The following is a 56,138-nucleotide window of genomic DNA, read 5'->3' on the forward strand; positions in this document are numbered from 1 at the left end:
CCTCGAATTGCTGATCACGCGCACGCTGGTGCTCGCGCCCATCTACGTGCTGGGCTTCAGCAAGGACGTGATCGACGCCTACATCGTCGTGGTCGGCTTCCAGGCGGTGTTCAACCACTGCAACGTGAGCGTGCGCCTGGGGCCGCTGCGCTACCTCATCGTGACGCCCAACTTCCACCACTGGCACCACAGCCAGGACCAGGAAGCGCTCGACAAGAACTACGCGGCGCACTACGCCTTCCTCGACTACCTTTTCGGCACGGCCGTGAAGACCACCAAGCTCTGGCCCGAGAAGTACGGCGTGCTGGGCGACTATGTGCCCAACGGCTTCTTCAAGCAGCTGAAGTTCCCGTTCGTCTGGAAGGGATGACCATGGCTTCCCTTCTTCGCGCGGTTGCGCTCGCAGCCGCGCTGCCACTGCTGCTCTCGGCCTGCGCCACGCGCATCGAGATGCCTTCCGAAACCTCGGGCCTGCGCCTGCGCGTGCAGAGCTCGGTGATCGCTCCCGGCAACGGCGGCGAACTCATCGGCGCCGAGGTGCTGGCGCCCGGCGACATCCTGCTGACCTCGATCGCCACGGTGAATTCGTTCGGCATCCGCCTGGGCACCTTCTCGCCGGTGAGCCATGCCGTGCTGTACCTGGGCGACGGGCTCATCGCCGAGGCGGTGGGCACCGGCGTGCGCGCGCGCCGGCTGGCCGACGTGGTCGACGAAGAGCAGATGGTCGTGGCCTTTCGCGTGCCCGGCCTCGAGTCGGCCCACGTCGAGAAGATGCGCGACTGGGCGAATTCCAAGGTCGGCACCCGTTACAACACGGCCGGCGTGCTGCTGAACGCGCCCTTCGTGCTGAACCGCCGGCTGTGCGAGCTGCCGCTGATTCCTTCGGCCGTCAGCGCGTACTGCATCACCGGCATGGCGATGGTGCAGCTCGGCGCCAGCCGCAACGACCAGTTCTTCTGCTCGCAGTTCGTGCTGGAGGCCTACCGCCAGGCCGGCGCGCCGATCACCGACGCCGACCCGCGCTGGGTGAGCCCGGCCGACCTGCTCCACATGCGCGAGGGCGACGTGCCTTCGATTGCCGCCACGCAGCCGCTGCGCTACGTGGGCCACCTCAAATACAACCCGCCGCCCGTGCTGGCGGCGGACGGACCCGCTTGAGCTCTTCTTCCTCTCCTCCTTCTTCTTCCTTTGACGTCGTTGTCGTCGGCGCCGGCGCCGCCGGCCTCTTGTGCGCCGCGCTGGCAGGCCAGCGCGGGCTGCGCGTGCTGCTGGTCGACCACAGCGAGAAGGTCGGCGAAAAGATCCGCATCTCGGGCGGCGGCCGTGCCAACTTCACCAACCGCGACCTCGACGTGCGCGCCCCGCAGCGCCATTTCGTCGGCGACAACCCGAATTTCTGCCGCTCGGCGCTCTCGCGCTATGCGCCGCAGCAGTTCATCGACATGGTGCAGCGCCACGGCATCGCGTTCCACGAGAAGCACAAGGGCCAGCTGTTCTGCGACGGCTCCTCGCAGCAGATCGTCGACATGCTGCTGGCCGAATGCGCCACCGGCAACGTCGAGCGCTGGCAGCCATGCAAGCTCGGCGACATTGCCTTTGCCGATGGCCGCTACCAAATCAGTAGCACGCGCGGCCCGATCGACGCGCCCAAGCTCGTGGTCGCAACGGGCGGCCTGTCGATTCCCCAAATTGGTGCAAGCGATTTCGGCTACCGGCTCGCCGAGCAGTTCGGCCTGCGCCTGGTCACGCCCCGACCGGCGCTCGTGCCGCTGACCTTCGGCGGAGACGCCTGGGCACCGTACGCCAGCCTGGCTGGGCTGGCGCTGCCGGTGCGCATCGAAACCGGCGGCAAGAAGGACAAGATGACCTTCCTGGAAGACCTGCTGTTCACCCACCGCGGCCTGTCGGGCCCGGCGGTGCTGCAGATTTCGAGCTACTGGAAGCCCGGCGTCCCGCTGACGCTGGACTTCGCGCCCGGCGTGGACGTGGCCGAATCGCTGGCCGATGCCAAGCTGCGCTCCAAAAAGCGCATCGCCAACGAACTGGCCGCGCTGGTGCCCTCGCGGTTGGCCGACGCCTGGGTCGGCGAAGACCCGGCCCTGCAACGCCCGGTGAACGAGGCGACCGACAAGGCGCTGGCGGTGCTGTCGGAGCGCATCGCCCGCTGGCAGATCACGCCCAGCGGCACCGAGGGCTACAAGAAGGCCGAGGTGACGGCGGGCGGCGTCGACACCCGCGATCTGTCGTCCCAGACCATGGAATCGAAGCAACCGGGCCTGTATTTCATCGGCGAAGTGGTCGATGTGACGGGATGGTTGGGCGGATACAACTTCCAGTGGGCCTGGGCCAGTGCCCATGCCTGCGCAACCGCGCTATAATTTCGGGCTAACTTCCGGCCTTCCCTCAACGGCCACCAAAGATTTCAGTTGAGGAACCCCGGCTTTGGGCCTCGATCTCCCCGAGCCAACTTCAGTTCAACGATTCATCAATGACCACCATTCGCGTTAAAGAAAACGAGCCCTTCGACGTCGCCCTGCGCCGCTTCAAGCGCACCATCGAAAAGCTCGGCCTGCTGACCGACCTGCGCGCCCGCGAGTTCTACGAGAAGCCGACGGCCGAGCGCAAGCGCAAGAAGGCCGCTGCGGTCAAGCGCCACTACAAGCGCGTGCGCAGCATGCAGCTCCCCAAGAAGCTGTACTAAGCAACGCCCAGGGCAGCTGGCCCCGACGAAAGTCCTCGCCAGCGCCCCGTTGCACCAGCCGCGCCAGGGAAACCTGCCGCGGCTTTTGTTTTTTCCGAAAGGTTGCGAAGAATGACTCTCAAAGAACAAATCACCGAAGACATGAAGACGGCGATGCGCGCCAAGGATTCGGAACGCCTGGGCACCATCCGCCTCCTGCTCGCGGCCCTGAAGCAGAAGGAAGTCGACGAGCGCGTGGAACTCGATGACGCCATGGTCATCGCCATCGTCGACAAGATGGTCAAGCAGCGCAAGGACTCGATCGCCGCGTTCACCACCGGTGGCCGCACCGACCTGGCCGACAAGGAAGCCGCCGAGATCAAGGTGCTCGAGGTGTACCAGCCCCAGCGCATGAGCGCCGACGAAGTCGCCACCGCCGTGAAAGCCATCGTGGCCGAGCTCGGCGCGGCCGGCCCGGGCGACATGGGCAAGGTGATGGGCGTGGTCAAGACGCGCCTGGCCGGCAAGGCCGACATGGGACAGGTCAGCGCCGCGGTCAAGGCCGCCCTCACGGGCGCCTGAGGCGGCCACCGCCATGAAGAACGGCAGCAGCAGCGCGCTCGGCGCCGCGCCCGTCGCAATGATCCCGAAGGCCTGCGCCTGCCTGGTCGATGCGCGGGGCCGGCTGCTGGTGTTCCGTCACCCCGAAGACGGCAACATGCAGCTGCCCAAGGGCACCATCGAGCCCGGCGAGTCGCCCGAGGCGGCCGTGCGGCGCGAGCTGCTCGAGGAATCGGGCCTGGTGTTCGCCGGCCGGCTGGAGTCGCTGGGCACGCTGGAGCGCGAATGCGAAGCCGGCGTCGAAGGCAACACGCACCGCCATCCGCAGCGCTGGCACATCTTCCTGATGCGCGACCCGCGCGACCTGCCCGAGACCTTCGAGCACATGGCCACGGGCAGCCCCGAAGAAGAAGGCCTGGTGTTCTCGTTCTACTGGCTCGAGGCCGACGCAGCCATCGAAGACTTCGCCCTGCCCTACCGCCAGACCATCGAGCGCGTGCGCGAAGCCCTGCTCGCCGCCGGCTGACCGATCACATGGCGGCGCGCAGCGCCATGTACGACCCCAGCAGCGCCAGCCCGATCAGAAAGCAGCGCCGGAACACGGCCACCGGCAGCCGCTGCCGCAGCCAGGTGCCCAGCACCATGCCGCCCACGGCCGGCACCAGCATCGCGACCGACCCGCCCAGCACTGCCGCCGGGTAGCTCCCGTTGGCCGCCAGCCCCAGCGCCAGCACCACGGTCGACGTGGTGAACGAGATGCCCATCGCCTGGATCAACGCATCGCGCTGGAAGCCCAGCGCCTGCAGGTATGGCACGGCCGGCACCGCGAACACGCCCGTCACGGCCGTCACCAGCCCCGTCGCAGCGCCCACCACGGGCCCGAGCCAACGCGCCTGTGCGTCGCTCACGTGCAGTTGCCGCCCCGTCAGCCCCCACAGCGCATAGATCACCAGCGCCACGCCGAGCGCCAACGAGGCCCAGGCGCCGGCCGGTACGCCCAGCCACCACGCCCCGGCGAGCGTGCCCCCCACGACGCCGGCCTGCATGCGACCGATGCGGCGGAACACGGCGCCGAAGCTGGCGCGCGGCCCGGTCTGCCAGAGGTTGGTGACCAGCGACGGCACGATCAGCAGCGCCGCCGCCTGTGCGGGCGACATCCACAGCGCGAGCAGCGCCATCGCCACGGTCGGCAGCCCGAGGCCGATCACGCCCTTGATCAGGCCGGCCAGCAGGAACACCGCGGCAGCCGCCGCCCACAGGCCCATCGCGTCATTGGAGATCGTCATCGCCGCGGAGTCTGCCGACCTGCACCTCGGCTGGAAATGCGGCTTTCGCGCACCCAGCCTCAGGCACAGGCTGAGGCTGGCGTGCTACCTTGCGGCTCACCATGCGATTCGATCTGACCGACCTGCGGCTCTTTCTCCACGTCGTCGAAGCCGGCAGCCTCACGGCCGGCGCCGGCCGCTCGCACATGACGCTGGCCTCGGCCAGCCAGCGCGTGCGCGGCATGGAAGACGCGCTCGGCACGCCGCTGCTCACCCGCCACGCGCAGGGCGTGCGCCCCACCGAGGCCGGCCGCACGCTGCTGCACCATGCGCGCGTCGTGCTGCAGCAGATGGAGCGGCTGCGCGGTGAACTCGGCGAATACGGCCAGGGCCTCAAGGGCCACGTGCGCTTCATGTGCGGCACCTCGGCGCTCACCGAGCACCTGCCCGAGGTGCTGAGCCGCTTTCTGGCCGAGCATCCGCGCATCTCGGTCGACCTCGAGGAGCGCGCCAGCCCCGACACCGTGGAAGCCCTGCGCAGCGGCCTGTGCGACATCGGCATCGTCTCCGACGCCATCGAGAGCGACAGCCTCGAATGCCACCCCTTCCGCCGCGACGACCTCGTGCTGGTGATGCCGCGCGGCCACGCGCTGGCCGGCCGGCGCCGCGTGCACCTGGCCGAGGTGGTCGACAGCGAGTTCGTCGGCCTGCCCGCCGACAGCGCGCTGCAGCAGCTGATCACGGGGCATGCGCGCGCGCTCGCCAGGCATCTGGCCTACCGCGTGCGCGTGCGCAACTTCGAGGCCGTGTGCCGCATGGTCGAGTACGGCATCGGCGTGGGCATCGTGCCGCAGACCGCGGCCGAGCGCTGCGCCCGCTCGATGAAGATCGCGCGCGCCTCGCTCGCCGACCCGTGGGCCGAGCGCACGCTGATGGCCTGCGTGCGCTCGTCGGAAGACCTGCCGCTGAATGCGCGGCGCATGCTCGACTACCTCATCGCACCACCGCCGTCGGCGGCAGACGCTACGCGGAAGTGACCGGCCGCCCCTGCTGCGCACGCGCCGCAATGAAGGCCTCGAAGGCCTCGCCACTGGTCTTGCGCGGCACGTAGCCGAACTGGCTTTTCAACGCGGTGTTCAGCAGCACCGGCCGGTAGCGCAGAAAGTCGAGCTGCTCGGGCCCGTAGCGGCTCACGCCCAATGCCGAGCCCGCGGCCAGCGCCGCCTGCAGCACACCAGCCGGCCAGGCGATGGCACGCTTGCCAAGCCGCGCGGCAATCTCGTGGATGGTGAGTGCGCCGTCCCCCGCAAGGTTGTAGCAACCGGCCGGCGCGCCGCCGAGCGCATGGGCGATGGCACCGGTCACGTCCTCGTCCCACACGAACACGAAGGGGCTGTCGCTGCCGCGGATGGCGATCAGCCGCTTCTTCTCGAACAGCGCGGTGATCTGGTTGTCGACGCGCTCGCCGAGGATGGTGCCGATGCGCAGCACCGTCTGCGCCAGCGCGGGATGTTGCGTGCGGCAGTCGGCCAGCATCTCTTCCACCTGCCGCTTGTGGTCGGCGTAGGCGAACACCGGGTTGCCGCGCAGCGGCTGCGACTCGGTGATCCAGGCCGGGTTGTCCGCGTGGTAGCCGTAGGCCGCGCCGCTCGACGACACCACGATGTGCCCCACGCCGCGCGCCACGCAGGCATCGAGCACGTTGCGCGTGCCGCCTACGTCGACCGAATGTTCGAAGGCGCGGTTCGAGTCCTTGCCGGGTGTGACGATCGACGCGAGGTGCACCACCGTGTCGATCGCATGCGCAGCGAGCACGTCGGCGATGCCGTCGTCGCGCACGTCCTGCTGCAGATAGGCCACGCCGGGCAGCCGCCGCGCGGCGGGCACCTCGCGCACGTCGAGCGCCACCAGGGTTTCGAAGGTGCCTTGCGCAGCCAATGCAGCGAGCACGCTGCGCCCGAGAAAACCATCGCCGCCGGTGATCAACACGCGCCGCGCGGACGCCTTCCAGACCTCGCTCATTGGTATACCTTCGTGCTTCGCACTGCGGTGCGAGCTTGCTTGGGGCGGCCCGGCGCGGCGCTCATGGCGTCGCAGGCTTGCGCCCCCACCAGCTCGCCAGCGCCAGGCCCGCGATGATGTCCCAGAAGCCCCACACGCCCGCCACCACGGCCATGCCGCCGAGCCCGCCGAAGAAGCTGAAGATCAGCACCAGCCCGAGCCCCGCGTTGCGGATGCCCACTTCGATGGACACCGCGCGCCGGTCGTAGTCGCCCAGCCCCGAGAGCCGCGCGCACAGGTAGCCAGTGCCGAAGGCCAGCGCGTCGTGAATGACGACCGCCAGCAGCACCAGCCCCACGTAGTCGAGAAAGTAGCGCCAGTTGCCCGCGATGGCGCCGACGATGAAAACGATCAGCGCCAGGAAGCTCAGGATGCGCGCCGGCTTCTTGATGCGCGCCGTGAACCGCGGCAGCTGGTGCGCGCAGGCCACGCCCAGCACGAAGGGAATGCCGATGATCATCACGATGTGGCCCAGCATGTCGAGCGGGTCGAGCGCGATGGTCTTCAGCAGCTGCGAGGCCGTGGGGTGCAGGCCGCCCCAGAACGCGAAGTTCAGCGGCATCACCACGATGGACAGCGCATTCGAGATCGCCGTCATCGACACCGACAGCGCCACGTTGCCGCCCGCGCGGTGCGTGAGGATCTGCGAGATGTTGCCCGGCGGGCAGCAGGCCACGAGGATCATGCCCAGCGCGATGCTCGGGCCCGGCTGCAGGATCAGCGTGAGCACGAAGGTCACGGCCGGCAGCACCACGAACTGCGCGCCGATGCCCACCGCCATCGCGCCGGGCATGCGCGCGACGCGCTTGAAGTCGTCGATGCGCGTGTCCAGCGCAATGCCGAACATCAGAAAGCCCAGCACCACGTTGAGCAGCACCAGCGAGGCCGGGTTGAAGTGCAGGCGGATCTCGTCGACAGGCAGCATGCGGAGAACCTCGTGAAGAAAGACGATCGGTCAGTCAGCCAACGCAGCAGCGGCTTGGCGCACGGCCGCGCGGTAGGTGTCCTTGTGGACGTAGTACGCCATCCGTTCCAGCTGCAGGTACTTGAAGCCGCCCGACAGATCGGGCGGCGGCCCCTGCACTGCTGCACGCAGTGCGGTCGCCTTGGGCGAGCCCGCCGCGTGCGCGCGGAAGTAGCGCGCCAGCAGCTCGGCCTGCTCGTACCGCCCCTGCCAGCCGATGCCGCTCGCCTCGATCATGCCGAGCACACCCAGCGTCTCGAAACGCGGCGAGAAGATGTTGAGGTACAGGCGCGGCGCCATGCCCTGCCAGTTGAGCAGCTCGCGGTCGATGAACGGGTAGTGCAGCGCATAGCCCGTGGCCGTGAGGATCAGGTCGTAGTCGCGCGCGCTGCCGTCCTTGAAATGCACGGTGCGCCCCGCGAGCCGCGCGATGTCGGCGCGCACGCCAATGTCGCCATGGCCCACGTGGTGCAGCACCAGCGAGTTCACCACCGGGTGCGACTCGTACATCTTGTAGTCGGGCTTCGGAAAACCGAAGCGCACCGGGTCGCCGGTGAACCACTGCAGCACGGTGGCATCGACCTTCTGCTTGAGCCACGGCGGCAGTGGGCGCTTGCCGCCCAGCGTGTCGGCCGGTTTGCCGAACACGTACTTGGGCACGAAGTAGTAGCCGCGCCGCACCGAAATGTCGACGCTCTGCGCGTAGTGCACGGCATCGACCGCGATGTCGCAGCCCGAGTTGCCCGCGCCGACGATCAGCACGCGCTTGTCCTTGAACAGTTCCGCGTGCTTGTAGCTGCTGGTGTGCAGCAGCTCGCCGTCGAAGTGGCCTTCGAACTGCGGGTGCTTGGGCTCCGAGAGCGTGCCATTGGCGATCACCACGCCCTTGTATTCGTCGGTCTCGACCGTGCCGTCGGGCGCCTCGACGCTCACGCGCCAGCGCGTGTCGGGTGCGTCGCTCACCGGCTCCACGCGCAGCACGCGCGTGCCGAAGCGAAAGTGCGCGCGCAGGCCGAAGCGGTCGGCAAAGTCGCTGAAGTAGCGACGCAGCTCGCGGTGGCTCGGGTAGTCGGCCACGGTGTCGGCCATCGGAAACTCGGCGAACTCGGTGGTGCGCTTGCTCGAGATCAGGTGGGCCGAGTGGTAGACCGTGGAGCGCGGGTTGTCGATGTCCCAGAGGCCGCCCACATCGCTGTGCGCCTCGAAGCCCTGGAACGGAACGCCGAGCTTCTGGAGATTGCGGGCGCCCGCCAGGCCCGAGGGGCCGGCGCCGATGAGGGCGATCTGTTCGTGGGTCGGAACGGCAGTGGCAGAAGGCGTCATCGGCGGGGAGGTTCTTTCTCATTCTGGGAATTCAGACCGGGGATGGCCGTGGCACCGGCCTCGCCCACGCGCGGCTTGCGCGGCTGCCCGCGCAGCAGGCGGTCGTGCAGTGGCGCAGGCAAGAGGTCGAGCGCTTTCGACAGCCAGCCGATGCGCCGCGGCAGCACGATCTTTTCGCGCCGTGCTGCAAGGCCCGCCAGCAGCTGGCGCGCCGCCGCGTCGGCCTCGAGCAACCCCGGCATCGCGAAGCGGTTGCCGGCCGTGAGCGCGGTACGGATGTAGCCCGGGCTCACCGTGTGCACCGTGAGTCCCGTGCCGCGCAGCTCGGCGCGCAGGCTTTCGAGATAGCGGATCAGGCCGCCCTTGCTCGCGCAGTAGGCGCCGTTGCCCGGCATGCCGTGCCAGCCCGCGATGCTGGCCACGCCGACGAGCGCGCCGCGGCCCGCTGCGCGCATCGGCTGCACGAAAGGCTGGAAGGTGGTGGCCGCGCCGAGCAGGTTGATCTCGAGCATGCGGCGGAACACGGCCAGGTCGTCGGCCTCGGCGGTGTCGTAGCCGCCGGCCACGCCCGCGTTGGCGATCACGAGATCGGGTGGGCCGAAGCGCTGCATCCAGTCGGTGGCCATCGCCTGCATGGCGGGGCCGTCGGACACGTCGGGCGTGTAGGCCTTGCAGCGCGCCTCGGCCGGCGCGGCGAGTGCCGCGAGGCGTTCGGTGTCGAGCCCCACCAGCGCCACGCGCGCACCGTGGCCGATCAGCTCGCGCGCCAGCGCCTGCCCGAGGCCGCCGCAGGCACCGGTGAGAACGACATTGCGAAACGGCAAGAGCATGGGCAGGGAAGCGCGCAAGGCTGCGAGTGGCAAAACGCAGCCACTGTAGCCGCGCCCTGCCACCGCATTCCCCAGCGTTTCCCCTTGCCCCGCGCCCTTGCGGGACGTTCAGGCCGCTTCGGCGGCGGGAAATTCGATCTGGATCTTCACATCCGTGACGCGCCCGGCCGCAGCCTCCTCGAAAGCGGCGATGCCGTCCTCGAACGCGAAGGTGCGCGAGATGAAGGGCTTCACATCGACCTGCCCCGACGCGATGAGCGCGAGCGCGCGCGGGAAGATGTTGGCGTAGCGGAACACCGACTCGATGCGCGCCTCCTTCGCCTGGATCGCGACGATGTCGAAAGCCACCTTGGCGGCGGGTATACCCACCAGCACGAGGCAGCCGCCGGGGCACAGCAGGTCGAACACGTTGTCGAAGGCACGTGTGCTGCCGCTGGCCTCGAAGACCACGTTCGCGCCCCAGCCGTCCGTGAGTGCCTGCACGGTGTCGGCGAGGCTCGTGCTGCGCACGTCGACCGTCGTCACCGCCGGGTTGTCGGCGAACAGCGCCAGCTTCTCGGGCACGAGGTCGGCCAGGATCACGCGCGCCGCACCGCCCGCGAGCGCGGCCAGCGCCGTCATCGCGCCGATGGTGCCGGCGCCGATGACCACCGCCACGTCGCCCGGCTTCAGCGCCGCCTTCTTCGCGGCCTGCAGGCCGATGGCCAACGGCTCGACGATGGCGCCTTCGCCGAAGCTCACGTTGTCGGGCAGGCGGAAGGTGAAGGCCGCCGGGTGCACCACGAAGGGCGTGAGGCAGCCGTGGATCGGCGGCGTGGCCCAGAAGCGCACCGCAGGGTCGAGGTTGTAGAAGCCTTCGCGCACGGCGCGCGAGTCCATGTCGGGAATGCCGGGCTCCATGCAGACGCGGTCGCCCGGCTTGAGGTGCCTGACTTCCGCGCCCACCTCGGCCACCACGCCCGAGGCCTCATGGCCGAGGATCATGGGCGCATCGACGACGTACGGGCCGATGCCGCCGTGCTGGTAGTAGTGAACGTCGCTGCCGCACACGCCCACGGTGTGCATGCGGATCTTCACATCGCGCGGGCCGACGTGCAGCGGCAGATCGACATCGCGCAGCGTGATCTCGTGCGCCTTTTCCAGAACCAGTGCTTTCATTGAATCTTTCCGAGAGGGGTAGTGAAACGGGGCTGCACCTCAGTGCAGTGCGGTGTCCGAACGCAGCAGCGAGGTGCCCGTCGCGACGTCGAACAGGTGCACCTGCTGCGCATCGGCGACAACGTGCAGCTGTTCGCCGAGCCGAGGGCCGCCTGCGGATGGCACGAGCACGGCGATCTCTTCCTCGCCCTGCCCGACGCTCACCAGCACTTCGTTGCCGAGGTATTCGATGAGCTGGACCTCGCCCGCAAAGCCTTCGTCGTACGCGCCGGTGGTGTCGATGTGCAGGTGTGCGGGGCGCACGCCCAGCGTCACGCGCTCGCGGCCTTCGAGTGCGAAGCGGCGAGCATCGACGCGCACCGAACCGCCGCGCCCACGCAACTCGCACTGCCCGTCGTCCAGGCTATGCACCGCCATCTCCATGAGGTTCATCGGCGGCGTGCCGATGAAGCCGGCCACGAAGGCCGAGCGCGGGCGCTCGAAGATTTCCTGCGGCGAGCCGACCTGCTCGATGCGCCCGTCACGCAGCAGCACGATGCGGTCGGCCAGCGTCATGGCCTCGTGCTGGTCGTGCGTGACGTACACGGTGGTGGTCTTCAGCGTCTGGTGCAGCTTCGCGATCTCGATGCGCATGTGGTTGCGCAGCTTGGCGTCCAGGTTCGACAAGGGCTCGTCGAACAGGAAGACCTTCGGCGTCTTGATCATCGCGCGCGCAATCGCCACGCGCTGCTGCTGGCCGCCCGACAGCTCGGTGGGCTTGCGCTCGAGGTAGCGCTCCAGGCCCAGCGTGTCTGACACCTCGCGCACGCGCAGGTCGATCTCGTGCTTGGGCACCTTCTGGCGCTTGAGCCCGAACGCGATGTTGTCGCGCACCGTCATGTGCGGATACAGCGCGTAGTTCTGGAACACCATCGCGATGCCGCGCTCCTGCGGCGGCAGGTCGTTCACGCGCCGGCCGCCGATGTGCAGGTCGCCGTCGCTGATGTCTTCCAGGCCCGCGAGCATGCGCAGGATGGTCGACTTGCCACAGCCCGAGGGGCCGAGGAACACGACGAACTCGTTCTGCGCGACTTCCAGGTCGAATTCGTGGACGACCTGTGTTTCCCCGTAGCGCTTGATGATGTGGTGACAGCGTATTGCAGACATTTTTTGTTCTGGAGAAGGAGAAGTGACGTGGCTCATTCGGCCTCCCGCTTGCGCTTGAACGCGGCATTGAGAAAGCCGCTGAGCACGCCCACCATGAGCAGCGGCGGCAGCGACAGCAGGATGACCGAGGCGTTCAAGATGCCCCACGGCACATCGCGCCCGAGCTGGCTGAGCTCCGACGCCACGATGGGCAGCGTCTTGGCCTCCGAGGTGGTGAGCATCAGCGCGATGAGGAACTCGTTCCACACCAGCACGAAGCCGAAGGCGATGGCGCCCACCAGCGAACGCGCGGCGATCGGCAGCGAGATGCGAAAGAAGATCGCGTAGGGCCCGTAGCCGTCGACACGGCCGGCTTCTTCCACCTCTTTCGGTACCGCCTTGAAGGCCGGAATGGCGAGCCAGATCACGGTCGAGAGCGTGAGCAGCGTGTAGGTGGCGATGAGCGCCACGCGCGTGTCGTACAGCTCCAGCTGCAGCCAGATCACCATGAGCGGAATGGCCACCGCCACCGGCGGCAGGAAGCGCATCGACAGCACGAAGAACTGGATGTCGTTGCCCCAGCGCAGCGGGTAGCGCGCCAGCGCATAGGCAGCGGGCAGGCCCAGCAGCGCGCCGATGATCACCGCCGCGCCGACCACCACGATCGAGTTGACCAGCCCCGCGCCCACGGCCTCGCGGTTCAGCACGTAGAGGTAGTTGTCCAGCGTGGGCGTGAAGAAGAACTTGGGCACGGCCGAGACGATGTCGACCCGGTTCTTGAACGAGTTGAGAAAGGTCCACAGCACGGGCACGAATGCCGAGAGCCCGGCCGCAATGAGTACCAGCCGCGCCAGCAAGGTTCCGATGGCAAGCTTCTTCATGACGGTTTCGTCCATTTCCAGATGTAGGTGAACGCGACCGTCGAGGCGACCATCATCAGCACCGCCATGCTCGACGCGTAGGAGATGCGGCCCGACTCGATGAAGCCCTGCGAGAAGGCGTACATGTCGAGCGTCTCGGTCGAGATGCCGGGGCCGCCGCGCGTCATCACGTAGATGAGATCGAAGGCGCGCAGCGACTCGACCATCTTCACGAAGGTCAGGCTGATGAGCGGCGCCTTCAGCATCGGCAGCGCCACGTAGGCATACACCTCCCACGTCTTCGCGTGGTCCAGGCGTGCGGCCTCGAAGGGCTGCGGCGGCAGGGTCTCGAGCAGCTTCAGCACGATGACCGCGAAGAACAGCCCCCACTGCCACACATCGACGAACGCCACCGTGAGCAGCGCCAGCAGCGGGTCGGCGAACAGGTCGAGCGGCTCGCCGGTGATCGCCTTGTACGGCCAGGTCACGAGGCCGAACAGCGGATGGAAGGCGAACTTCCAGACGAAGGCGGCCGACACGCGCGGCAGCAGTACCGGCACGATGAACAGCATCGACAGCACCTGGCGCCAGCGCGGCGTGGTGCAGCGGTGCATCAGCGTGCCCATGAGCACGGCCAGGGCCATGGTGGCGCTGACGGTCAGCACCTCCCACACCAGCGACACGCGCACCGAGTTCAGAAAGCGCCGGTCGGAGAACAGCTGCACGTAGTTGCTGAACCAGACCCAGCCGGTGTCGGCCTGGCCCAGCTCGCGGTCCTGCAGCGAGATGGCGATGGCGAACACCGTCGGCACCAGCGCCAGGACTGCCAGTACGAGCAGCCCCGGCCCGATGAACACGGCCGGCAGCCGTGTGGCATGGGAACGCTTGCTCACTTCTTGCGACGCGCGATCAGTTGCTTGGCGTAGGCGTCGAGTTCGTCAAGCCCGCCCTGGATGTCGGTGCGCGAACCGGTGATCAGCTCTTCCAGAATGATGCCCCAGCGGTCGCCCAGGTCGGGCCAGGCCGGGTCTTGCCAGAAGTTCACCGCCGTGACCTTGCCGGTGTCGGCCAGCGCCTTGCCCAGGTCGGCGCCGTAGCGCTTGGCGAACTCGGGGCTGCCGAGCACGCTGGTGCGGTTGAGTTCGCCGAACTGGCCTTCCGCCAGGCGGCGCTGCTCGTTCTCCTTGGACGTGGCCCACGCGATGAAGAGGCCCGCGCACTTCTTGGCTTCTTCGGTCTTGTTGGCCTTGGCGCCGATGGCCAGACCGTGGCCGTAGCCACCGCCGGTGAGCGGCGCGGGCGGCACCGCATAGGCGATCTTGCCGACCACGGTCGACATCTTCGGGTCGAGCGCGTTGCCCGCCAGCGGCGTCGATTCGACCAGAATCGCGACCTTGCCGGCCAGGAAAGCGCCGGTGGATTCGTCCCATCCACCGGTCTTGGTGCCGGGGGCGGAGTACTTGAAGAGGTCGAGGTAGGTCTGGGTCGCTTTCACAGCCGCGGGCGAGTTGAAGACCGGCTTGTCGCCGTCGAACCACTGGCCGCCGTAGCCGCGGAAGTACGGCATCCAGCGCCACACGTTGGCACCCGAGCCGCGCTGGCCGCGCAGTGCCACGCCGTACACGCCGTTGGCCGGGTCGTTGAGCTTCTTCACGGCCGCCACGAACTCGTCGAGCGTGGCTGGCGGCTTGATGCCCGCCTTTTCGAGCAGGTCCTTGCGGTAGACCATGAGGTCGCCGCCGCCGGTGAGCGGCGCAAACCAGGTCTGGCCCGCGAAGCTCGCGACCTTCTGGCGGCCGGCGTCGAAATCGGCGTAGTCGTAGCTGGCCGGGTAGTACGGCGTGAGCGGCACGATCCACTTCGACTGGACGAACTGCGCCACGTTGGCCTCGTCGACGTAGTACACGTGGTACTTGCCGACCGTGGACGCATCGGCGCGCGACTTGGCGCGGCGGTCGTTCTCGTTGAGGTTGTCCACGCTGAACGAGGCACCGCTGAGGCGCTTGAATTCGTCCTTCGATTTCTCGAGCAGCGTCAGGCCTTCGCGGGGCTGCGACAGGACGCGCACGTCCTCCTTGCAGACCTGGGCCAGCGCGGCGGGCGCCAGCGTGGCGAGCGCCAGCGCAAGGCCGGCCAGACGGTACGTGTGCGGAAGCGGCATGGGGTGTCTCCTTCGTTGTAGGTGCGAATTGCCGGCGAAATGTCGGCAACAGCAGCGAAACGAAGGTTAGAGGGCCGATCCAGAGACCCGCGTACATGCCCACCGGGCACCTGATACTTTGGCGCCAAGCCGTCTCGGGGTTTAACCGAGGTGGCGAACCCGTATCAGGGCGCGATCAGGCGACGAGCGGCGTGTTTTGCGCGCTGCGCAGGCCGAAGCGGTCCTGTGCCTGCTGCCGGTAGGCCGAAGGCGTCATGCCCTTGAGCTGCAGGAAGCGGCGGTTGAAGTTGGCGAGGTTCGCAAAGCCGACCTCGTAGCAGATGTCGCTCACCAGCCGATCGGACACCTGCAGCATCTCGCAGGCCTTGGTGATGCGCAGCCGCGTGACAAAGTCGGTGAAGGTGCTGCCCATGTGCTTGTGGAAGTAACGCGAGAAGCTGCTTTCGGCCATGTTGGCAATGGCCGACACGGCGGGCAGCGAGAGCTCTTCGGCCAGGTGGGCGTGCAGGTGGTCGAGCACGCGGCGCATGCGGGTGTTGGCCGTGGGGTCTTCGTCGGTGGGCTCGGCGTTGCTGGAGATCTGGCGGCAGTCGGTCCAGTTCGCAAGCTCGTGCAGCAAGCCGATGAACTCCGACAGCCGCGCCATGCCCTCCTGCTTCTGCACGCGCGTGAAGCGCTCGCGCACGAGGTCACCGATGCCGAAGAACTCGATGCCCAGCTTGGCGCGGTCGAGCATCGGGAGCACCGTTTCGAGTTCGGGGAACAGGTCGACGCCCTTGCGCAGCGGTTCGTCGCGGAAATGGATCACCATGCTGCGGTCGGCCACGCCCTCGGGCGGCACGTCGTGCGAGATCCAGGTGTGGGGCAACCGCGCCCCCACCAAGGCGACGTAGCCGGGCTCGAAGCGGCCGATGTGGTTGCCGACGAAGGCGTCGCCGCTGGTGCGGTTGATGCACTGCAGCTCGAACTCGTCGTGGTAGTGCCAGCAGTCGAAAGGCCAGGGCACGCCGTGCTGCAGGCAGCGCACCGAGCTGCTGCCCGCCGGCTCGAAGCCCAGGCGTGGGTCACGCAAGAGTTCGTGTTCGAGAGCCGGCTTGCGCACGGCGCTGGTTTTGCTCATTTCCTGTCCCCCTGTATTTGAAATCGGAGGTCTTCGAGCCAGCGCCGCCGCTGCCGGCGGCGCCTGTCAGGCGCCCGCCACCTTCATGCGGTTGACCAGGATCGACCCCGTGGTTTTTGCGCCGAAAGTGTAAGCATCTGCGCCGATCGCTTCAATCCCCATCAGCATCTGCTTCAAATTGCCCGCAATCGTGATCTCTTCGACCGGGAAGGCAATGCGGCCTTTTTCCACCCAGAAACCGCTCGCGCCGCGCGAGTAGTCGCCGGTCACGTAGTTCACGCCCTGCCCCATCAGCTCGATGACGAACAGGCCCGTGCCGAGCTTGGCGAGCATGGCGTCCAGGTCGTCGCCGTGTTTCGTGAGGCGCGAGCTCAGCGTCAGGTTGTGCGAGCCGCCGGCATTGCCGGTGGTCTTCATGCCGAGCTTGCGCGCCGAGTAGGTCGAGAGAAAGTAGCCTTCGAGGCGGCCGGCATCGACCACCTTGCGCGCGCGGGTGACCACGCCTTCGTCGTCGAAGGGCGAGCTGCCCTTGCCGCGCAGCACGTGCGGGTCTTCGGCAATGTCGACGTGCTTGGGCAGCACCGGCTTGCCGAGCGAATCGAGCAGGAAGGTGCTCTTGCGGTACAGCGCCCCGCCGCTCACGGCCTGCACCAGCCCGCCCAGCAGGCCCACGGCCAGTGGCGACTCGAACAGCACCGGGCATTCGGTGGTCTTGATCTTGCGCGACTTCAGGCGGCTCAGCGCCCGTTCGGCAGCGTAGCGGCCCACGGCCTGCGGGCTGGCGAGTTCGTCGGCCGAGCGCATCGAGCTGTACCAGGCGTCGCGCTGCATGCCGTCGCCCTTGCCGGCGATGGGCGCCACCGAAATCGAGTGCCGCGAGCTGGCGTAGCCGCCGCGAAAACCGTGCGTGTGGGCACTGAAGAAATGGCTCTGCTGGGCCGAGACGCCCGCGCCTTCGCTGTTGGTGATGCGCTTGTCGGTCGACAGCGCCGCCGCCTCGCACTCGAGCGCCATGGCTGCGGCCTGCTCGCTGGTCACGGCCCAGGGGTGGAACAGGTCGAGCTCGGGGTGGACCTTGGCGATGTCGGCTTCGTCGGGCAGGCCGCTCACCGGGTCTTCGGCCGTGAAGCGGGCGATGTCGAAGGCGGCTGCCGCGGTCTGTTGGATGGCCGCCTCGGAAAAGTCGGAGGTGCTGGCGTTGCCGCGGCGGTGGCCCACGTAGACCGTGATGCCCAGCGACTTGTCGCGGTTGCGCTCGACGTTCTCGAGTTCGCCCTTGCGCACCGAGACGCTCAGGCCGCAGCCCTCGGAGGCCTCGGCACCGGCGTCGGTGGCCCCGAGCTTTTTGGCGTGGGCCAGGGCCGAATCGACCAGGTTTTCGAAGAAGGAACGGCTGTAGGCAAAGCCAGAATCGGCGCGCGAGGAGGATGTCGTCATGTGGTGGCTATGATACTTGCGCCCCCTGTTTCACGTTTTTCCTTCCGCGCCCCCTGTGCGCGTTGCAGCGCCGCACGGCGCAGCCCAGAATCCACCCCATGTCCCGCAAACCCAAAAAAGGCTATTTCGTCCGTGGCCACTTCGTTGCCGAAGGCAGCGAACTCGACCTGGAGCTCAAACGCGAGCTCAAGGGCGGCACCGACGAAGCCAGCCGCACCGAACTCAAGCGCGAGAGCGACGAACTGCAAAAGCTCGGCGAGGAGCTGCTCGGCCTGCGCGCGGCCCTGTTCGATGCGCTGCCACTGGGCGAAAAGCTCGTCGATGCCATCACCGAGGCCAAGCGCATCACCAATTTCGAGGGCAAACGCCGCCAGATGCAGTTCATCGGCAAGCTGATGCGCAAGCTCGACGAGCCCACGCTCGAGGCCGTCAAGCTCGCGCTGGTCGAGCAGAACACCGTGCCGGCCGCCGAAGCCGCCGCGCTGCACGAGGCCGAACGCTGGCGCGAACGCCTGATCGCCGACGACGACGCCCTCGGCGGCTGGATCGAAACCCACCCCGCCACCGACTCGCAGCAGCTGCGCGCCCTCGTGCGCCAGGCCCGCAAGGATCTGAAGGCCGGCCCCGCCGGCGAAGCGCCGCGCCAAGGCAAGGCCTACCGCGAGATCTTCCAGCTCGTGCGCGCGCAGCTGGCGGTGCATGGCGGCGCCGACCACGCCGAAGCGGCTGCGGCGCAGGACCGCGAAGAAGACGCATGAGCGTCCGGCCTTTTTGACTTTCTCCCTCTCCCGCTTGCGGGAGAGGGTCGGGGTGAGGGCCGAGGGCCAGCCCGCCCGCACGCCCTTTCCATCGCCCGCAACCCTCACCCCAGCCCTCCCCCGCAAGCGGGAGAGGGAGCAAGAGGAGCAAGAACACCATGAGCGCACCTGACTCCGTCCGCATCGGCATCGTCTCCATCAGCGACCGCGCCTCCAGCGGCACCTACGAAGACGAGGGCCTGCCCGCGCTCAAGGAGTGGCTGGGCCGGGCGCTGAAGAACCCGCTCGAATTCGAAGCCCGCCTGATCCCCGACGAGACCGCGCGCATCAGCGCCACGCTCATCGAGCTGGTCGACGCCGGCTGCTCGCTCGTGCTCACCACCGGCGGCACCGGCCCCGCGCTGCGCGACGTGACGCCCGAGGCCACGCTGGCCGTGGCCCACAAGGAAATGCCCGGCTTCGGCGAGCAGATGCGCCAGATCAGCCTGCGCTTCGTGCCGACCGCCATCCTCTCGCGGCAAGTGGCGGTCATCCGCGACCAGAGCCTCATCATCAACCTGCCGGGCCAGCCCAAGTCGATCGCCGAGACGCTCGAAGGGCTGAAGGACGCCGACGGCACGCAGCTTGTGCCCGGCATCTTTGCCGCCGTGCCCTACTGCATCGACCTCATCGGTGGTCCGTACCTCGAGACCGACGACACGGTCTGCAAGGCCTTCCGGCCCAAGTCGGCGATCCGCGCGCCGCGCTGAGTCGCCTCGATGTTCGCCGCCGGTTCTCGCGCGGCGGAAACCACAGAAGCCCCCTGAGTCGCTGACGCGCGACGGCGCGTTCGCGCGCGCGCCCGAGCGCGCCGAAAGCAGGCCCTGGTCTTCTTTGTGCCGTGGCCGATGGCTTTGTTTGCGCTTTCGAGGTCGGACTATTCCTTCGCGCCTGCCTTTCAGATTCGTCCGATGGCCCCCTTCCGCCGTGCTTCCTAGAGTGCCCGATCCCCCAGGCTGCCAGAACGAACCGTGCGCATCCGCACACCGATCCGGCGCCGGTTTCCATTCAGAGCACAGAGATCACCTACATGGCATCCGAGAAGACGAACGTCGTTGTCGACAACACAAACACCGGCCACGCAGCGAGTGCAGGCGCAGGGGCGTTCGCGGCGCAGCCCCCTGTGATCGGCGGTGCCTTCGACAACGCGGGCGACATCCAGGGCAACCTCGCAGCCGGCGGCATCACCGACGACCGCCAGCCCGACTTCCACGGCCAGGGCACGCCCGGCGACACCATCGTCCTCAAGGACAACGGCGTCGAGATCGGCAAGACCCTCGTGCGCGCCGATGGCCGATGGTCCTTCACCCCGTCGGTCGACCTGGACGAGGGCCACCACGCCATCACCGTCGTCGCACGCGATGCGGTCGGTAACGAAAGCCAGCCCTCGGCCCCGTTCAACTTCGAGATCGACGTCACCCCGCCAGACGCCAGCCAGCTGGCCATCACCGGCGTCATGGACACCGCGGGCAGCATCACCGGCAACGTGATTGCAGGCGCCACGACCGACGACGCGCGTCCGCTGATCAGCGGCACCAGTTCCGGCGTGCCCGGCCACACCGTCATCGTGATGGTCAAAGACGCCACGGGCGAGCGCGAACTCGGCCATGCCGTCATCGGCGAGAACGGCCACTGGACACTGCAGGTCGACACGCCGCTGGCCGCGGGCCTGAACACGTTCCGGGTCTTCGAGCAGGACGTGGCAGGCAACGAGACCGCACTGACCGCACCGTACCGCGTGACCATCGACACCGACAGGCCGACGCCTCCCGTCATCGAGCGCGTGTTCGACGACGTGGGCGTGCCGCACATGCTGCAGCAGGGCGAGATGACCAACGACGCCAGGCCGACCCTCTCGGGCACAGCCCAGGCCAACCACACCGTCAAGCTCTACGACGGCGCCACCTACCTGGGCCAGACCGTGGCCGATGCCAACGGCCAGTGGGAGTTCACGCCTGCAACGGCGCTGTCCGAAGGCCCGCGCGACATCACCGCCACGGCCACCAGCCCGCTGGGCCAGACCAGCGACCCCGGCAACCTCTGGAACTTCGTGGTGGACACCGTGGCGCCCGTGGCGCCGACCATCGTGTCGGTGGCCGACGACGTGGGCACGGCCGACGGCAAGGTGCAGATGCTGGTCAACGGTGCCAACGGCGAAGTCGATCTGCTCGGCGGCAACGACGGCTGGACCCAGGGCAACGCAGCCACGGTGGGGGGTGTGACGTACAGCGTCTACACCAACCTCGCCGGCACGGCCGAGCTGCTGGTCGAAGACAAGGTCCACGTGACGATCATGTAAGTCGCACAGAAGGCGCTACAGCAGCGCCACAGCGCCCCCTGAATGACGCGACAGTCGCCCCGTGCGGCTCTCGCGTTTTTCTTTTTCTTCTTCCTTGTGCAGCGATGGGTGGCTTTGTTCACGTTTTCAGCGCCGACTTATTCCTTCACGCTTAGCTTTCGGACTCGTCCGATGGCCTCGCACAGCGGTTCTTCCTAGAGTGCTCTATCCCCCAAGCCGTTAGATCGCAAAGCATGCATTTGCACGTCGATCCGGCATTACTTTTTTCCATTCAGAGCACAGAAATTTCATGGCATCCGAGAAGACCCGCGTCATTGCCGACGACCAGACCATCGACCCCGCAGCGAGCGCCAGCGCGCAGACCTTTGCAGCACTGCCCCCCGTGATCGGCGGCGCCGTCGACAACGCCGGCGACATCCAGAACCCCCTCGCCTCCGGCGGCGTCACCGACGACCGCCAGCCCGGCTTCCACGGCCAGGGCACGCCGGGCGACACCATCGTCATCAAGGACAACGGCGTCGAGATCGGCAAGGTCGACGTGGAGGCCAACGGCACGTGGACCTTCACCCCGTCCGTCGACATGACGGAAGGCAGCCATGCTGTCACCGTCGTCGCACGCGACACGAGCGGCAACGAAAGTCAGCCCTCGGCTGCATTCAATTTCGAGATCGACGTCACCCCGCCGGACGCCAGCCAGCTGACCGTCACCGGCGTCACCGACACCGTGGGCGGCATCACCGGCAATGTGATCTCGGGCGCCACCACCGACGACGCGCGTCCGCTGCTCAGCGGCATCAGCACCGGCACGCCCGGCCACACCGTCACCGTGCTGGTCAAGGACGCCAGCGGCGTGCGGGAACTGGGCCAGGCCGTCATCGGCGAAGACGGCCACTGGACCTTCCAGGTCGAAGCGCCGCTGGCCTCGGGCCTGAACACGCTCATGCTCGTCGAGCGGGATACAGCGGGCAACGAAACCGCACCGACCGGACGCTACCAAGTGAACGTCGCCACCGACAAGCCGACCGCCCCCGTCATCGAGAGCGTGTTCGACGACGTGGGTTCCAGGCAAAGCGAGCTGTACAGCGGCGACTTCACCGACGACACCAAGCCTGTCGTCACGGGAAAGGCCGAGGCGGGCAGCACCGTGATCGTTTATGACAACGGCGTGGAAGTCGACCGCGTGCAGGCCAACGCCTCGGGCGACTGGACGTACACGCCGGCTGCGGCACTGGTCGACGGTGGGCACAGCATCAGCGCGGTGGCGATGAACAAGGCGGGCACGGCCAGCGTGCCGTCGGCTTCGTTCGGGTTCACGGTGGATACGGAGGCACCGGCGGCGCCTACCATCGCGTCGGTGTACGACGATCAGGGTACCGTGACCGGCAACCTGACGCAGGGCCAGGTCACCGACGACGCCAAGCCGGCGATCAACGGCTTGGCCGAAGCGAACAGCACCGTCGTCATCTATGACGGCGTCACCGAAATCGGCCGTGTGAAGGCCACGGCCTCGGGCGACTGGAGCTTCACACCGGCTACGGTGTTGGTCAACGGCAATCACAGCATCAGTGCAAAGGCTATTGATGCGGCGGGCAACATGAGCCCGCCGTCCGCGAATTTTGATTTCAGCGTGGCTGTGCTTACGACGTTGACTGAGGATTTTGAAACTGATGCGACCCAGTTGATGCCGAATATCGGAGATACAGCCGATTCAGGCGTCTTCACGTTGACTCAGTTGGGGAAGCCTACCAAATATAGCAGTGCGGTGAACGGAATTGGACCTGGATACTTAATTTCTGCTGGAGTCGATCCCACTAAGGCTTGGGGAATCAGCGGTGCCCCTGTTAGAGCGACGCTGAATAACGGAGTTCAGGCTTCGGAAATCACGCTTGAATTGAAAAATAGTCAGGCCGCGCAAAAGATTGAATTTTTTGACAAATCTGGAAATCTTCTTTTTAATCAAACTTTTACTGCTGATTTTCTAGGGCAAGATTTCACATTCAAGATGCCTGGTGGTGTTCTTTTTTCTTCCTTTGTTATTACGCCTGGCCTGAGTGGTGGTCAGCCAGACTACATCGAGATCGACAATATTTCCATGAAGGCGGTCATTCCTGGCATTTCGCAATTTTCGGTCGCCTCGGCATTGATCGAACAATCCGAACCGCAACCTTTGGTGAGCCCGGCGGGGCTCGCACATTCGGGCCACGAGAGCGGCGTGCTCGATCACTCGACGCAGGTCCACGCCGAGAGCGACGAAACGCTCATCGCCAAGCTCGGCTTTGCGGATCGACTGAGCGGCGGCGCAGGCAACGACACCATCTCCAACGTCGGTACGGCCGACGTGGTGCATGGCGGCGCGGGCGACGACACGGTTCGCGTCAACAGCGGCGACTTCGAACGCGTCGACGGCGGCCTGGGCATCGACACGCTGGTCATGGACGGCAAGGCGATGAACATCGACCTGTCGGCCTTCGGCCTGAAGATCCAGGGCTTCGAGAAGTTCGACCTGGGTGCCGGCGGCAACAAGCTGTCCCTGCATGCGAGCGACGTGCTGGCCGGCGGTGTGCGCGACATGGTCACGGTCGACGGAAAGGTGCAGATGCTGGTCAACGGCACCAACGGCGACGTCGATCTGCTCGGCGGCAACGACGGCTGGACCCAGGGCAACGCAGCCACGGTGGGCGGCGTGACGTACAGCGTCTACACCAACCTCGCAGGCACCGCTGAGCTGCTGGTCGAGGACAAGGTCCACGTGACCATCCTCTAAGCCTGCAGACAGGCCACACGGCGCCACATCAGCGCCGCCCTCAACGCGACAGCTGCCCCGTGCAGCTGTCGCGTTTTTCGTGGTGCTTGCCTTCGCGTCAGGCCGTCGTCGCAGGCCCGAAGCCGTGGCTCGCGCCTGCCTGCTCGCAAGGCACCCGCTCCATCTGCACGGTCGAATGGCGGATGTTGAAGTTCTCGGCGAGCATCGCACGCAGTCGCAGCATCAACGGCACCAGATCGTCCACGTCGGGGGTGCACACCACATGCACGCTCAGGCTGATCTTTCCGCTGGACAGCGCCCACACATGCAGGTCGTGCAGGTTGGCCACGCCCTCCTCTGCCTGCAGCGCACGCTCGACCACCGGCAGGTCGATCTCGTCGGGCACGCCTTCGAGCAGCACGTTGAGGCTCTCGCGCAGCAGGCGCCAGGTGCGCGGCAGCACCCACAGGCCGATGGCGACGGCGATCACCGAATCGACCCAGGCCCAGCCGGTGAAGCGGATGACGAGCGCGCCGACGATCACGCCGACGGAGCCGAGCATGTCGGCCCACACCTCCAGGTACGCGCCCTTCACGTTGAGGCTCTCGTCCTTGCCGCCGGCCAGCAGGCGCATGCCGATGAGGTTGACCACCAGGCCGCCGATGGCCACGAGCAGCATCATGGTCGACTGGATCTCGGCCGGCTGCGAGATGCGCCGGTACGCCTCGTAGAGCACGTAGATCGCCACGAAGAACAGCAGCACCGCATTGACCACGGCCGCCAGAATTTCGAAGCGGTAGTAGCCGAAGGTGCGGCGCTTGTCCGCCGGCCGCTTGCCCAGCCAGATGGCCGCCAGCGAGATGGCCAGCGCCACGGTGTCGGTGGCCATGTGGGCCGCGTCGGACAGCAGCGCGAGGCTGCCCGACACCAGCCCGCCGATCACCTCGGCGACGAGGTAGGTCGAGGTCAGCAGCAGCGCCCAGCGCAGCGCCTTCTCGTTACCACCTACCGCATGTGAATGCTCATGGGCCATGGGAACCTCGCAGTGCAGGATCGAGCGGTGCGCCGTGTTGCTGCTCGGCATTGGCTTCCTGCACCTCGTCTTCGTCGCGCCGGTGCGCGATGCGGTACAGCAGCGGCAACACCAGCAGCGTCAGCGCGGTCGACGACAGGATACCGCCGATGACCACGGTGGCCAGCGGGCGCTGCACTTCGGCGCCCGTGCCGGTGGCGATGGCCATGGGCACGAAGCCCAACGACGCCACCAGCGCGGTCATGAGCACCGGGCGCAGCCGCGTGAGCGCGCCTTCGCGAATGGCCTCGTCCAGCGGCAGGCCGCCTTCGCGCAGGTTGCGGATGAACGAGATCATCACCAGCCCGTTGAGCACGGCCACGCCCGACAGCGCAATGAAGCCCACGGCCGCCGAGATCGACAGCGGAATGCCGCGCATCCACAGCGCCACGATGCCGCCCGTGAGCGCAAACGGAATGCCGGTGAACACCAGCAGGCCGTCCTTCAGGTTGCCGAACATCGCGAACAGCAGCGTGAACACCAGCAGCAGCGACACGGGCACCACCACCTGCAGCCGCTGCGTGGCCGAAGCCAGGTTCTCGTACTGGCCGCCCCACACGGTCCAGTAGCCCGGCGGAATGCGCACGGCGCGCATGGCCTCCTCGGCCTCGGCCACGAAGGAGCCGAGGTCGCGCCCGCGCACGTTGGCGCTGACGACGATGCGGCGCTTGCCGTCTTCGCGGCTGACCTGGTTGGGGCCGGGTGCGAGGTCGAGCGTGGCCACTTCGCCCAGCGGGATGAAGCTGGTGCGCAGGGCCTCGCCGCCCGCGCCCCCCGCGCCCTTCGGCAGTGCGATCGGCAGGCGGCGGATGGCTTCGAGGTCGGTGCGCAGGGTCTCGGGCAGCCGCACGAGGATGTCGAAGCGGCGGTCGCCGTCGAACAGCGTGCCGGCCTCGCGCCCGCCCACGGCGGTCGAAATGGCGTCTTGCACATCGCCCACGTTGAGGCCGTAGCGTGCGGTCTTCTGGCGATCGATGTTCACGGTGAGCATCGGCAGGCCGGTGGTCTGCTCCACCTTCACCTCGGCGGCGCCGGGCACCTTGCCCAGCGCCGCCGACACCTGCGCGGCCGTCTGGTTGAGCACGTCCATGTCGTCGCCGAAGATCTTCACGGCCACGTCGCTGCGCACGCCCGAGATCAGCTCGTTGAAGCGCAGCTGGATGGGCTGCGAGAACTCGTAGTTGTTGCCCGGCAGCTTCTCGACCTCTTCCTGCACGGCGGCCAGCAGTTCGTCGCGCGTGCGCTTGGGCTTGGGCCACTCGCTCTCGGGCTTGAGCATGATGTAGCCGTCGGAGATGTTCGGCGGCATCGGGTCGGACGCGATCTCGGCCGTGCCGGTGCGCGCGAACACCCGTTCGATCTCGGGGAATTTGTCTTTCAGCGTGCGCTCGAGTTGCTTCTGCATCTCGACCGACTGCGTGAGGCTGGTGCCCGGAATGCGCAGCGCCTGGATGGCAAAGTCGCCCTCGCTCAGGCTGGGCACGAACTCGGTGCCCAGGCGCGTGGCCAGCAGGCCCGACAGCACCACGGCCACGGCAGCCACGGTGATGACCAGCGGCTTGGCATTCATCACGCGCGCCAGCAGCGGCTCGTAGCCGCGCTTGGCCCACACCATCAGGCGGTTTTCCTTCTCGCTGACCTTGTTGCCGATGAACAGCGCCACGGCGGCAGGGATGAAGGTGATCGACAGAATCATCGCGCCCAACAGCGCAATCACCACGGTGAACGCCATCGGGTGGAACAGCTTGCCCTCGACGCCCGTGAGCGCAAAGATCGGCAGGTACACGATCATGATGATCAGCTGGCCGAACAGCAGCGGCCGGCGCGCCTCCTGCGAGGCCGCGAACACTTCGTGGAAACGCTCGCTGCGCGTGAGCGGCCTGCCGTGCTTGGCCTGCGCATGCGCGAGGCGCCGCACGCAGTTCTCGACGATCACCACGGCGCCGTCGATGATGATGCCGAAGTCGAGCGCGCCCAGGCTCATGAGGTTGGCGCTGACCTTCTGGTTCACCATGCCGGTGAAGGTGAAGAGCATCGACAGCGGAATCACCGTCGCGGTGATGATGGCCGCGCGGATGTTCCCCAGAAACAGGAACAGGATCGCCACCACCAGCACCGCGCCCTCGAAGAGGTTCTTCTTCACGGTGGCGATGGCCTTGTCGACCAGCACGGTGCGGTCGTACACCGTCACGGCCTTCACGCCCGCGGGCAGCGTGCGGTTGATCTCCTGCATCTTCTTGTCGACCGCCTGCGAGACGGTGCGGCTGTTCTCGCCGATGAGCATGAACACCGTGCCCAGCACGACCTCGCGGCCGTTGTCGGTGGCGGCGCCGGTGCGCAGCTCCTGGCCGATGCCGACCTCGGCCACGTCGGACACGCGCAGCGGAATGCCGCCGGCGTTGCCCAAAATCACGTTGCCGATGTCTTCCACCGACTTCACCTGCCCCGGCGCACGAATGAGGTACTGCTCGCCGCGCTTCTCGATGTAGCCCGCGCCCACGTTGGCGTTGTTGCGCTCCAGCGCGGTGACCAGGTCGGTCATCGTGAGGCCGTGCGCCAGCAGCTTCGCGGGGTCGGGTGCGATCTGGAACTCCTTGGCGTAACCGCCGATGGAGTTGATCTCGGTCACGCCCGGCACGTTGCGCAGCTGCGGCTTGATGATCCAGTCTTGAATCTCACGCAGGTCGGTCGGCGTGTAGGGCTTGCCGTCGGCTTTCTTCGCGCCCTCTTCCGTCTCGACGGTCCACAGGTAGATCTCGCCCAGGCCGGTGGAGATGGGCCCGATCACCGGCGACACGCCGGGCGGCATGCTCTCGCGCGCCGACTGGATGCGCTCGTTCACGAGCTGCCGCGCAAAGTAGATGTCGGTGCCGTCCTTGAAGATCACCGTCACTTGCGACAGGCCGTAGCGCGACAGCGAGCGCGTCTGCTGCAGGCCCGGCAGGCCGGCCATGACGGTCTCGATGGGGTACGTGACGCGCTGCTCGGCTTCGAGCGGCGAGTAGCCGGGCGCGGAGGTGTTGATCTGCACCTGCACGTTGGTGATGTCGGGCACGGCGTCGATCGGCAGCTTCTGGTAGCTGAAGACGCCGAGCGCTGCCATGCCGAGCACGGCCAGCAAAATGAGCCAGCGCTGCTCGATGGAGAAGCGAATGATGCGTTCAAACATGGGGCGGCGTCCTCAGTGGGTGTGCGTGGCAGAGCTCTTGCCCTGCTGCGACTTCACGACGAAGCTGCCGCTGGCCGCATAGGCCGCGCCGGGCTTCAGGCCGCCCACGATCTCGATGCGCTGGCCGTCGCTGCGGCCGGTCTTCACGTGCTGCGGCACAAAGCCGCCGGGCACGCGCAGGAACACGGTGGGCTGGTCGTCCACGGTCTGCACCGCTTCGGCCGACACGGTGACGGGCGCATCGGCCTCCGACGCCACCAGCTCCACGTTCACGAACAGGCCCGGGCGCCAGGTGCGCTGCGGGTTGGTGAGCGTGACGCGCGCGGTGGCGGTGCGCGTCTGCGCGCCCAGCAGCGCGCCCACGTACGACACGGTGCCGCGCGCGGCCTGCTCGAAGGAACCGGCGCGGATGGTCACGGCCTCGCCGACGCGCACGAGGTTCAGGCTGCTCGCGGGCACGCTGATCTCGGCCCACACGGTCGACAAGTCGGAAATGGTGAACACGTTGACCGCCTCGCCCACCGATTCGCCGAGCGAGATGTGCTTCTCGACCACCATGCCGTCGAAAGGTGCGCGCAGCTCGTAGCGGCCCAGCGCCGACGAGCCCGGCGTGGCGCCCAGTGCCAGCAGCTTCTGGTTGGCGTTGGCCACGGCGATCTGCGCCTCCTGCATGGCCTGCTCGGCCTGCAGGTAGTCCTGCTGCGGGGAGATCTTTTCTTCCCACAGTTTTTTCTCGCGGTCGTGCGTGGTGCGCGCCAACGCCAGCCGGCGCTGTGCCGTCTGCAACTCGCTGCGCTGCTCCGAGAGCGCAGGGCTGGAGATCACGGCCAGCACCTGGCCGCGCTTCACTTCCTGGCCCAGGTTGGCCGACACGCTGTCGACCACGCCCGCCACGCGCGGCACCACGTGCGCCGTGCGGTCTTCGTTGAACTTGATCTCGCCGGGCAGCTGCAGCGACGTCTTGATGCGCGCCGGGCCGACGCTGTCGATCGCGATGCCAGCCGACTTGACCTGCTCGTCGGTGAAGGGGATCTTTTCTTCGTCTTCCTTGTGGGCGTTGGCGGCGGCTTTCTGCGGCTCTGCGGTGGCAGGGGCTTCCTTGGCGGGCTCCTTGCCGGCGTCCTTGCCCTCTTCCGCGTGGTGCTCCCTGTCGCCATGGCCTTCGTCGTGCGAATGGCCGTGGTCGTCTTCCTTGCCCTTGGCGTGGCCCTTGTCTTCTTCGTGGTGCTCGCCGTCGGCGTGGCCGGCGGACTCCGAGTGGCCGCCTGCTGCCTCGGGCTTGGACGGTGCGGTGCGCAGGATGAGCGCGCCGGCGATGAGACCGGCGAGCAGGACGGCGGCAATGGCGATCCACTGCTTGCGGCCGGAAGAAGTGGTGCGGTTGTGTTCTGTGGTCATGGTCGGAATTCGGTTCAGGGGGTGGCGTCAGCGCACGTTCTCGGAGGGGTCGTCGCCCTCGGTGCCCAGCAGGCGGGCGAGTTCGCCGGCCGCGCGGTGCGCGTCGGCCAGCGCGACGAGGTACTGGTTGCGCACCTGGAACAGCGTGCGCTGCGCGTCGAGCGCTTCGAGAAAGCTGAACTTGCCCAGCTCGAAGCCCTTGGTGGCGGCGCGGTAGGCCGTCTCGGCGCCGGGCAGTGCGTCGCGCTGCAGCGTCTCGGCGGTGGCTCGCGCGGAGCGCAGGCGCTCGCTGGCCTGCGCCACGTCGGCGCCCAGTTGCAGCTCGGCGGCGGCGAGCTCGTCGCGCGCCTTGTCTTCGCGGCTCAGCGCCTCGGTGATGTTGCCGCGGTTGGTGTCGAAGATCGGCAGCGGCACCGACAGGCCGACCACCACCTGGTTGCGCCGGCTGCTGCTCACGGCATCGCCCTCGCCTTCGGACGCCGGCACGCGCTTGACGCCGAGCGACACGGTCACGTCGGGAATGCGTTTGGCCTGCTCCAGGTCGCTCAGCGCGCGGCGGCGCTCGACCTCGAGCCGCGCCTGGCGCAGCACGGGCGCATCGGGCAGGCGGCGCGCCACCTCGGGCGCAGCGGCCTGGGTGGGCAGCTGGTCGACCGCGCCTTCCACCTGCGTGAAGCGCGGCGCCGGGTTGCCCCACAACGCGGCCAGCAGTTGGCGCGACGCGCGCAGCGTGCCTTCGGCCTGCAGCAGTTCGACGCGGATGCCGGCTTCGGCCACGCGCGCCTTGGTCTCTTCGAGCGGCGACACCTTGCCGGCCGCCACGCGGTTGGCCGCGGCGCGGGTGGCGATCTGCGCGAGCCCCACCGAGTCTTGCGCCAGCCGCAGGCGCTCCTGCGCGGTCAGCACATCGAAGAAGGCCGTGACGGCCGAGGCACGCAGCTCGGCGCGCCGCGCCGACAGCGCCGACGCCGCCTGGTCACGCGCACGCTCGGCCGCCGTGACGCGTGCGGCGCGCTTGCCGCCCAGCTCGATGGGCTGGCTCAACTGCAGCGTGGTCGTGCGGTTGTTGCGGCGCAGGTCTTCCAGCTGCGTGTCTAGCGTGGGGTTGGGCCAGGCGCCGGCCTGCACCACGGCACCGTCGGCGGCGGCCTGCTCGTGGCGCGCGGCCGACAGGCCCGGGTTGGCCTGCAGCGCCAGCGCGACGGCGGTGCGCAGCGTCAGCGGACCTTCGGGCTCCAGCGTGCGGGCAGGTGCCGAAAGGGAAGATGAAGGACCGGCTGTGGTCTGTGGTGCGGCCTGCTGCTGTGAAAAGGCCGGGGGTACCGCCAAGGCCAACACGGCCAGCGGCACGAAAAGCGTGCGCATCGAATTCTCCTGGGTTGCAAAACAACGGACGGACGAATTCGGCGAAAAGCGCTCAGCGGATCGGTGGGATCAGAAAAAAGAAAAGGTGCTGTGCTCTCGCCGAATCAGGCGGCGAGCAACCAGTCGGGGCGCACCGGCACTTCGGCGATGTGCGAGGCGAAGCGTTCGGTGGAAACGGCGCGCAGCGCCTGCGAGGCGACGGGCGCGTCGGCCGGCAGCGCGGCGGCGGTGTCCGCATGCTGGGCCTGCCCGAAGTGGGCGACGATGCAATGGCCGACCGCCGCATTGGGCTGGCGGGTGCTGTCTTTCTTGGCGCCGTCGCCCGCGTGGGTGCGGTCGGTGCCATGCGGCTCGCTGTCGTGGTGACCCCAGTGGCCGCGCCCCGTATCGCCTTCGTGCAGGCAATAGGCTGCCGACACCGCCCAGCTGTACTGGAAAGGCAGGAGAAACAGCAGGAAAATGAGGAGCCAACGGCGCATGGGTGACAAAAGTATATCGACGGCACGTGATGCGCCGAGCGACAAAAGCCCTGCGAACCGAGGGCCCGGCCCACTGTATGACAGCGTGTCGGCGCTTTGTCCTTCAATAGGATTACTAAATCGTAACCAGCGACCCGAGAGGCTTTGGGTACGATCCGTACCATGCGAATTCTTGTCATCGAAGACGAACCCAAACTGGGCGACTACCTCAAAAAAGGGCTGGAGGAGAACGGCTACGTCGTCGACATTGCCCGCGATGGCATCGAAGGCCGCTACCTCGCCACCGAAGGCGAATACGCGCTGGTGCTGCTCGACGTGATGCTGCCCGGCATCGACGGCTTTGCCGTGCTGCAGGCCATTCGCCGCACGAAGAACGTGCCCGTGCTGGTGCTCACCGCCCGCGACAAGGTCGAAGACCGCGTGCAGGGCCTGCAGCAAGGCGCCGACGACTACCTGGTGAAGCCCTTCTCTTTCTCGGAGCTGCTGGCGCGCGTGCAGGCGCTGCTGCGGCGCGGCAAGACGCAAGAGCCCACGGTGCTGCGCCTGGCCGACCTGGAGCTCGACCTGGTCAGCCGCAAGTGCGTGCGCAACCGCACGCGGCTGGACCTCACGGCCAAGGAGTTCACGCTGCTCGTGGTGCTGCTGCGCCGGCGCGGGCAGATTTTGTCGCGCTCCACGCTCGCCGAGCAGGTGTGGGACATGAACTTCGACAGCGACACCAACGTGGTCGAGGTGGCCATTCGCCGCCTGCGCAGCAAGATCGACGATCCCTTCGACGTGAAGCTGCTGCACACGGTGCGCGGCATGGGTTACGTGCTCGAGGATCGCTCCTGGGCATGAGCCCGAAGCCGCATTCGATCCAGAGCCGGCTCTCGTTCTGGTTCGCCGCGCAGACGCTGTTCGGCCTGAGCATCGTCTGCCTGGCGATCTACTTCGTCACGGCCTGGAGCTTCGGCGCCAAGCAGCGCGACGCGCTCGACCAGAAGACGGTGCTCGTCGAGCACCTGCTCAAGGAGGCCGAGAAAGGCGGCGACCTGGTCTTTCTGCGGCACAAGCTCAACGACTTCTTCTCGATGCAGGACGACGTGACGCTGACGATCGCGAACGCGGGTCACGAACTCTTCCAGTCCGTGCCCCCGCCGCAGGGCCGCTGGCTGCGCCGCACCATCGTCGTGCCCTGGCAGAACGGCGACTTCCACACCAACCTGTCGGTGCAGGTCGGCGTGAACATCGCGCAAGACACGCGGCTGCTTGAACGGCTCGCGTGGACGCTGCTGGGCGCGGTGGTGCTCGGCACGGCGCTGGTGTCGCTCACCGGCACGTGGCTGGTGCGGCGCGGGCTGCGGCCCTTGAAGGTGCTGGCCGAACGCACCGCGGCCATCACACCCGACCACGTCCACCAGCCCATCGACCCCGGCGCCTTCGCGGAAGAGCTGCGGCCCTGGATCACGCAGTTCAACGCGCTGCTCGCACGCGTGCAGCGCGCCTATGTGCAGCTGGAGTCGTTCAACGCCGACGTGGCGCACGAGCTGCGCACGCCGCTGGCCAACCTGCTGGGTTCCACCGAGGTCGCGCTGACGCGCCCGCGCAGCAATGAAGAGCTGCAAAGCGTGCTGGCCTCCAACCTCGAGGAGATGGGGCGACTGTCGGGCATCGTGACCGACATGCTGTTTCTGTCGAAGGCCGACCGCGGCACCTCGGCGCGCTCGAAGGCGTCCGTGAATCTGGCGGACCAGGCGCGCGACGTGATCGACTTCTACGACGCCATGCTCGACGAGGCCGGCCTGCGCGCCGAAGTGCACGGCGAGGCCGTGGCCGAGGCGGATGCGGGGCTGATCCGTCGCGCCCTGTTCAACCTGCTCGGCAACGCGATCCGTTTTGCCGAACCGGCCTCGGCGGTGCGCATCGAGATCACGGCCGGGCCTGGGGACCAACACAACACCATCGCCGTGGTCAACCGCGGCGCGGCCATCGACCCCGAGGCGCTGCCGCGCCTGTTCGAGCGCTTCTACCGTGCAGCCCAGGCGCGCGAAAGCTCCACGCGCCACCACGGGCTGGGGCTGTCGATCGTCGAGGCGATCGCGCGCATGCACGGTGGCGAGGTGTTCGCGTCGAGCCAGAACGGGCAGACGCGCATCGGGTTCAGCGTGCGCCGCAACGGCTGAGAGCAGCGCCGAGGCTCAGGACTCGGCGTGCGCCGTCTCGGCGGGCCGGGTCTTGCGGCCGATGCACAGCGTCATCAGCGGCCCGGTCATCGCGGTGGTGGCAAGCGCCATCACCAGCAGCATGGTGAACAGCTCGGGGCCGATCAGGCCGACGTCGAGGCCGATCTTCATGACGATGAGTTCCATCAGCCCGCGCGCGTTCATGAGCGAGCCAGTGGCCAGGCTGTCGCGCCAGCTGTAGCCCGCGATGCGCGCGCCCGCCGCACCGCCCGCGATCTTGCCCACGGTGGCCACGCCCACGATCAGCAGCATCGCGCCCAGGCTCGCGCCCGAGAACGCGTTGGCCGTGGTGCCCAGCCCCGCGAGCGCGAAGAACAGCGGCATCAGCACGACGATGGAAATGGGTTCGATGCGCTCGCTCAGCGAGCGCAGCAGGCGGTCGTCGCGCGGCAGGCAGGCACCGAACAGGAAGGCGCCGAACACCGCGTGCAGGTGCAGCCATTCGGTCAGCAGCGCGCACAACAAGAGGCCGATCATGAGCGAGGCCATCAGCGTGGTCGACGGCTCGCCGTCGGGCGCCTTCACGCGCAGCAGCCACGCAAAGGCCGGCTTCAGGCCGAAGAACAGGAAGGCCAGCAGCACCACCACGCCGACCGAGGTCTTGAGCAGGCCGGCGTAGCCCTCGCCCGCGCCGATGGTCGCGACCACGAAGGCCAGCAGGATCCACGCGAACACATCGACCACCGCCGCCGCGCTCAGCGAGAGCTGGCCGAAGGGCGTGCGCGTCATGCCGCGGTCTTTCAGGATGCGCGCCATCACCGGAAACGCTGTGATCGACAGCGCCGCCGCCATGAACAGCGCAAAGGGCCAGAAGCCCACGCCGGCCGGTGCGAGCGTGGGATGCAGCATCGGCGAGATGGCGATGCCCAGCACCACCGGCACCGCCACGCTCAGCACACCCACCGCACCGGCCGCCTTGAGCTGCGCGCGCATGTTGCGCGTGGCCCGCAGCTCCAGCCCGACCACGAACATGAACAGCACGAGCCCCACCGTCGCCAGCGACGACAGCCCCTGCAGCGACTCCTTGGCGAACAGCTGCACGTGCAGCGATGGAAAGAGCAAGCCCATGACCGCCGGCCCGAGCATCAGCCCCGCGGCCATCTCGCCCACCACGCTCGGCTGCCCCACATGGCGCAGCACCCAGCCGCACAGGCGCGCGGTGGTGAGGATGACGACGAGTTGCAGCAGGAGGGTGGTGACGGACATGGGCAGGGGCGCGGAGCGGGCGAAAAGGACGGCCGATGTTAGTGCCACCGCCGCCCTGCCCCGCAGGCCCTCATGCCTCGCGCAGATTCACTCCTTGGGCATCCGCATCAACCGCAGCCCATTCGCCACCACCAGCAAGCTCGCCCCCATGTCGGCAAACACCGCCATCCACATGGTCGCGCTACCGAACACAGCGAGCACGAAGAACACGCCCTTGATGCCGAGTGCGAGGGTGATGTTCTGCCACAGCACCGCATGCGCGCGGCGCGACAGGCGGATGGTCTCGGGGATGCGGCGCAGGTCGTCGTTCATGATGACCACGTCGGCCGCTTCCATGGCGGTGTCGGTGCCTGCGCCGCCCATGGCGAAGCCGATGTCGGCCTTGGCCAGTGCCGGGGCGTCGTTGATGCCGTCGCCGGTCATCGCGACGGCGCCGTAGCGCTGCTGCATGGCCTGGATGGCGTCGAGCTTTTCTTCGGGCAGCAGGTTGCCGCGCACATCGTCGATGCCGGCATGCGCGCCGATGGTCTTCGCAGTGGCGGTGTTGTCGCCGGTGAGCATGACGGGCGTCACGCCCAGCGCGCGCAGCTCGGCCACGGCCGCTTGCGAGGAGGGCTTGATGGTGTCGGCCACTGCGAACAGCGCGAGCACCGAGGTCGTCGACGCGAGCAACGTCACGGTGCGGCCCGCCTCCTCGTGCCGCTTGAGTTCGGCTTCGAGTTCCGGCGTGCACAGGCCGCGCTCTTCGATCAGCCGGTGGTTGCCCAGCACGTAGCTCTGGCCCGCATGCGTGGCCTGCACGCCGCGTCCGGGCAGCGCGGTGAAGTCGCCGACTTCTTCGACCGACCCACCCAGGCCTTGGGCAATGGCCTTCGACACCGGGTGGTCGGAACGGCCGGCGATGTTGGCGGCCAGTGCGTACACCGCACCTTCATCGCCCGCTGCCTTGTCGATCAGCACCGACTCGACCAGCTTGGGCTTGCCTTCGGTGATGGTGCCGGTCTTGTCGAGCGCCACGGCCTTGAGCTTGCGTGCCTCCTCGAGGTAGGTGCCGCCCTTGATGAGAATGCCGCGGCGCGCGGCCGAGGCCAGCGCGCTCACGACCGTCACGGGCGTGGAGATGACCAGCGCGCACGGGCAGGCGATGACCAGCAGCACCAGCGCCTTGTAGATGGCCTGCATCCAGGTCCAGTCCATGAACAGTGGCGTGAGCACCGCGATGGCCAGTGCCAGCACGAAGACGGTGGGCGTGTAGATGGCGGCGAACTTGTCGACGAAGCGCTGCGTGGGCGCGCGCGAACCCTGCGCCTCTTCGACCGCGTGGATGATGCGCGCGAGCGTGGTGTTGGCCGCCACGGCCGTCACGCGGAACACCAGCGCGCCGGTCTGGTTGATGGTGCCGGCAAACACCGCGTCGCCCGCGGCCTTGTCGACCGGAATGCTCTCGCCTGTGACCGGGGCCTGGTCGATGGCGCTGGTGCCTTCGAGCACCACGCCGTCCAGCGGCACGCGCTCGCCGGGGCGGATGCGCGCAACGGCATCGAGCGCCACCGCATCGGCGCGCACGGTCTGCCAGCTGCCGTCGGGCTGCCGCACCTCGGCCTGTTCGGGCGCGAGAGCCAGCAGGCTCTGGATGGCATTGCGCGCGCGGTCGACGGCGCGGGCCTCGATGAGTTCGGCAATGGCGTACAACGCCATCACCATCGCGGCCTCGGGCCACTGGCCGATGATGAAGGCGCCCGTGACGGCCACGGCCATCAGCGCATTGATGTTGAGGCGCCCGCGCACCAACGCGGCGAAGCCCTTCTTGTAGGTGTCGAGGCCGGCCAGCGCGATGGCGCCCAGCGCGAGCCCCATCTCGGCCACCTGGAAGCCCAGGCCGTCGAGCGCGAGGAAAGAAATGGTCTCGGCCGCGATGGCCAGCACCAGCGCGGCCACGAGGCGCGCGAGGCCGGTCGACATGCCGGCGAAGCGCGCGGGCTCCACCTTCTGTGCGCCCGTGGTGGCCACCGGCTCGGGCTTGAAGCCGGCCTGGCGGATGGCTTCGAGCGCGGCGGGCAGCGCGCCGTCTTCGGTCGTGAGGGCCAGCGTGCGTTCGCCCAAACGGAAGCGCAGGCCCTTCACGCCCGCGACGGGCTCGAGGGCGCGGCGGATCTCGGACTCTTCCACGGCGCAGTCCATGGTGGGGATGCGAAACAGCACCGCGCCCTTCGGCAGGTCGGCGGGCTCGGTCGACTCCGGGGTGCTCCCGCACACGGGACTGCCGCAGCAGGCTGTTTCCGGTGCTGCGGGGGCATGGGCATGCGCGTGGTCGTGTGCATGGTCGTGCCCATGATGGTCATGGCCGTGGTCATGCGGCGCAGCACGCGGCACCGGCGGTTTCAGGGTGTTCTGATTCGTCATGCATTCATTGGAAACCCTGAAGCAGGTGTAGAGTCAACCGTTGATTGCCACTTCCTTGAGATGCCGCATCATGAAAATCGGTGACCTGGCCAAGGCCACGAACACGCCGGTCGAAACCATCCGGTACTACGAGCGCGAGCAGCTGCTGCCCGCGCCCGCGCGCACCGACGGCAACTACCGCATCTACGACGACGAGCACACCCAGCGGCTGGGCTTCATCCGCCGCTGCCGCTCGCTGGACATGACGCTCGACGAGATCCGCAGCCTGCTGAAATTCCGCGATGCGCCGCAGGACGACTGCGGCGAGGTGAACCAGCTGCTGGACGACCACATCGGCCACGTGGCCTCGCGCATCGCCGAGCTGAAGACGCTCGAAAAGCAGCTGAAAGCGCTGCGCCTGCAGTGCGGCGGCCCCGAATCGGCGAGCGCCTGCGGCATCCTGCAGGAACTGGACACCGCCGCGCTCGCGCCCGAGACCTTCGGCCAGCATGCGGGGCACGTGCACGGCACGCTGCACGCGCCGGCCAAGCGGGCCGGTTGATCCGCTCTTATTTGCCGATCAGCTGCGTGAGCTTGTCGGCCTCGAACGACTCGCCGCGCGCCGCGTCGCCCGGCACGCAATCCTTCGTGCCCGGCTGCGCCGACAGCTTCTCGATGGCCTGCCACAGCAGTGCAATCTGGTGCTCCTGGCTCGACGCGTTGTCGATCAGGCCGCGCATGGCCTGGCTCAGCGGGTCGTCGTCCTGCGTGATGCCGTAGGCCGAGAACTTCTGCGGCGCGGACACGTCGGCGCTCTCGCCCTCTTTCGACGGGATGATGCGCGCCGGAATGCCCACCGCGGTCGCCCCGGCCGGCACGGGCTTGATGACCACCGCGTTGCTGCCGATCTTGGCGCCGTCGCCGACGACGAAGCCGCCCAGCACCTTGGCGCCCGCGCTCACCACCACGTTTTTGCCCAAGGTCGGGTGGCGCTTGGTGCCCTTGTAGAGCGAGGTGCCGCCCAGCGTCACGCCTTGGTAGATGGTGCAGCCGTCGCCGATTTCGGCGGTTTCGCCGACCACCACGCCCATGGCATGGTCGAAGAACACGCGTTCGCCGATCTTGGCGGCCGGGTGGATCTCGATGCCCGTGAGCCAGCGCGCGCAGTGCGCGATGAAGCGGGCCGGCCACTTGAAACCGTGGGTCCAACAGGCGTGCGCCCAGCGGTGCAGCACCACGGCATGGAAGCCGGGATAGACCGTGATCACTTCCCAGGCGCTGCGGGCGGCCGGGTCGCGTTCGAGGATGCACCGGATGTCGGCGCGCAGGCGAGAGAACATCGCTGCCTTTGTTGTCGTTATATCGATAGGGGCCGGGCAGTCTAAAGCCGGGCGTCTTCGCTTACATGCGATGGGGTTTTGCGGCGGTTCAGCTGCCGCGCGGCGGCCGGGTCGCGTCGCTCATGGCCTTGGCGATGCCGCGCAGGATGTGGATTTCCTCGGGCGTGGGCTGCGCGCGGTTGAACAGCTGCTGCAACCGCGGCATGAGCTTCTTGGGCGCCGCCGGGTCGAGAAAGCCGATGTCGACCAGCGAGCGCTCCCAGTGGTCGAGCATGCCGGCCACGGCCTGCGCGTCGGCCGCCTGCACCGGGGCGATGGCCTCGCGCACGCCGTAGCCGCCCAGCGCCAGGCGCCATTCGTAGGCCACCACCTGGATGGCCGCGCCCAGATTGAGCGAGCCAAATTTCGGATCGGTGGGAATGGTCAGCGCCACGTTGCAGCGGTAGACGTCCTCGTTGCGCATGCCGAAACGCTCGGAACCGAACAAGAAGGCCACGTGCTGGTCGCCCTGCTTGCCCAGCGGCTCCAGGTGCTCGCGCGGCGTGCGCGTGGGCGGGCCGAAGTCGCGCGGGATCATGGCCGTGGCGCACAGGTGGGTCACGCCGTCGAGGGCTTGATCGAGCGTCTCGACGATGCGGGCGTTGTTCAGCACGTCCAGGGCGCCACTGGCGCGCTGGATGGTTTCCTCGCGCCGCAGCACGTTGGCCCAGCGGGGCGTCACCAGCACCAGGTCGTCGAAACCCATGGTTTTCATGGCGCGGGCGGCAGCGCCCACATTGCCGGCGTGACTGGTCTGGATGAGGATGAAACGGGTGCGCATGACGGGTGGGGAAGACACAAACGGGCTGAGCCGGTAAAATGCCCGATTCTCGCCGCCCGCATCGCCGGGTCGCAGGGTCACCCAGATCTCAATCTCGGGACCCCCTCTCACCGTTCTTCTCACAATCCAGAATGTCGTCCCCCAACCTGCATCCCATGCTCAATGTGGCCGTCAAGGCCGCACGCGCCGCCGGCGCCATCATCAATCGCGCTGCCCTCGACGTCGAGGCCGTGCGCATCTCCCAGAAGCAGGTCAACGACTTCGTTACCGAAGTCGATCACGCCAGCGAGAAGGTCATCATCGAGACCTTGCTGGGCGCGTACCCGGGGCACGGCATCCTGGCCGAAGAATCGGGCACCGAATACGGTGCCAAAGACTCCGAATTCGTCTGGATCATCGATCCGCTCGACGGCACCACCAATTTCATCCACGGCTTCCCGGTCTACTGCGTGTCGATCGCGCTGTCGGTGCGCGGCAAGATCGAGCAGGCGGTGGTCTTCGACCCGTCGCGCAACGACCTGTTCACGGCCACCAAGGGCCGCGGCGCCTACATGAACGAGCGCCGCATCCGCGTGTCCAAGCGCGTGAAGCTCAGCGAGTGCCTCATTTCCACCGGCTTCCCGTTCCGCACCGGCGACAACTTCAAGCAGTACCTGGCCATCATGTCGGACATGATGCCCCGCATGGCCGGCCTGCGCCGCCCCGGCGCTGCCGCGCTCGACCTGGCCTACGTGGCCGCCGGCTTCACCGACGGCTTCTTCGAAACCGGCCTGAACCCCTGGGACGTGGCCGCCGGCTCGCTGCTGGTGACCGAGGCCGGTGGCCTCATCGGTAACTTCACGGGCGAGCCCGACTTCCTCGACCAGCGCGAATGCCTGGCCGGCGCCCCGCGCGTGTACGGCCAGCTGGTGCCGCTGCTCGCCAAGTACTCCAAGTTCGCCAACGTGGACGACAAGCTGCGCGCCAGCGACCGCGTGCGCGCCGTGTCGGCCTCGACCCGCTCGACGCCCGACGAGGCCTCGACCGACCTGTACGCCCGCAGCACCGTGACCGACCAGACGGCCGCCTCGCTCGACGGCAGCACTGAGGCCCCTGCGGCTGCACCCGCCGCGCCGGCCGCCCCGCGCAAGCTCACCCGCATCAAGCGCGAGGCGCCCGCCGAGGGCGACGCCTCCGCCAAGTGATGACGGGGCCGAGCGCCGCCGCGCGGGTTCGTGCGGCGCTGCGCATTGCGCTGAGCCACTACGTCGCGAGCGGGCTCACCGTCGCGCTCGGCCTGCTCGTGATCTCGGGCGGGGTGCACCTGTGGCTGGGCACCCTGGCCGCCTCGGCCGCCGCCACCGGCGTGATCGTCACGGCGCCGCCCGACCTGCCCGGCCCGCGCCGCGGCAAGTTTTTGCAGATGCTGCCGGCGCCGCTCATCGGCCTGCCGCTGTTCTTCGCGGTGCAGATGCTGCACGGCGCACCGATCCGCCTCGGGCTGCTGCTGGTGCCCGCCACCTTCATGGCCTTCGTGGCCATGGCCTGGGGCAAGCGCGGCATTCCCATCGCCATCGCGGTGATGTTCTCGATGATCTTCTCCATGGCCACGCCAGCCCCCGCCGGGCTGTCCGACGCCATCGCGCGCACCACCGAGTTCGGCCTGGGCGCGGGCCTGTACGTGGTGTGGGCCACGCTGGCCAACCTGCTGCTCAACGGGCGCTTTCGCACCCAGTCGATCGCCGACGTGCTGTTTTCGCTGGCCGCGCTCATGCGCACCGAGGCCAGCCAGTTCACGCCGCAGGACGAAACCCGCGACATCCGCGACACCTCCGCCTCGCTGCTGGGCCAGCTGCTGCGTGAGCAGGCCGCGCTGGCCGACCAGCTGCAGGCCACGCGCGACATCGTGCTCGAATCGCCGCGCACGCCGCGCCGCCAGCGGATGGCCGGCATGCTCGTGATCGTGCTCGAGATGCGCGACCAATTGCTCGCCAGCGAACTCGACCTCGACGCCCTGCGCGCCCATCCGTCGCACGCGCAGGCGCTGGTCGAGATGCGCAGCATCCTCGAAGAGCTGGCCGACGAAACCAGCAACCTCGCCGATGCGTTGCTCATGCGCCGCCACCCCGCCGCCGTGGCCGACCGCCGGCCGCGCCTGGCCGCCATCCACGTGACGGCGGACGACGAAGACACGCACGGCCACATGGGGCCCTCGGCCGCCATGCTCGCGCGCGGGCTGGCCAGCCGCATCGGCCACATCAACGACGAGGTGTTGCGCCTCGCGGCCATGGCGCGCGGCGACGCCGAACCCAACCTGGCCGTGGTGCGCGCCAACTGGCAGCTCTTCGTGAGCCCGACCGACTGGTCGCTGCGCCCCTTCCTCGCGCTGTGGCGCTGGGACGCACCGCCGCTGCGCCACGCGATTCGCGCGGCGCTGGCCATCGCGGCCGGCTACGGCATCGCCGTGTCGATGCCCTGGGGGTCGCATGACTACTGGATCCTGCTGACCATCGTGGTGGTGCTGCGCGGCAGCCTCTCGCAGACGCTGGAGCGGCGCAACAGCCGCGTCGCCGGCACGCTGCTGGGCTGCGTGCTCGCGGTAGGCCTGTTGTCGGCGCACCTCTCGGCGCTCATGCTGCTCGTGACCATGACCATCGCGCAGGCCATTGCCCACAGCTTCGCGGTGCGGCGCTACCTCGTCACCGCCGTGGCCGCCACCGTGCTGGGCCTGCTGCAGGCCCACATGCTGAACACCGGCACCGCGCCCATCTTTGCGCTGTTCGAGCGCATCGCCGACACGCTCATCGGCGCCGCGCTGGCCTGGGGCTTCTGCTACGTGCTGCCCTCGTGGGAGCGCACGCAGATTCCCGCGCTGGTGGCGCGCGTGCTCACCGCGCAGGCGCGCCACGCGCGGCTCGCGCTCGGCCTGGGCCAGCTGCAGGCCGTCGAGAGCAGCCCCGAACTCGAATGGCGGCTCGCGCGCCGCGAGGCCTACGACAGCCTCTCGGCGCTGGTGCAGGCCACGCAGCGTTCTCTCTCCGAGCCGCGCGCCGTGCAACCGCCGCTCGAACCGCTCGAGCATCTGCAGGCCCACAGCTACCAGCTGCTCGCGCAGCTCAGCGCCGTGAAGTCGATGCTCGTGCTGCGCCGCGACCGCCTCACGCCGGGCGACATCGAAGGCCCGCTGGTGCGCACCGCGCAACGCATCGAGGCCGCCCTGGGAACCATTCCGATCGCGGGGCCCTCTCACCCCGAGAGCACGGGTGCCACCACCGTCGGCGGCCCCATCCCCTTGCCTGACCCGTTCGACAACGACATCAGCCCCTGGCTGGTGCGCCGGCTCGACCTGGCCACGGCGCTCGCCACGCAGCTGCGCGACGACGCAGCGCGCATTCTTCAACCACTGAACGACAACAACACAGAAGCAAAGACCACCCCCGCCTGATGACCCAAGAGCTCCTTGCACACCCCTGGTTCGGCACCTGGATTGCCGCCCTGATCGCCGTTCCCCTCGCCCTTCTCGCCCACCGCATCGGCGGCATGGTCCTCAGGCGGATCACCCGCCCGGCGCCCGCCGTGCATGCGATGGTGCTCAACTGCACCGCCCCCGCGCGGCTGGTGCTGCCGCTGGCGGCGCTCATGATGGTGTGGCAGGCGGCGCCGGACGACCTGCGCTATCTGGGCAGCGTGCGGCATCTCACGGGGCTGCTGCTCATCGCGGCCAGCACCTGGTTCGTGCTCAAGGCCATCAGCGGCTTTGCCGACGGCGTGCTCGCGCAGCACCCGTCCGACATCTCCGACAACCTGCAGGCCCGCCGCGTGCTCACGCAGACCCGCGTGCTCGCGCGCACCGCCATGTCGGTCGTCGTGGTGGCCGGCGGCGCCATGATGCTCATGACCTTCCCCGGCGCGCGCCAGGTCGGCGCCAGCCTGCTGGCCTCGGCCGGCGTGATCGGCATCGTGGCCGGCCTGGCGGCCAAGCCCGTCTTCAGCAACCTCATCGCGGGCCTGCAGATCGCGTTGTCGCAGCCGATTCGCATCGACGACGTGCTCGTGGTCGAAGGCGAATGGGGCCGGGTCGAGGAAATCACCGGCACCTTCGTGGTCGTGCGCATCTGGGACGACCGGCGCCTGATCCTGCCGCTCACCTACTTCATCGAGAAGCCGTTCCAGAACTGGACGCGCCACTCGGCCGAACTGCTCGGCTCTGTCTTCTTCTTCTTCGACTACGGCATGCCGCTGGCGCCGCTGCGCGCCGAGGTGGAGCGCATCGTGAAGGCCGCGCCCGAGTGGGACGGCCGCTTCTTCAACCTGCGCGTGACCGACGCCACCGAACGCACCATGCAGGTCCGCGTGCTCTGCACCGCAGCCACCTCCGGCCTGGCCTTCGACCTGCGCTGCCACGTGCGCGAAAGCGTCATCGACTTCATGCAGCGCGAGTACCCGCAGTTCCTGCCGAAGGTGCGTACGGAAAGCATCGACCCGGCGATGGGGCAGCCGGGGGCGATGCAGGGCGCGACGGCGGGCTGAAGCCCCGCCGCGCCCTCGCTCCCCTACCGCGCAGGCGCCACCGCCGGCAGCACCACCGGCGCGCCCAGTCGCGTTGCGCGTTCCCAGCCCGGCTGCGACTGCGCGCGCTCCAGCTCCGCAACGACCTCCGCACGCGTGCGGGGTTGCGTCGCCTTCACGGGGATCGGTGCACCCCAGCGCAGCACGCCGGCCCACTCGGGGCTTTGCTGCGCGGCGCGCAGTTCGGCCACCACTTCAGCATCCGTCTTGCCGGGCCCGGCGTTTTCAGGGTGCTCCTTGATGCCGGCTTCGTTCGCCGCGAAATGCGCGGGCCCCTCGACGTGCTGCTGGCTGGTTTGTGCACCCGCCACCAACGGGAGCGCTGCGGCGGCCATCGTCGCCAGCGCAAAGGCCATCTTCCTGTTCGTCATGTGTCATCTCCTTCGTTGAACGCCGAAGAGGACCACCCGCTTCGGCGATGGCGGTTTTTCTGGATCGCCATGCCGACACGCTAGGAATTCGGACCGTCGCTGCGCGAACGGTTCAATTACAAAAACGACAGGATAAAAACCAATTCATCAATTCCCTGCAAAGGGCAGCCGGAGCTTTCCATTTCGTAACCCGGCTGCACGGAAAATGTAATTGAAAAAGGCGATTTCGATCTTTTCCTGTCGCAATCGACCGATATCATTTGCCCAGACGCATGAACCATGCGGAAGGTGGCAGGAATCAATTGAAGATATTTCTGCGCGCCAAAACAGGGCTGCCACGCCGTGCGTGGGAGCGATGAATTTTCTATTCAACTCGAGGGCAACAATGAAAAGACAATTTCTCACGGCGGCCGCACTGTTCGGTGTCGGATTCGCCAATGCACAGTCTTCCGTCACGCTGTTCGGCGTGGTGGACACGGGCATCAGCAATTACTCGTCCAAATCGCAGGACATGAACGGCGCCACGCTGTTCAACCCGTTCTACGTGAACCAGGGCACGCGCACCGCGAGCCAGACCGCGCTGAGCTCGGGCGGCTATTCCACGAGCCGGCTGGGGTTTCGCGGCACCGAGGACCTGGGCGGTGGGCTCGCGGCCAGCTTCTGGCTCGAGGCGCCGATCAGCCCCGACGACGGCAAGACCGGCATCACCACCTTCCAGCGCCGCTCCACGGTCAGCCTGTCGGGTGGTTTCGGTGAGCTGCGCCTGGGTCGCGACTACGTGCCGACGGCCTGGAACGACATCGTGTTCGACCCCTTCGGCATCGTCGGCGTGGGCCGCAGCCTGATCTACACCGCCGCCAACACGAACGCCGCTGGCGGCTCGGGCGGCTTCGGCGGCGACCTCAATTACAACCGCGCCAGCAATTCGATCGGTTATTTCCTGCCGAAGAATCTGGGCGGCTTTTACGGCCAATTCATGTACGCGCTGCATGAAAACACTAAATACGACCCTGGCACCGCAACGCCGCCCGGCGTCAATTCGGCGGGCGCGCTCAATTCGGGCAATTCAGCTGCATCGCGCGCGGGGCGCTATCTCGGCGGGCGCGTCGGCTATGCCAATGGCCCGTTCGACGTGGCCGTGTCTTATGGCAACAGCACGGCTGCCGATAATTTTTATGCAGGCACCACCGAGAACGTCAAAACCTTCAATCTCGGCAGCTCCTACGATTTCGGCGTGGTCAAGCTGTTCGGCGAATTGTCGCGAATCAAGAAAACGCGCGATTACGCCGTCACGCCGCTGGCCGGCGGGGTGCCGGACGTCGACCTCACGGGCTACCTGATCGGCGTGACCGCGCCGGTCGGCCCGGGCCTGATCCGCGCCTCGTATTCGCAGGTCAAGTACGACCTCAACGCCGTCAACCTGCCGTTCACGCCGTCGGTCGCCGACCCCAAGGCCAGCAAGCTGGCCATCGGCTACATCCACAACCTGTCGAAGCGCACCGCCCTGTACGCCACCGTCGCGCGCATCAGCAACAAGAACGGCGCTGCGCTCACGGTCGGCGGCCCGGCCTTCGTGAACACCGGGGGCTTCGTGCCCAAGACCTCGACGGGCTACGACATCGGGCTGCGTCACTCGTTCTGATCACGAAAGCTGTCACGCGCAAGCAAGTGAGTGAATGACCGCGGGCGGCCTGCTGCGCCCCGGATGTTCCGTTTCTCCAGGAGCCCGCAAGGTGGGCAATTCGGTCCGCGCTTGCGCGGACCTCTTTTTTGGGGGCGTGCCCTGCGGGTGTGACTCAGTGCGCTGCCGGGTATCGGATCAGCGGGCGCCCGTTGAGCGCCTGCAGCGTGCGGTTGTTGTGGCCGTAGTGCTCGCGAAACCCGGCGATCTGGGCCGACGACAAGGTTACCGGCGCCTGCAGCACGTACCACTCGACGTTCTCCGTCAGCGGCGGCGTGGTCAGCGAACCCAGGTAGTGAAAGTAGCCCATGCGCGCGGGCAGCAGCGCCGCAATGTCGGTCATCGGCACCTCGCCATGGTGCTCCTTGCCGAGCGCCGCGAGCAGCTTGCCGGCCAGCGGATTGGCAGCGCCTTCACGGTACATCACGGCGATCACGGCCAGGCGGCCATCGGCGGCGCGCAGCACGAAGTGGCCTTCGAGCGGAAAGTGCGCGCCGTCCACGGTGTGCTCGCTTTCGGCATGGAAGTGGAACTGCGCGAGCTTGAAGTGCCGACCGCGGATCATGGCCTCCGGTCCGCTGGCTTCCACCTCCACGGCGTGGCCGTTGTCGACCACTTCGAGCTTGGCGCGCGTGCGGCTCAGCCGAAGGCCTTGCTGCTCGCTCGCATCGCCGGCTTTGGCTTGCTGCGGGGCGATGTCGATGGGCGATTGCGCACTGTCGTGCACGGCCTTCCAGCTTTCCTGGTGGTCGTAGTCGAGGGGCTGTGCGTGAACGGTGAAGGCCGCGAGCGATGCGGCGGCCAGCAGGGAGCGAAGAACAAGAGACATGATGATGGTTCAGAGTTGGAGTTGGTTTTTCATCCCGAGCGCCCGCCTTGCGGCGGGCGCTTGCACCATATCCCGCAGTCAGCCCGTCAACCGGTAAAAATTGTCAACTGCTCGCGAAAGCCACCAGTTTCGAGCGCGTGCCGGTCACACACGTTCGCAGCTGTTGTCATTCGTTGTTCAACGGGCCGCGTGCCTTCGGTGTGCGCCGTGGGGCACGGGCCCCGCTCACACCCGCCGGCGCTGCCACCGCGCGCGCCGCGATCGGCACCGACATCACGATCGACGTGCGCGTCTCGCCCAGGTGGTTGATGCTGCTCACGAACGACTCAAGGTGCTCGATGTCGCGCGCGACCACCTTCAGCACGTACGAGTCCTGCCCCGTGACGTGAAAACACTCGAGCACTTCGCGCCGGCCGTCGAGCAGCTTCAGCAGCCGGGCCTTGTCGGGCTGCGCGGTCGTGATGCCGACGAGCGCAGTGACGGTGTAGCCCGCCTTGCGTGGCGGCACCACGGCGCGGTAGCCCTCGATGACGCCGGCTTCTTCGAGGCGCTTCACGCGCTCCGAGGTCGAGGGCACCGACAGCGCCACCTGCCGCGCGAGCGCCGTGAGCGAGGTGCGTGCGTCCTGCTGGAGCGCGTCGAGGATCTGCCAGTTCTTGGCGTCGATTTCCATGGATCTAAGGCCCGATTGAGAATTTCGCTTCCGATTTCAGGCAAGGCATGCCGTGCGCCTGAATTTCGCCATTCTCGTCACGCGGGCGGCGCCGAACAATCGTCGGCATGGACTTCCCTCTCTTTCTCAAGGCCCTCGTCATCGGGCTCTCGATTGCCGCACCGGTCGGCCCCATCGGCCTGCTGTGCATCCAGCGCACGCTCGCGCACGGCCGGACCATCGGCTTTCTCAGCGGCCTCGGCGCTGCGTTGGCCGATGCCTGCTACGGCGCCATCGGTGCATTCGGCGTGTCGGCCGTGGTGTCGACGATGGTCGCGGCGCGCGTGCCGCTGGCGCTCGGCGGCGCGGCGTTTCTCGCGTGGATGGGCGTGCAGTTGCTGCGCGCACCGGCCGCCACGCAGGCCCGGGCTGCGGAAGACGCGGCCACGCCGGTGAAGGCGCTGCTGTCGGTGTTCGTGCTCACGCTGGCCAACCCGATGACGATCCTGTCGTTCGTCGCCGTGTTCGCCTCGCTCGGCAGCGGGCACGTGGGCAGCGGCAGCGGTGCGGCGCTCACGATGGTGCTGGGGGTGTTCCTCGGCTCGGCGCTGTGGTGGCTGGGGCTGTCGAGCATCGTGTCGATGGTGCGGCACAAGCTCGGCGCGCGCGTGCTGCAGTCGATCAACCGGTTGTCGGGCGCACTGCTGCTGGGCTTTGCGGTGTTTCAGTTGTCGACGTTGCTGTCGCGCTGACGAGTTAGCTACCCGGCTTTTGCCGCCGGTTTGCGGCGCACGGGCTTGCGCGCACCCAGCGCACTCGCCAGCGCCTTCGTCGCCCAGTCGCGCAAGGCGTGCGGGTCTTCGAGCGCATCGACCGGCGCCTCGTAGTAGCTCGCGACCTTCACGGTCGAGGCGCTGGTCGCGTAAGAGAACGGCAGCGCACCCAGGCGCTCGAACTCGGGCCGGGTGGCGTCGTCCACGCGCAGGTACAGCGTGCCCTTCATCACGAAGGCGAACTGCACGCCGGCCTGCACGAGGCCGAAGCCGCCGAAGAAGCGCTTGACCTCGATGGGGCCCATCGCGCCCAGCGACTCGGCCACTTCGAGCGCGCGTGCGTGCGATCGCTCCGCCCCCCCGGCGGTCGCACCTTTCGCGCGGCTCAAACGACCGCCTTGCGTCGCGCGTCGGTCACGGGCGCACCGCCATGCACTTCGAGCAAACGCAGCAGCGCCTCGGAGCTGTGGGCCTTGGCCCAGTCGCGCTCGGAGTCGTTGATGCCGACCAGGTGCAGGAAGTCGAAGCGGCCCGAGTCGAGCTGCGCCGTCGCGGGGTAGTGCTTGGGCTCCATCAGCACCACATGGCGCAGGGCCACGGTGCCCTTCTCGCGGATCGCCTCGCCGACGGGAATGCGGTCGCCGTAGTCGAAGGGTTGCTTGTCTTCACCGAAGTGCGAATGCGCGAGCAGCACGTTGTAGGCAAGCAGGCGGCGCAGCAGCTTGATCGCCCACTGGTCCTGCGGCTGCGACGGCACCTCGATGACCAGCTCGGAGCCGATCCACGAATAGCCTTCGGGGTCGTAGTCGGCCGGCTCGGTTTCCCAGGGCGTGGAGGCGCCCGAGGTCACGTACAGCCAGGTGTTGCGCACGGGCGTGGGTGCGAACTCGAACACGCCCAGGTGCAGCCAGCGCGGATCGACGTCTTCGGCGCCCAGCGCCTTGAACTCGTCGAAGTCCAGCACGTAGATGCCGGTGCGCTCGGGGCCGAACAGGCGCGGGTAGAGCGTCTCTTCGCGGTAGGCCCACACGTCTTCCATGGAACTCATCGACTTCCCCCTTCGTGAATCGACGGCATTCTCGTCGTTCGGCGCAGCGCCGGCCATTCGAGATTCGTGAAGGCGCGAAGCACCCACTCCACCGGGCCATACGCAAAGCGTGCCAGCCACCAGCGGCTGATCAGCATCTGCGCGCCGAAGATGCCGAAGGCAACCATCAGGCTCACGAACGGGCCGAACTCGCCGATGAGCCGCAGCCCGTACGCCAGAAAGAGCCACGCGCACACCGCCGACTGCAGCAGGTAGTTCGACAGCGCCATGCGCCCCGCCGGTGCGAGCGCGCCCGCCAGCCAGCCGCCCCAGCGCGACTGGAACAGCAACATCATCGCGCCCACATACGTCGCCGTGAGCAGCGGCGAGGTGAAGACGCCGACCGCCAGGCCAAGCACGTCCCAGCGCGAGCCCGGCACGACCGACGCCGTCCACGCATACACCGCCGCGCCCGGCAGCCCCAGCACCAGCCCGGGCACCAGCAGGCGCTTGAACAGCGGGCGGTAGCGGTCGGCCCGCGCGAACAGGTTGCGGCGGCCTTCGATGACGCCCGCGAAGAACATCGCCAACGCCATCGGTGCCTGGACCAGCCCGAGCACGATCCACACCTGCGACAGCTCGCGCAGATGCTGGCGGATGACCGTCGCCGCCGTGCCGCGGTAGGCCGCGAGCGCCGAGGCTGCGTCGGCCTTTGCGATGCGCAACACCTCTTCGGTCGCCGGGCCGCCCAGCATCGCGAGCACGCCGATGGCGCCCCACACCAGCGCGGTCGCCAGCACCAGCCGCAGCGCCCAGCGCGCCAGCACGGCGTCGCTCTGGTGGCGCAGCGCCAGCAGCACAGCGCCGAGCACCGCGTAGGTCGTGAGGATGTCGCCGTGGAACAGCAGCACCGCATGCAGCGCGCCGATGCACCACAGCGCCACCAGCCGGCGCGCCAGGCGCGGCACGAAGGGCTTGCCGCTGCGTTGCGCCGACTGCATCTGCAGCGTGAAGCTGTAGCCGAACAGGAACGAGAACAGCAGGTAGAACTTGGTCTCGAACAGGAAGGCGACGGCAAAGGCCGCCACGCGGTCCAGCCCCGAACGCATCATCGGGTCGGGCATCGGCTGGCCGTAGTACGGCGAGGCAAAGGCCGCGATGTTCACGACCAGGATGCCCAGCAACGCGAAGCCGCGCAACGCATCGACGAGCGACTGGCGCTCGGCTGCAACCGGGGGGTGGTTCATATGCCCCGCCCCGGTTTCGCGAGAAAGCGGCCCGCCACGCGCCGCAGCATCGGTGCCTCGCGCGCCGGGTCGAAGCCCGTGTCGAGCGCCAGGCGCGAGAACACGCCGTCGATCAGTGCGGCGATCCAGTTGGCCGATTGCACGGGGTCGAGCTCGGGGTCGATCTGCCCGCGTGCCGCGGCCTTGCGCAGCAGGGCGGCGAGGCCGTCGCGCATGTCGGCATCGCCCGCGGCCACGCTGGCACAGACCACGGGATTGCGCAGGGTCTCGGCAGCCACCTCCAGCGCCAGGCGCGAGTAGCTGCGGTCGGAGGCAAAAACCATCACCACGTCGAGAAAGGACAGCACCACCTCCAGCGGGTCGGCCGGGTCGTCGTCGATCGCGGCGAAGTACGCGGCCGTGTCGCGCCGCTCTTCTTCGGCGATGGCTTCAATGATCGCGTTCTTGCTCGCGAAGTAGTGAAAGAGGTTGCCGGGGCTCATGCCCGCGGCGGCGCAAATCTGCGCGGTGGTGGTGACGTGGAAGCCGCTGCGGGCAAAGCAGTCGGCGGCGGCTTCCAGGATCTGGCGGCGCTTGGCCTGCTGGCGTTCGGGGTCAACTTTGCGCACGGTGGTTCTCGCGGAGTTCAGTCATGCACGAATTATTAGACCGAGCGCTCGATCTATTCTGAAGAGACCCTGAAGAAACCCTTCAGGAAGCGCGCATGGCCGCAATGCCCCGGATGGTGTCCAGCAGCAGCCGCGCGCCCTCGCCCGTCTCGCCGCCGCGCCGCACGGTCACGCCCACCGGGCCTTCGGTGCTCGCCGTGTCGATGGCCACGCGCTTCAACTCGCCGCGCGCCACGAAGCCTTCCACCGCGCCCTGCGGCGCAAACCACACCGCGTCGGAGCGTTGCAGCAGGCCCACTGCAAAGCTGGTGTCGGTGGCCTCCACCAGCCGGGTCGGCAGCGCCAGCCCCTGCGCGATGAGGAAGGCGTCGGCCGTGTGCCGGATCAGCGTGCCCGACACCGGCAGCACCAGCGGATAAGCGGCCAGCGCGTCGAGCGTGGGCTTGCGCTGCGAGGCCAGCGGATGGCCGGGGCGCACCACCAGCAGCAGCACCTCGCTGTAGAGCTGCTCGAAAGCCAGGTCGGCCATGGCCGAGGCCTGCGCCAGCCGGCCCAGCACGAGGTCGATTTCGCCCTGGCGCAGTTGCGTCATCAGCTGCGCGTTGGTGCCGCTCACCACGCGCACGCGCATCGCCGGGTGCGCCGCGTGCAGCCGCGCGACCGCCTCGGGCAGCAGGTGCGCCGCCATGTTTGGCAAGGCGCCGACCACCACGCGCAGCTGGTCGGCCTCGGGCTGGTCCATCGCCAGGCCCAGGCCTTCGCGCAGGCCGCGCAGCGCCGACACGGCGTGGCGCACCAGCACCTCGGCCGCGGGCGTGAGCTCCACGCCGCGGCGGCGACGCAGCAGCAGCTGGCGCCCGACGATCTCTTCGAGCTCGGCCACCGTCTTCGACACCGCCGGCTGCGTGAGCGACAGCGCCTCGGCCGCGCGCACCAGGTTGCGCTCTTGCGCCACCATGACGAGGCATTGCAGGTGGCGCATCTTCAGGCGCTCAAAGTTCATGGCTGACATGCGGTTCTCCTCGAAGCCCGTGGGGCGACATGCTTTCAAATATAACCAGAGGGAATAGCTGGCAGAAGAGAGTTCAGTTGTGCCGCGCCGCGCACCCTTCTAGAGTGCCGTGGATACGGAGACAGACAAAGCAGCCCATGACCACGATTTTTTCCTCGAAGCCTTCCTCATCCTTCGGCGCGCGCCGCCGCCTCACGCTCGCCGCCGCCTGCGCCGCACTGGCCCTCGGCCTCGCCGCACCGGCCGCACACGCCCAGGCGACCTACCCCGCCAAGCCCGTGAAGTTCCTCGTCAACTTCCCGGCCGGCGGCCCCATCGACATCCTCGGGCGCGCGCTGGCCGACGCGCTGCAGAAAGACCTGAAGCAGCCCTTCGTGGTCGACAACCGCCCCGGCGCGGGCGGCAACATCGGCGCCGACGCTGTGGCCAAGAGCCCGGCCGACGGCTACACCGTGCTGCTGGGCATCGACAGCACCTTCACCATCAACCCGCACCTGTACGCGTCGATGCCCTTCGCGGCCAAAGACCTCAAGCCGCTGATGATCTTCAGCTCGTCGGGCCTGAGCTTCACCACCGCCGCCTCGGTGAAGGCGAAGACGCTGCCCGACTTCATCACCCAGGCCAAGGCCGAGCCTGCCACCTTCAGCTCGGCCGGCAACGGCAGCCCGGGCCACATTGCCGCCGAGATTTTTGCGGGCGCGACCGGCGCGAAGATCGTGCACGTGCCCTACAAGGGCAACGCCCCGGCCGTGATGGCCATGCTGGGCAACGAGGTACAGGCCGGCATCGTCGCCACGCCCGGCGTGCTGCCGCACATCCAGGCCGGCAAGCTGCGGGCGTTGGCAGTGACCGGCCGCCAGCGCGCACCGCTGCTGCCCGAGGTGCCCACCGTGGGCGAGCTGGGCCTGAAAGACCTCGAGTTTGAAGTGCTCTACCTCGCCATGGTGCCGACCGCCACGCCCGAGCCCGTGATGCAGACCCTGCGCCAGGCGCTGCACAAGGCGATGGCCCTGCCCGAACTCAAGAGCCGCCTGGCCTCGCTCGACATGGTGCCGCTCGCCGAAACCGATGCGGCCGCCGCCACCCGCCTGGCCACGGCGCAGGCGCGCTACGGCCGCATCGTCAAGGCGACCGGGATGAAGGTGGACTGACGGCCTCGGCCTTGCCGGTGCGCGTCGTGCTGTTCTTCTTGCCGTTGCCTGCTGCAGCTGCCGCAGCCGCCGCCGCGTGGCGCCCCCGGTCGGCCTTGGGCAGCACCGCCTGCGCGACCATGGTTTCGGCGTGCGCCTGCAGCCGGAGCAGCGCGTCGTCGAAGCGCGCGGCATCGTCTGCGTCGAGCGTGCCCATCAGCTCGGCGTTGATGCGCGTCACCAGCGGAAACAGCTCGTCGTACAGCGCCTGCCCCGTCGCCGTGAGGCCCAGCCGCACCTGCCGCCGGTCGCCCGCCAGCGCCGTGCGCGACACCAGCCGCTTGGCCACCAGCGAGCCCACCGCCTTCGAGGTGCGCGCCCGGTCGAGCTGGGCAGCCTCGGCCAGTTGCGACGAGCCCAGCTCGCCCCGGCTGGCCAACACCGCGATCAGCCGCCACTCGCGCCGCGTGATGCCGAAGCGGCCCTCGCACAGCCGGATCACCATGCTGCCCGCCACCGCGAGCAGGCGCGACAGCCGGTACAGCAGCAGGTCGTCCAGCGGGCGGCGCGGCGGGGTGGCGGCGTCTTCAGCAGTCATGGGGCGGGGTCTCGAAAGGCCGGGTAAGTCCGGGTAAGTCCGGGCGATGGTTGATTTGATCAATCGACTGTAGCGTCTCCAGAATCGTCCGCAGCCGCGGCCACCCGCCCCGGCCACGCACCGACCACTGCAGTACGCCGAACGAGACCCGGAGACATTGACGATGCCCCAGCCGCTTCCCGACCCGACCCGCCGCCGCACCCTGACCACCCTTGGCGGGCTGGCCCTTGCACCCCTCGCGTCTTTCGCGCCGTTTGCCATGGCACAGCAGCCGGCAGCCTTCACCCCCGGCCAGCCGATCAAGGTGCTCATCGGTGTGCCCGCCGGCGGCACGCAGGACGTGCTGACCCGCGCCATTGCCCACCAGGTGCGCGATTCGCTCGGCCCGCTCATCATCGACAACCGCTCGGGCGCGGCCGGCCGCATTGCCGTGGAGGCCGTGAAGACCGCGGCGCCCGACGGCCACACCCTGCTGCTGGGCACCGCGAGCATGATGACCATGTTCCCCAGCGCCTACCGCAACCTGTCGTACGACCCCATCAAAGACTTCGTGCCGCTGGTGAACGCCGCGCGCTTCGAGCTGGCGCTCACCGTGCACAAGGACGTGCCCGCCAACACGCTGGCCGAGTTCATCACCTGGGCCAAGGCGCAGGGCGACAAGGTCAGCTTTGGCTCGTACGGCGCCGGCACGCCCTCGCACTTTCTGGGCGAAATGCTCAACCGCGCGGCCGGCCTGAAGATGGTCCACGTGCCCTACCGCGGCTCCACGCCCGCGCGCCAGGACGTCATGGGCGGCACCGTGCCCGTGTACTTCGACACCATCGGCGGCGCGCAGCAGATGCTGCCCACCGGCCGCGTGAAAGTGCTCGCCACCAGCGGCGACAAGCGCTCGCCGCTCATGCCGCAGCTGCCCAGCTTCGTCGAGAGCGGCTACAAGGACGTGGTGGCCACCGCATGGTTCGCCTACTACGCGCCGCTGAAAACGCCGCCCGCCACCGCCGAGAAACTGCGCGGCGAAATCATCCGCGCCGTGAACTCGCGCGACGTGCGCCAGCTGCTGCTGCAGAACGGCATGTACCCCGTGGCCGACGGCCCCGAGGCGCTCGTGAAGACCATGCGCGAAGACATCGCCCGCTGGGCCGGCATCATGAAGGCCGTGAACTTCCAGGCCAACGACTGACCGACCGATAGACAACCAGGACACCCTTCATGATCCCGCGCACCCTCTCCGCTTCTTCCGCTTTCGCTTCCTCTTTCACCCCCACGCGCCGTCGCCTCGCCGCCTTGCTGGCCATGGCCGGCCTCGTGGCGGCCATCGCCGCCCCCACGCTCGCACGCGCACAGGCCGCGCTCGACAGCCCGCTGCGCATCGTCGTCGGCTACGCGCCCGGCGGTGCCACCGACCGCGTGGCGCGCATCGTGGGCGACAAGCTCACGGCCAAGCTCGGCGTGCCCGTCATCGTCGAGAACAAGCCCGGCGCGGGCGGCCGTTTGGCCGCGCAACAGGTCAAGGCCACGCCCGCCGGCCAGAACGTGTTGATGCTCGCCAACCCCGCCGTGATGATCGTGGCGCCGCTCGTCTTCAAGGACAACGGCTACGAGCCCGAGCGCGACTTCGTGCCCGTGTCGCACGTCAACGCCTACGACTTTGCGCTCGCCGTGTCGCCCACCCTGCCCGTGCGCGAACTGAACCACTTGCTCGCATGGATGCGCGCCAACCCGCAACAGGCCAACGTGGGCGTGCCCGCCACCGGCAGCCTGCCGCACTTCTTCGGCCTCATGGTGGGCGAGAAGGCCAAGGTGCAGACCCAGGTGGTGGGCTACCGCGGCTCCGCCCCGCTGCTGAATGATTTGATCGGCGGCCAGGTGCCCATTGCCGTCGACACCGAAGACGTCGTGCTGCCGCAGCACACCGCCGGCAAGCTGCGCATCCTGGCGCTGTCGGGCGAAAAGCGCTCGCCCTTTGCACCGAATATTCCGACCTTCAAGGAAGCCGGCCTCGACCTCGCCGCCACCGGCTGGAACACCTTCTTCGCGCCGGCCACCATGCCCAAGGACAAGGTCGAACGCCTGGCCACCACCATCCACGCCGTGATGCAAGACCCCGACACCCAACGCAAGTTCAAGGACGCCGGCATGACGCCGGTGGTGAGCACTCAGGCGCAGACCGCCGCGATGCTCAAGGCCTACAAGGCGCAGTGGGCCCCCGTGGTCCAGAAGTCCGGTTATCAGCCCTGATCGAAAGACCTTCCGACATATGACGACACGCAGCACCCGCCCCAACATCATCTTCATCGTGGCCGACGACCTCGGCTATGCCGACCTCGGCTGCTACGGCGGCCGCGAGGCGCCGTTCGGCCGCGTGTCGCCCGTGCTCGACGGCCTGGCCGCCAACGGCTTGAAGCTCACGCAGGGCTACGCGAACTCACCCGTGTGCTCACCCACGCGCTTCGCGATGATCACCGCGCGGTACCAGTACCGCCTGCGCGGCGCGGCCGAAGAGCCCATCAACAGCAAGAGCCGCGGCAGCACCACGCTGGGCCTGCCCACCGAGCACCCCACCCTGCCGTCGCTGCTGAAAGACAGCGGCTACAAGACCGCGCTCATCGGCAAGTGGCACCTGGGCTACCCGCCCAGCTTCGGCCCGCTGCGCTCGGGGTATGAAGAGTTCTTCGGCCCCATGTCGGGCGGTGTCGACTACTTCACCCACTGCGACTCGGCCGGCCGCCACGACCTCTGGTACGGCGAAGAAGAGCACAAGGACGACGAGGGCTACCTGACCGACGTGCTGTCCAAGCGCGCCGTCGACTACGTCGAGCGCA

General features: G+C 68.1%; 53 protein-coding genes (2 of these 53 running past the window's edge). 23 read left to right on the plus strand and 30 right to left on the minus strand.

The annotated features are described in order from the left end of the window. The 6 genes from CLU95_RS05270 to CLU95_RS05295 form a co-directional block, all read left to right on the plus strand. Positions 1 to 370 carry the final stretch of a sterol desaturase family protein gene (locus tag CLU95_RS05270; protein WP_099791073.1) on the plus strand. The gene continues 797 nt to the left of window position 1, outside the view, so 370 of the gene's 1,167 nt are visible here — the last part of the coding sequence; the start codon falls outside the window, past its left edge; its stop codon occupies positions 368 to 370. 2 nt (positions 371 to 372) lie between these two features. Continuing rightward, positions 373 to 1,158, plus strand: coding sequence for a YaeF family permuted papain-like enzyme (locus CLU95_RS05275; protein ID WP_099791076.1), 786 nt, complete (start codon positions 373 to 375; stop codon positions 1,156 to 1,158). Next, positions 1,155 to 2,378, plus strand: coding sequence for an NAD(P)/FAD-dependent oxidoreductase (locus CLU95_RS05280; protein ID WP_099791078.1), 1,224 nt, complete (start codon positions 1,155 to 1,157; stop codon positions 2,376 to 2,378). The genes CLU95_RS05275 and CLU95_RS05280 overlap by 4 nt, the downstream gene beginning before the upstream one ends. Positions 2,379 to 2,488: 110 nt before the next feature. Continuing rightward, the gene (gene rpsU, locus CLU95_RS05285) at positions 2,489 to 2,701 is read left to right on the plus strand and encodes a 30S ribosomal protein S21 (protein WP_007833691.1); all 213 of its coding nucleotides are present in this window, start codon (positions 2,489 to 2,491) and stop codon (positions 2,699 to 2,701) included. 111 nt (positions 2,702 to 2,812) lie between these two features. Then, the gene (locus CLU95_RS05290; protein ID WP_099791080.1) at positions 2,813 to 3,262 is read left to right on the plus strand and encodes a GatB/YqeY domain-containing protein; all 450 of its coding nucleotides are present in this window, start codon (positions 2,813 to 2,815) and stop codon (positions 3,260 to 3,262) included. 13 nt (positions 3,263 to 3,275) lie between these two features. Next, on the plus strand, positions 3,276 to 3,767 hold the full coding sequence (locus CLU95_RS05295) for an NUDIX domain-containing protein (protein WP_257214539.1): 492 nt from the start codon (positions 3,276 to 3,278) through the stop codon (positions 3,765 to 3,767). A gap of 4 nt (positions 3,768 to 3,771) precedes the next feature. Here CLU95_RS05295 and CLU95_RS05300 read toward each other — a convergent pair whose 3' ends face one another. Beyond that, on the minus strand, positions 3,772 to 4,527 hold the full coding sequence (locus CLU95_RS05300) for a sulfite exporter TauE/SafE family protein (protein ID WP_099791082.1): 756 nt from the start codon (positions 4,525 to 4,527) through the stop codon (positions 3,772 to 3,774). A 101-nt stretch (positions 4,528 to 4,628) separates the two neighbouring features. On the opposite strand from CLU95_RS05300, the gene CLU95_RS05305 reads away from it, so the two are divergent. Further along, positions 4,629 to 5,543: a LysR family transcriptional regulator gene (locus tag CLU95_RS05305; RefSeq protein ID WP_099791084.1), complete on the plus strand. Its 915-nt coding sequence runs from the start codon at positions 4,629 to 4,631 to the stop codon at positions 5,541 to 5,543. On the opposite strand, the gene CLU95_RS05310 is transcribed toward CLU95_RS05305, so the two are convergent. The 11 genes from CLU95_RS05310 to pmbA form a co-directional block, all read right to left on the minus strand. After that, positions 5,530 to 6,528, minus strand: coding sequence for an SDR family oxidoreductase (locus tag CLU95_RS05310; protein ID WP_099791086.1), 999 nt, complete (start codon positions 6,526 to 6,528; stop codon positions 5,530 to 5,532). The genes CLU95_RS05305 and CLU95_RS05310 overlap by 14 nt on opposite strands. A gap of 61 nt (positions 6,529 to 6,589) precedes the next feature. Beyond that, positions 6,590 to 7,492, minus strand: a complete 903-nt coding sequence (locus tag CLU95_RS05315) for a bile acid:sodium symporter family protein (protein WP_099791088.1) — start codon at positions 7,490 to 7,492, stop codon at positions 6,590 to 6,592. Between the two features lie 30 nt (positions 7,493 to 7,522). After that, the gene (locus tag CLU95_RS05320) at positions 7,523 to 8,854 is read right to left on the minus strand and encodes a flavin-containing monooxygenase (protein WP_099791090.1); all 1,332 of its coding nucleotides are present in this window, start codon (positions 8,852 to 8,854) and stop codon (positions 7,523 to 7,525) included. Further along, positions 8,851 to 9,684, minus strand: coding sequence for an SDR family oxidoreductase (locus CLU95_RS05325; RefSeq protein WP_099791092.1), 834 nt, complete (start codon positions 9,682 to 9,684; stop codon positions 8,851 to 8,853). Before CLU95_RS05325 ends, CLU95_RS05320 begins: the two co-directional genes overlap by 4 nt. Positions 9,685 to 9,792: 108 nt before the next feature. Next, positions 9,793 to 10,842 carry an NAD(P)-dependent alcohol dehydrogenase gene (locus CLU95_RS05330; protein ID WP_099791094.1) on the minus strand — a complete coding sequence of 350 codons (1,050 nt, stop codon included), beginning with the start codon at positions 10,840 to 10,842 and terminating at the stop codon, positions 9,793 to 9,795. Positions 10,843 to 10,881: 39 nt separating this feature from the next. Continuing rightward, the gene (locus CLU95_RS05335; protein ID WP_099791096.1) at positions 10,882 to 11,988 is read right to left on the minus strand and encodes an ABC transporter ATP-binding protein; all 1,107 of its coding nucleotides are present in this window, start codon (positions 11,986 to 11,988) and stop codon (positions 10,882 to 10,884) included. Positions 11,989 to 12,020: 32 nt separating this feature from the next. Beyond that, positions 12,021 to 12,833, minus strand: coding sequence for a carbohydrate ABC transporter permease (locus CLU95_RS05340; RefSeq protein WP_373670010.1), 813 nt, complete (start codon positions 12,831 to 12,833; stop codon positions 12,021 to 12,023). Between the two features lie 11 nt (positions 12,834 to 12,844). Further along, on the minus strand, positions 12,845 to 13,720 hold the full coding sequence (locus CLU95_RS05345) for a carbohydrate ABC transporter permease (RefSeq protein WP_099791100.1): 876 nt from the start codon (positions 13,718 to 13,720) through the stop codon (positions 12,845 to 12,847). Next, positions 13,717 to 14,988, minus strand: a complete 1,272-nt coding sequence (locus CLU95_RS05350) for an ABC transporter substrate-binding protein (protein WP_099791102.1) — start codon at positions 14,986 to 14,988, stop codon at positions 13,717 to 13,719. Before CLU95_RS05350 ends, CLU95_RS05345 begins: the two co-directional genes overlap by 4 nt. Positions 14,989 to 15,163: 175 nt before the next feature. Next, the gene (locus CLU95_RS05355) at positions 15,164 to 16,108 is read right to left on the minus strand and encodes a helix-turn-helix domain-containing protein (protein ID WP_099791104.1); all 945 of its coding nucleotides are present in this window, start codon (positions 16,106 to 16,108) and stop codon (positions 15,164 to 15,166) included. Between the two features lie 66 nt (positions 16,109 to 16,174). Next, complete coding sequence (gene pmbA, locus CLU95_RS05360; RefSeq protein ID WP_099791106.1) at positions 16,175 to 17,545, minus strand: metalloprotease PmbA; 1,371 nt, start codon at positions 17,543 to 17,545, stop codon at positions 16,175 to 16,177. Positions 17,546 to 17,643: 98 nt separating this feature from the next. Here pmbA and yjgA point away from each other — a divergent pair, with 98 nt between their 5' ends. The 4 genes from yjgA to CLU95_RS05380 all read left to right on the plus strand — a co-directional run bounded on the left by yjgA (position 17,644) and on the right by CLU95_RS05380 (position 23,405). After that, positions 17,644 to 18,303 carry a ribosome biogenesis factor YjgA gene (yjgA, locus tag CLU95_RS05365; RefSeq protein WP_099791108.1) on the plus strand — a complete coding sequence of 220 codons (660 nt, stop codon included), beginning with the start codon at positions 17,644 to 17,646 and terminating at the stop codon, positions 18,301 to 18,303. Positions 18,304 to 18,461: 158 nt separating this feature from the next. Beyond that, complete coding sequence (gene mog, locus CLU95_RS05370; RefSeq protein WP_099791110.1) at positions 18,462 to 19,052, plus strand: molybdopterin adenylyltransferase; 591 nt, start codon at positions 18,462 to 18,464, stop codon at positions 19,050 to 19,052. 320 nt (positions 19,053 to 19,372) lie between these two features. Continuing rightward, entirely contained in the window at positions 19,373 to 20,641 is a 1,269-nt protein-coding gene (locus tag CLU95_RS05375; RefSeq protein WP_143605963.1) for an Ig-like domain-containing protein, read from the plus strand. A 289-nt stretch (positions 20,642 to 20,930) separates the two neighbouring features. Continuing rightward, a complete protein-coding gene (locus CLU95_RS05380) occupies positions 20,931 to 23,405 on the plus strand; it encodes an Ig-like domain-containing protein (RefSeq protein ID WP_099791114.1) in 2,475 nt (824 codons plus the stop codon). Between the two features lie 97 nt (positions 23,406 to 23,502). Here CLU95_RS05380 and CLU95_RS05385 read toward each other — a convergent pair whose 3' ends face one another. From CLU95_RS05385 to CLU95_RS05405, 5 genes are all read right to left on the minus strand, one after another. Further along, positions 23,503 to 24,417, minus strand: coding sequence for a cation diffusion facilitator family transporter (locus CLU95_RS05385; RefSeq protein ID WP_099797127.1), 915 nt, complete (start codon positions 24,415 to 24,417; stop codon positions 23,503 to 23,505). Continuing rightward, positions 24,407 to 27,625: a CusA/CzcA family heavy metal efflux RND transporter gene (locus CLU95_RS05390; protein ID WP_099791116.1), complete on the minus strand. Its 3,219-nt coding sequence runs from the start codon at positions 27,623 to 27,625 to the stop codon at positions 24,407 to 24,409. Before CLU95_RS05390 ends, CLU95_RS05385 begins: the two co-directional genes overlap by 11 nt. Positions 27,626 to 27,637: 12 nt before the next feature. Further along, a complete protein-coding gene (locus CLU95_RS05395; protein ID WP_099791118.1) occupies positions 27,638 to 29,023 on the minus strand; it encodes an efflux RND transporter periplasmic adaptor subunit in 1,386 nt (461 codons plus the stop codon). A gap of 27 nt (positions 29,024 to 29,050) precedes the next feature. Then, the gene (locus CLU95_RS05400) at positions 29,051 to 30,388 is read right to left on the minus strand and encodes a TolC family protein (protein ID WP_099791120.1); all 1,338 of its coding nucleotides are present in this window, start codon (positions 30,386 to 30,388) and stop codon (positions 29,051 to 29,053) included. Positions 30,389 to 30,492: 104 nt separating this feature from the next. After that, on the minus strand, positions 30,493 to 30,867 hold the full coding sequence (locus tag CLU95_RS05405; RefSeq protein ID WP_099791122.1) for a hypothetical protein: 375 nt from the start codon (positions 30,865 to 30,867) through the stop codon (positions 30,493 to 30,495). A gap of 162 nt (positions 30,868 to 31,029) precedes the next feature. Between CLU95_RS05405 and CLU95_RS05410 the strand changes: the two genes are divergently transcribed. Then, entirely contained in the window at positions 31,030 to 31,707 is a 678-nt protein-coding gene (locus CLU95_RS05410) for a heavy metal response regulator transcription factor (RefSeq protein WP_099791124.1), read from the plus strand. Further along, positions 31,704 to 33,032, plus strand: a complete 1,329-nt coding sequence (locus CLU95_RS05415) for a heavy metal sensor histidine kinase (RefSeq protein ID WP_099791126.1) — start codon at positions 31,704 to 31,706, stop codon at positions 33,030 to 33,032. The genes CLU95_RS05410 and CLU95_RS05415 overlap by 4 nt, the downstream gene beginning before the upstream one ends. A gap of 15 nt (positions 33,033 to 33,047) precedes the next feature. Here CLU95_RS05415 and CLU95_RS05420 read toward each other — a convergent pair whose 3' ends face one another. Both CLU95_RS05420 and CLU95_RS05425 read right to left on the minus strand, forming a co-directional pair. Continuing rightward, complete coding sequence (locus tag CLU95_RS05420; protein ID WP_099791128.1) at positions 33,048 to 34,298, minus strand: cation:proton antiporter; 1,251 nt, start codon at positions 34,296 to 34,298, stop codon at positions 33,048 to 33,050. 87 nt (positions 34,299 to 34,385) lie between these two features. Then, the gene (locus CLU95_RS05425; RefSeq protein ID WP_099791130.1) at positions 34,386 to 36,701 is read right to left on the minus strand and encodes a heavy metal translocating P-type ATPase; all 2,316 of its coding nucleotides are present in this window, start codon (positions 36,699 to 36,701) and stop codon (positions 34,386 to 34,388) included. Positions 36,702 to 36,771: 70 nt separating this feature from the next. On the opposite strand from CLU95_RS05425, the gene cadR reads away from it, so the two are divergent. Further along, positions 36,772 to 37,242, plus strand: a complete 471-nt coding sequence (cadR, locus tag CLU95_RS05430) for a Cd(II)/Pb(II)-responsive transcriptional regulator (RefSeq protein WP_099791132.1) — start codon at positions 36,772 to 36,774, stop codon at positions 37,240 to 37,242. A 7-nt stretch (positions 37,243 to 37,249) separates the two neighbouring features. Here cadR and cysE read toward each other — a convergent pair whose 3' ends face one another. After that, positions 37,250 to 38,041, minus strand: coding sequence for a serine O-acetyltransferase (cysE, locus tag CLU95_RS05435; RefSeq protein WP_257214793.1), 792 nt, complete (start codon positions 38,039 to 38,041; stop codon positions 37,250 to 37,252). A gap of 67 nt (positions 38,042 to 38,108) precedes the next feature. After that, entirely contained in the window at positions 38,109 to 38,840 is a 732-nt protein-coding gene (locus CLU95_RS05440; RefSeq protein WP_099791137.1) for an RNA methyltransferase, read from the minus strand. Positions 38,841 to 38,971: 131 nt separating this feature from the next. Between CLU95_RS05440 and CLU95_RS05445 the strand changes: the two genes are divergently transcribed. From CLU95_RS05445 to CLU95_RS05455, 3 genes are read left to right on the plus strand one after another with little or no spacing between them, the layout of a single operon-like run. Continuing rightward, complete coding sequence (locus CLU95_RS05445) at positions 38,972 to 40,024, plus strand: inositol monophosphatase family protein (protein ID WP_099791139.1); 1,053 nt, start codon at positions 38,972 to 38,974, stop codon at positions 40,022 to 40,024. Continuing rightward, the gene (locus tag CLU95_RS05450; RefSeq protein WP_099791141.1) at positions 40,024 to 42,264 is read left to right on the plus strand and encodes an FUSC family protein; all 2,241 of its coding nucleotides are present in this window, start codon (positions 40,024 to 40,026) and stop codon (positions 42,262 to 42,264) included. The genes CLU95_RS05445 and CLU95_RS05450 overlap by 1 nt, the downstream gene beginning before the upstream one ends. Beyond that, a complete protein-coding gene (locus CLU95_RS05455; protein ID WP_099791143.1) occupies positions 42,264 to 43,349 on the plus strand; it encodes a mechanosensitive ion channel family protein in 1,086 nt (361 codons plus the stop codon). The genes CLU95_RS05450 and CLU95_RS05455 overlap by 1 nt, the downstream gene beginning before the upstream one ends. Before the next feature lie 23 nt (positions 43,350 to 43,372). Here the strand turns inward: CLU95_RS05455 and CLU95_RS05460 are convergent, their stop codons facing one another. Beyond that, the gene (locus tag CLU95_RS05460; RefSeq protein WP_099791145.1) at positions 43,373 to 43,759 is read right to left on the minus strand and encodes a DUF4148 domain-containing protein; all 387 of its coding nucleotides are present in this window, start codon (positions 43,757 to 43,759) and stop codon (positions 43,373 to 43,375) included. Between the two features lie 385 nt (positions 43,760 to 44,144). Between CLU95_RS05460 and CLU95_RS05465 the strand changes: the two genes are divergently transcribed. Beyond that, on the plus strand, positions 44,145 to 45,401 hold the full coding sequence (locus CLU95_RS05465; protein WP_099791147.1) for a porin: 1,257 nt from the start codon (positions 44,145 to 44,147) through the stop codon (positions 45,399 to 45,401). Positions 45,402 to 45,555: 154 nt separating this feature from the next. Here the strand turns inward: CLU95_RS05465 and CLU95_RS05470 are convergent, their stop codons facing one another. Next, entirely contained in the window at positions 45,556 to 46,269 is a 714-nt protein-coding gene (locus tag CLU95_RS05470; protein ID WP_099791149.1) for a carbonic anhydrase family protein, read from the minus strand. A 166-nt stretch (positions 46,270 to 46,435) separates the two neighbouring features. Continuing rightward, positions 46,436 to 46,942, minus strand: a complete 507-nt coding sequence (locus tag CLU95_RS05475) for an Lrp/AsnC family transcriptional regulator (RefSeq protein WP_099791151.1) — start codon at positions 46,940 to 46,942, stop codon at positions 46,436 to 46,438. A gap of 107 nt (positions 46,943 to 47,049) precedes the next feature. On the opposite strand from CLU95_RS05475, the gene CLU95_RS05480 reads away from it, so the two are divergent. After that, entirely contained in the window at positions 47,050 to 47,673 is a 624-nt protein-coding gene (locus CLU95_RS05480; RefSeq protein WP_099791153.1) for a LysE family translocator, read from the plus strand. Positions 47,674 to 47,681: 8 nt separating this feature from the next. On the opposite strand, the gene CLU95_RS05485 is transcribed toward CLU95_RS05480, so the two are convergent. The 5 genes from CLU95_RS05485 to pcaQ all read right to left on the minus strand — a co-directional run bounded on the left by CLU95_RS05485 (position 47,682) and on the right by pcaQ (position 51,588). Next, positions 47,682 to 47,999, minus strand: coding sequence for a TfoX/Sxy family protein (locus CLU95_RS05485; RefSeq protein ID WP_099797128.1), 318 nt, complete (start codon positions 47,997 to 47,999; stop codon positions 47,682 to 47,684). 80 nt (positions 48,000 to 48,079) lie between these two features. Next, entirely contained in the window at positions 48,080 to 48,742 is a 663-nt protein-coding gene (locus CLU95_RS05490; RefSeq protein ID WP_180288551.1) for a suppressor of fused domain protein, read from the minus strand. Next, positions 48,739 to 49,968 (minus strand): DUF418 domain-containing protein, encoded by a 1,230-nt coding sequence (locus CLU95_RS05495; RefSeq protein WP_099791157.1) that lies wholly within the window; start codon positions 49,966 to 49,968, stop codon positions 48,739 to 48,741. Before CLU95_RS05495 ends, CLU95_RS05490 begins: the two co-directional genes overlap by 4 nt. Next, the gene (locus CLU95_RS05500) at positions 49,965 to 50,576 is read right to left on the minus strand and encodes a TetR/AcrR family transcriptional regulator (RefSeq protein ID WP_099791159.1); all 612 of its coding nucleotides are present in this window, start codon (positions 50,574 to 50,576) and stop codon (positions 49,965 to 49,967) included. Before CLU95_RS05500 ends, CLU95_RS05495 begins: the two co-directional genes overlap by 4 nt. Positions 50,577 to 50,658: 82 nt before the next feature. After that, entirely contained in the window at positions 50,659 to 51,588 is a 930-nt protein-coding gene (gene pcaQ / locus CLU95_RS05505; RefSeq protein ID WP_099791161.1) for a pca operon transcription factor PcaQ, read from the minus strand. 137 nt (positions 51,589 to 51,725) lie between these two features. Between pcaQ and CLU95_RS05510 the strand changes: the two genes are divergently transcribed. Further along, a complete protein-coding gene (locus CLU95_RS05510; RefSeq protein ID WP_099791163.1) occupies positions 51,726 to 52,739 on the plus strand; it encodes a tripartite tricarboxylate transporter substrate binding protein in 1,014 nt (337 codons plus the stop codon). On the opposite strand, the gene CLU95_RS05515 is transcribed toward CLU95_RS05510, so the two are convergent. After that, positions 52,711 to 53,316, minus strand: a complete 606-nt coding sequence (locus CLU95_RS05515) for a MarR family winged helix-turn-helix transcriptional regulator (protein ID WP_180288552.1) — start codon at positions 53,314 to 53,316, stop codon at positions 52,711 to 52,713. The genes CLU95_RS05510 and CLU95_RS05515 overlap by 29 nt on opposite strands. A gap of 163 nt (positions 53,317 to 53,479) precedes the next feature. Here CLU95_RS05515 and CLU95_RS05520 point away from each other — a divergent pair, with 163 nt between their 5' ends. The 3 genes from CLU95_RS05520 to CLU95_RS05530 form a co-directional block, all read left to right on the plus strand. Further along, entirely contained in the window at positions 53,480 to 54,496 is a 1,017-nt protein-coding gene (locus CLU95_RS05520; protein WP_099791165.1) for a Bug family tripartite tricarboxylate transporter substrate binding protein, read from the plus strand. 113 nt (positions 54,497 to 54,609) lie between these two features. Continuing rightward, the gene (locus CLU95_RS05525; protein ID WP_099797130.1) at positions 54,610 to 55,554 is read left to right on the plus strand and encodes a Bug family tripartite tricarboxylate transporter substrate binding protein; all 945 of its coding nucleotides are present in this window, start codon (positions 54,610 to 54,612) and stop codon (positions 55,552 to 55,554) included. A gap of 19 nt (positions 55,555 to 55,573) precedes the next feature. Continuing rightward, positions 55,574 to 56,138: the beginning of a sulfatase family protein gene (locus tag CLU95_RS05530; protein ID WP_099791167.1), read on the plus strand. The gene runs 767 nt beyond the window's last position; only the first 565 of its 1,332 coding nucleotides appear in the window; its start codon is at positions 55,574 to 55,576; its stop codon lies beyond the right edge, outside the window.

Source organism: Variovorax sp. 54, assembly GCF_002754375.1.
Taxonomy (GTDB): domain Bacteria; phylum Pseudomonadota; class Gammaproteobacteria; order Burkholderiales; family Burkholderiaceae_C; genus Variovorax.

Coding starts and splice junctions, on each gene's coding strand:
- CLU95_RS05275 (WP_099791076.1), top strand. CDS start 373: ATGGCTTCCCTTCTTCGCGCGGTTGCGCTCGCAGCCGCGCTGCCACTG.
- CLU95_RS05330 (WP_099791094.1), bottom strand. CDS start 10,842: ATGAAAGCACTGGTTCTGGAAAAGGCGCACGAGATCACGCTGCGCGAT.
- CLU95_RS05295 (WP_257214539.1), top strand. CDS start 3,276: ATGAAGAACGGCAGCAGCAGCGCGCTCGGCGCCGCGCCCGTCGCAATG.
- CLU95_RS05310 (WP_099791086.1), bottom strand. CDS start 6,528: ATGAGCGAGGTCTGGAAGGCGTCCGCGCGGCGCGTGTTGATCACCGGC.
- yjgA (WP_099791108.1), top strand. CDS start 17,644: ATGTCCCGCAAACCCAAAAAAGGCTATTTCGTCCGTGGCCACTTCGTT.
- mog (WP_099791110.1), top strand. CDS start 18,462: ATGAGCGCACCTGACTCCGTCCGCATCGGCATCGTCTCCATCAGCGAC.
- CLU95_RS05445 (WP_099791139.1), top strand. CDS start 38,972: ATGTCGTCCCCCAACCTGCATCCCATGCTCAATGTGGCCGTCAAGGCC.
- pmbA (WP_099791106.1), bottom strand. CDS start 17,545: ATGACGACATCCTCCTCGCGCGCCGATTCTGGCTTTGCCTACAGCCGT.
- CLU95_RS05470 (WP_099791149.1), bottom strand. CDS start 46,269: ATGTCTCTTGTTCTTCGCTCCCTGCTGGCCGCCGCATCGCTCGCGGCC.
- CLU95_RS05490 (WP_180288551.1), bottom strand. CDS start 48,742: ATGAGTTCCATGGAAGACGTGTGGGCCTACCGCGAAGAGACGCTCTAC.
- CLU95_RS05400 (WP_099791120.1), bottom strand. CDS start 30,388: ATGCGCACGCTTTTCGTGCCGCTGGCCGTGTTGGCCTTGGCGGTACCC.
- CLU95_RS05425 (WP_099791130.1), bottom strand. CDS start 36,701: ATGACGAATCAGAACACCCTGAAACCGCCGGTGCCGCGTGCTGCGCCG.
- CLU95_RS05495 (WP_099791157.1), bottom strand. CDS start 49,968: ATGAACCACCCCCCGGTTGCAGCCGAGCGCCAGTCGCTCGTCGATGCG.
- CLU95_RS05520 (WP_099791165.1), top strand. CDS start 53,480: ATGCCCCAGCCGCTTCCCGACCCGACCCGCCGCCGCACCCTGACCACC.
- CLU95_RS05375 (WP_143605963.1), top strand. CDS start 19,373: ATGGCATCCGAGAAGACGAACGTCGTTGTCGACAACACAAACACCGGC.
- CLU95_RS05485 (WP_099797128.1), bottom strand. CDS start 47,999: ATGGGCCCCATCGAGGTCAAGCGCTTCTTCGGCGGCTTCGGCCTCGTG.
- CLU95_RS05460 (WP_099791145.1), bottom strand. CDS start 43,759: ATGACGAACAGGAAGATGGCCTTTGCGCTGGCGACGATGGCCGCCGCA.
- CLU95_RS05420 (WP_099791128.1), bottom strand. CDS start 34,298: ATGTCCGTCACCACCCTCCTGCTGCAACTCGTCGTCATCCTCACCACC.
- CLU95_RS05350 (WP_099791102.1), bottom strand. CDS start 14,988: ATGCCGCTTCCGCACACGTACCGTCTGGCCGGCCTTGCGCTGGCGCTC.
- CLU95_RS05475 (WP_099791151.1), bottom strand. CDS start 46,942: ATGGAAATCGACGCCAAGAACTGGCAGATCCTCGACGCGCTCCAGCAG.
- CLU95_RS05440 (WP_099791137.1), bottom strand. CDS start 38,840: ATGCGCACCCGTTTCATCCTCATCCAGACCAGTCACGCCGGCAATGTG.
- CLU95_RS05385 (WP_099797127.1), bottom strand. CDS start 24,417: ATGGCCCATGAGCATTCACATGCGGTAGGTGGTAACGAGAAGGCGCTG.
- CLU95_RS05405 (WP_099791122.1), bottom strand. CDS start 30,867: ATGCGCCGTTGGCTCCTCATTTTCCTGCTGTTTCTCCTGCCTTTCCAG.
- rpsU (WP_007833691.1), top strand. CDS start 2,489: ATGACCACCATTCGCGTTAAAGAAAACGAGCCCTTCGACGTCGCCCTG.
- CLU95_RS05335 (WP_099791096.1), bottom strand. CDS start 11,988: ATGTCTGCAATACGCTGTCACCACATCATCAAGCGCTACGGGGAAACA.
- CLU95_RS05305 (WP_099791084.1), top strand. CDS start 4,629: ATGCGATTCGATCTGACCGACCTGCGGCTCTTTCTCCACGTCGTCGAA.
- CLU95_RS05300 (WP_099791082.1), bottom strand. CDS start 4,527: ATGACGATCTCCAATGACGCGATGGGCCTGTGGGCGGCGGCTGCCGCG.
- CLU95_RS05525 (WP_099797130.1), top strand. CDS start 54,610: ATGGCCGGCCTCGTGGCGGCCATCGCCGCCCCCACGCTCGCACGCGCA.
- CLU95_RS05315 (WP_099791088.1), bottom strand. CDS start 7,492: ATGCTGCCTGTCGACGAGATCCGCCTGCACTTCAACCCGGCCTCGCTG.
- CLU95_RS05480 (WP_099791153.1), top strand. CDS start 47,050: ATGGACTTCCCTCTCTTTCTCAAGGCCCTCGTCATCGGGCTCTCGATT.
- CLU95_RS05290 (WP_099791080.1), top strand. CDS start 2,813: ATGACTCTCAAAGAACAAATCACCGAAGACATGAAGACGGCGATGCGC.
- pcaQ (WP_099791161.1), bottom strand. CDS start 51,588: ATGTCAGCCATGAACTTTGAGCGCCTGAAGATGCGCCACCTGCAATGC.
- CLU95_RS05515 (WP_180288552.1), bottom strand. CDS start 53,316: ATGACTGCTGAAGACGCCGCCACCCCGCCGCGCCGCCCGCTGGACGAC.
- CLU95_RS05380 (WP_099791114.1), top strand. CDS start 20,931: ATGGCATCCGAGAAGACCCGCGTCATTGCCGACGACCAGACCATCGAC.
- CLU95_RS05355 (WP_099791104.1), bottom strand. CDS start 16,108: ATGAGCAAAACCAGCGCCGTGCGCAAGCCGGCTCTCGAACACGAACTC.
- CLU95_RS05510 (WP_099791163.1), top strand. CDS start 51,726: ATGACCACGATTTTTTCCTCGAAGCCTTCCTCATCCTTCGGCGCGCGC.
- cadR (WP_099791132.1), top strand. CDS start 36,772: ATGAAAATCGGTGACCTGGCCAAGGCCACGAACACGCCGGTCGAAACC.
- CLU95_RS05320 (WP_099791090.1), bottom strand. CDS start 8,854: ATGACGCCTTCTGCCACTGCCGTTCCGACCCACGAACAGATCGCCCTC.
- CLU95_RS05390 (WP_099791116.1), bottom strand. CDS start 27,625: ATGTTTGAACGCATCATTCGCTTCTCCATCGAGCAGCGCTGGCTCATT.
- CLU95_RS05450 (WP_099791141.1), top strand. CDS start 40,024: ATGACGGGGCCGAGCGCCGCCGCGCGGGTTCGTGCGGCGCTGCGCATT.
- CLU95_RS05410 (WP_099791124.1), top strand. CDS start 31,030: ATGCGAATTCTTGTCATCGAAGACGAACCCAAACTGGGCGACTACCTC.
- CLU95_RS05415 (WP_099791126.1), top strand. CDS start 31,704: ATGAGCCCGAAGCCGCATTCGATCCAGAGCCGGCTCTCGTTCTGGTTC.
- CLU95_RS05455 (WP_099791143.1), top strand. CDS start 42,264: ATGACCCAAGAGCTCCTTGCACACCCCTGGTTCGGCACCTGGATTGCC.
- CLU95_RS05325 (WP_099791092.1), bottom strand. CDS start 9,684: ATGCTCTTGCCGTTTCGCAATGTCGTTCTCACCGGTGCCTGCGGCGGC.
- CLU95_RS05395 (WP_099791118.1), bottom strand. CDS start 29,023: ATGACCACAGAACACAACCGCACCACTTCTTCCGGCCGCAAGCAGTGG.
- CLU95_RS05465 (WP_099791147.1), top strand. CDS start 44,145: ATGAAAAGACAATTTCTCACGGCGGCCGCACTGTTCGGTGTCGGATTC.